At 73.7% G+C, this 56,501-nt stretch carries 46 protein-coding genes, 4 tRNA genes and 2 pseudogenes; 31 read left to right on the top strand and 21 right to left on the bottom strand.

Translation table 11 applies throughout. The annotated features are described in order from the left end of the window. Window positions 1–131 precede the first annotated feature (131 nt). Window positions 132–207 (top strand) — tRNA-His (locus tag AB0G84_RS00260). A gap of 486 nt (window positions 208–693) precedes the next feature. On the opposite strand, the pseudogene AB0G84_RS00255 reads toward AB0G84_RS00260, so the two are convergent. The 3 genes and pseudogenes from AB0G84_RS00255 to AB0G84_RS00245 form a co-directional block, all read right to left on the bottom strand. After that, window positions 694–1,599, bottom strand: a pseudogene (locus tag AB0G84_RS00255) (chitinase); the annotation flags it as partial. Between the two features lie 335 nt (window positions 1,600–1,934). Next, on the bottom strand, window positions 1,935–3,365 hold the full coding sequence (locus AB0G84_RS00250) for a HAMP domain-containing sensor histidine kinase (protein ID WP_361313271.1): 1,431 nt from the start codon (window positions 3,363–3,365) through the stop codon (window positions 1,935–1,937). Next, on the bottom strand, window positions 3,362–4,054 hold the full coding sequence (locus AB0G84_RS00245; protein ID WP_361313269.1) for a response regulator transcription factor: 693 nt from the start codon (window positions 4,052–4,054) through the stop codon (window positions 3,362–3,364). Before AB0G84_RS00245 ends, AB0G84_RS00250 begins: the two co-directional genes overlap by 4 nt. 118 nt (window positions 4,055–4,172) lie before the next feature. Here AB0G84_RS00245 and AB0G84_RS00240 point away from each other — a divergent pair, with 118 nt between their 5' ends. After that, the gene (locus AB0G84_RS00240) at window positions 4,173–4,727 is read left to right on the top strand and encodes a hypothetical protein (protein WP_361313267.1); all 555 of its coding nucleotides are present in this window, start codon (window positions 4,173–4,175) and stop codon (window positions 4,725–4,727) included. 95 nt (window positions 4,728–4,822) lie between these two features. On the opposite strand, the gene AB0G84_RS00235 is transcribed toward AB0G84_RS00240, so the two are convergent. Continuing rightward, window positions 4,823–5,683 (bottom strand): fused MFS/spermidine synthase, encoded by an 861-nt coding sequence (locus AB0G84_RS00235; RefSeq protein WP_361313265.1) that lies wholly within the window; start codon window positions 5,681–5,683, stop codon window positions 4,823–4,825. 211 nt (window positions 5,684–5,894) lie between these two features. Beyond that, window positions 5,895–6,275 (bottom strand): chaplin, encoded by a 381-nt coding sequence (locus AB0G84_RS00230; RefSeq protein ID WP_361313263.1) that lies wholly within the window; start codon window positions 6,273–6,275, stop codon window positions 5,895–5,897. Window positions 6,276–6,542: 267 nt separating this feature from the next. On the opposite strand from AB0G84_RS00230, the gene AB0G84_RS00225 reads away from it, so the two are divergent. From AB0G84_RS00225 to AB0G84_RS00205, 5 genes are all read left to right on the top strand, one after another. Beyond that, window positions 6,543–7,679 carry a hypothetical protein gene (locus AB0G84_RS00225; RefSeq protein WP_361313260.1) on the top strand — a complete coding sequence of 379 codons (1,137 nt, stop codon included), beginning with the start codon at window positions 6,543–6,545 and terminating at the stop codon, window positions 7,677–7,679. Between the two features lie 212 nt (window positions 7,680–7,891). Next, the gene (locus AB0G84_RS00220) at window positions 7,892–9,391 is read left to right on the top strand and encodes a sugar transferase (RefSeq protein ID WP_361313257.1); all 1,500 of its coding nucleotides are present in this window, start codon (window positions 7,892–7,894) and stop codon (window positions 9,389–9,391) included. Window positions 9,392–9,671: 280 nt separating this feature from the next. Further along, window positions 9,672–10,928 carry a glycosyltransferase gene (locus AB0G84_RS00215; RefSeq protein WP_361313254.1) on the top strand — a complete coding sequence of 419 codons (1,257 nt, stop codon included), beginning with the start codon at window positions 9,672–9,674 and terminating at the stop codon, window positions 10,926–10,928. Window positions 10,929–11,181: 253 nt separating this feature from the next. Beyond that, window positions 11,182–12,252: an ATP-grasp domain-containing protein gene (locus AB0G84_RS00210; protein ID WP_361313251.1), complete on the top strand. Its 1,071-nt coding sequence runs from the start codon at window positions 11,182–11,184 to the stop codon at window positions 12,250–12,252. Between the two features lie 83 nt (window positions 12,253–12,335). After that, window positions 12,336–13,640 (top strand): NAD(P)-binding domain-containing protein, encoded by a 1,305-nt coding sequence (locus AB0G84_RS00205; RefSeq protein ID WP_361313249.1) that lies wholly within the window; start codon window positions 12,336–12,338, stop codon window positions 13,638–13,640. 211 nt (window positions 13,641–13,851) lie between these two features. On the opposite strand, the gene AB0G84_RS00200 is transcribed toward AB0G84_RS00205, so the two are convergent. Next, window positions 13,852–14,316 (bottom strand): hypothetical protein, encoded by a 465-nt coding sequence (locus AB0G84_RS00200; RefSeq protein WP_361313246.1) that lies wholly within the window; start codon window positions 14,314–14,316, stop codon window positions 13,852–13,854. A 255-nt stretch (window positions 14,317–14,571) separates the two neighbouring features. Here AB0G84_RS00200 and AB0G84_RS00195 point away from each other — a divergent pair, with 255 nt between their 5' ends. Beyond that, window positions 14,572–16,002, top strand: coding sequence for a tetratricopeptide repeat protein (locus tag AB0G84_RS00195; protein WP_361313244.1), 1,431 nt, complete (start codon window positions 14,572–14,574; stop codon window positions 16,000–16,002). A gap of 73 nt (window positions 16,003–16,075) precedes the next feature. Here AB0G84_RS00195 and AB0G84_RS00190 read toward each other — a convergent pair whose 3' ends face one another. After that, complete coding sequence (locus AB0G84_RS00190; protein ID WP_361313242.1) at window positions 16,076–16,669, bottom strand: histidine phosphatase family protein; 594 nt, start codon at window positions 16,667–16,669, stop codon at window positions 16,076–16,078. A gap of 260 nt (window positions 16,670–16,929) precedes the next feature. Here AB0G84_RS00190 and AB0G84_RS00185 point away from each other — a divergent pair, with 260 nt between their 5' ends. From AB0G84_RS00185 to AB0G84_RS00160, 6 genes are all read left to right on the top strand, one after another. Beyond that, window positions 16,930–18,141 carry a hypothetical protein gene (locus AB0G84_RS00185; RefSeq protein ID WP_361315014.1) on the top strand — a complete coding sequence of 404 codons (1,212 nt, stop codon included), beginning with the start codon at window positions 16,930–16,932 and terminating at the stop codon, window positions 18,139–18,141. Further along, window positions 18,132–19,682, top strand: a complete 1,551-nt coding sequence (locus AB0G84_RS00180; protein WP_361313239.1) for a hypothetical protein — start codon at window positions 18,132–18,134, stop codon at window positions 19,680–19,682. Before AB0G84_RS00185 ends, AB0G84_RS00180 begins: the two co-directional genes overlap by 10 nt. Before the next feature lie 40 nt (window positions 19,683–19,722). Beyond that, window positions 19,723–21,090 carry an AAA domain-containing protein gene (locus tag AB0G84_RS00175; RefSeq protein WP_361313236.1) on the top strand — a complete coding sequence of 456 codons (1,368 nt, stop codon included), beginning with the start codon at window positions 19,723–19,725 and terminating at the stop codon, window positions 21,088–21,090. A gap of 104 nt (window positions 21,091–21,194) precedes the next feature. Beyond that, the gene (locus AB0G84_RS00170) at window positions 21,195–21,578 is read left to right on the top strand and encodes a hypothetical protein (RefSeq protein WP_361313233.1); all 384 of its coding nucleotides are present in this window, start codon (window positions 21,195–21,197) and stop codon (window positions 21,576–21,578) included. 200 nt (window positions 21,579–21,778) lie between these two features. Beyond that, window positions 21,779–22,453: a hypothetical protein gene (locus AB0G84_RS00165; RefSeq protein WP_361313230.1), complete on the top strand. Its 675-nt coding sequence runs from the start codon at window positions 21,779–21,781 to the stop codon at window positions 22,451–22,453. A gap of 56 nt (window positions 22,454–22,509) precedes the next feature. Beyond that, window positions 22,510–22,583, top strand: a tRNA-Lys gene (locus AB0G84_RS00160). A gap of 111 nt (window positions 22,584–22,694) precedes the next feature. On the opposite strand, the gene AB0G84_RS00155 is transcribed toward AB0G84_RS00160, so the two are convergent. Then, window positions 22,695–23,933, bottom strand: a complete 1,239-nt coding sequence (locus AB0G84_RS00155; RefSeq protein ID WP_361313227.1) for a M6 family metalloprotease domain-containing protein — start codon at window positions 23,931–23,933, stop codon at window positions 22,695–22,697. A 366-nt stretch (window positions 23,934–24,299) separates the two neighbouring features. Here AB0G84_RS00155 and AB0G84_RS00150 point away from each other — a divergent pair, with 366 nt between their 5' ends. Beyond that, entirely contained in the window at window positions 24,300–26,096 is a 1,797-nt protein-coding gene (locus AB0G84_RS00150; RefSeq protein ID WP_361313224.1) for an EAL domain-containing protein, read from the top strand. 21 nt (window positions 26,097–26,117) lie between these two features. On the opposite strand, the gene AB0G84_RS00145 is transcribed toward AB0G84_RS00150, so the two are convergent. The 3 genes from AB0G84_RS00145 to AB0G84_RS00135 form a co-directional block, all read right to left on the bottom strand. Further along, window positions 26,118–27,245, bottom strand: a complete 1,128-nt coding sequence (locus AB0G84_RS00145) for an LLM class flavin-dependent oxidoreductase (protein ID WP_361313221.1) — start codon at window positions 27,243–27,245, stop codon at window positions 26,118–26,120. An 88-nt stretch (window positions 27,246–27,333) separates the two neighbouring features. Then, the gene (locus tag AB0G84_RS00140; RefSeq protein ID WP_361313218.1) at window positions 27,334–28,059 is read right to left on the bottom strand and encodes an aspartate/glutamate racemase family protein; all 726 of its coding nucleotides are present in this window, start codon (window positions 28,057–28,059) and stop codon (window positions 27,334–27,336) included. A gap of 250 nt (window positions 28,060–28,309) precedes the next feature. Beyond that, on the bottom strand, window positions 28,310–29,221 hold the full coding sequence (locus AB0G84_RS00135; RefSeq protein WP_361313216.1) for a decarboxylase: 912 nt from the start codon (window positions 29,219–29,221) through the stop codon (window positions 28,310–28,312). Between the two features lie 207 nt (window positions 29,222–29,428). Here AB0G84_RS00135 and AB0G84_RS00130 point away from each other — a divergent pair, with 207 nt between their 5' ends. Further along, window positions 29,429–30,394, top strand: coding sequence for a D-2-hydroxyacid dehydrogenase (locus tag AB0G84_RS00130; protein WP_361313214.1), 966 nt, complete (start codon window positions 29,429–29,431; stop codon window positions 30,392–30,394). Between the two features lie 81 nt (window positions 30,395–30,475). Next, on the top strand, window positions 30,476–31,906 hold the full coding sequence (locus AB0G84_RS00125) for an amidase (protein ID WP_361313212.1): 1,431 nt from the start codon (window positions 30,476–30,478) through the stop codon (window positions 31,904–31,906). Here AB0G84_RS00125 and AB0G84_RS00120 read toward each other — a convergent pair. Next, the gene (locus AB0G84_RS00120; protein WP_361313210.1) at window positions 31,887–32,387 is read right to left on the bottom strand and encodes a DUF3830 family protein; all 501 of its coding nucleotides are present in this window, start codon (window positions 32,385–32,387) and stop codon (window positions 31,887–31,889) included. The genes AB0G84_RS00125 and AB0G84_RS00120 overlap by 20 nt on opposite strands. A gap of 178 nt (window positions 32,388–32,565) precedes the next feature. Between AB0G84_RS00120 and ehuB the strand changes: the two genes are divergently transcribed. From ehuB to AB0G84_RS00090, 6 genes are all read left to right on the top strand, one after another. Then, window positions 32,566–33,501 carry an ectoine/hydroxyectoine ABC transporter substrate-binding protein EhuB gene (gene ehuB / locus AB0G84_RS00115; RefSeq protein ID WP_361313208.1) on the top strand — a complete coding sequence of 312 codons (936 nt, stop codon included), beginning with the start codon at window positions 32,566–32,568 and terminating at the stop codon, window positions 33,499–33,501. Further along, a complete protein-coding gene (gene ehuC, locus AB0G84_RS00110) occupies window positions 33,498–34,229 on the top strand; it encodes an ectoine/hydroxyectoine ABC transporter permease subunit EhuC (RefSeq protein ID WP_361313205.1) in 732 nt (243 codons plus the stop codon). The genes ehuB and ehuC overlap by 4 nt, the downstream gene beginning before the upstream one ends. A 32-nt stretch (window positions 34,230–34,261) precedes the next feature. Further along, window positions 34,262–34,879 carry an ectoine/hydroxyectoine ABC transporter permease subunit EhuD gene (ehuD, locus tag AB0G84_RS00105; protein ID WP_361315011.1) on the top strand — a complete coding sequence of 206 codons (618 nt, stop codon included), beginning with the start codon at window positions 34,262–34,264 and terminating at the stop codon, window positions 34,877–34,879. 142 nt (window positions 34,880–35,021) lie between these two features. Then, window positions 35,022–35,777, top strand: a complete 756-nt coding sequence (gene ehuA, locus AB0G84_RS00100; RefSeq protein ID WP_361315009.1) for an ectoine/hydroxyectoine ABC transporter ATP-binding protein EhuA — start codon at window positions 35,022–35,024, stop codon at window positions 35,775–35,777. Window positions 35,778–36,246: 469 nt separating this feature from the next. Next, window positions 36,247–37,005, top strand: a complete 759-nt coding sequence (locus AB0G84_RS00095; protein ID WP_361313203.1) for an IclR family transcriptional regulator C-terminal domain-containing protein — start codon at window positions 36,247–36,249, stop codon at window positions 37,003–37,005. Between the two features lie 75 nt (window positions 37,006–37,080). Continuing rightward, window positions 37,081–37,154, top strand: a tRNA-Lys gene (locus tag AB0G84_RS00090). Between the two features lie 106 nt (window positions 37,155–37,260). Here AB0G84_RS00090 and AB0G84_RS00085 read toward each other — a convergent pair. After that, on the bottom strand, window positions 37,261–39,045 hold the full coding sequence (locus AB0G84_RS00085) for an AMP-binding protein (RefSeq protein ID WP_361313201.1): 1,785 nt from the start codon (window positions 39,043–39,045) through the stop codon (window positions 37,261–37,263). A 213-nt stretch (window positions 39,046–39,258) separates the two neighbouring features. Further along, a complete protein-coding gene (locus tag AB0G84_RS00080; RefSeq protein ID WP_361313199.1) occupies window positions 39,259–39,654 on the bottom strand; it encodes a cupin domain-containing protein in 396 nt (131 codons plus the stop codon). Between the two features lie 52 nt (window positions 39,655–39,706). Here AB0G84_RS00080 and AB0G84_RS00075 point away from each other — a divergent pair, with 52 nt between their 5' ends. Beyond that, a complete protein-coding gene (locus AB0G84_RS00075; protein ID WP_361313197.1) occupies window positions 39,707–40,699 on the top strand; it encodes a helix-turn-helix domain-containing protein in 993 nt (330 codons plus the stop codon). A 127-nt stretch (window positions 40,700–40,826) separates the two neighbouring features. Here AB0G84_RS00075 and AB0G84_RS00070 read toward each other — a convergent pair whose 3' ends face one another. Together AB0G84_RS00070 and AB0G84_RS00065 are read right to left on the bottom strand one after the other, a co-directional pair. Next, window positions 40,827–42,080, bottom strand: coding sequence for a hypothetical protein (locus AB0G84_RS00070; RefSeq protein ID WP_361313195.1), 1,254 nt, complete (start codon window positions 42,078–42,080; stop codon window positions 40,827–40,829). Between the two features lie 13 nt (window positions 42,081–42,093). Continuing rightward, a complete protein-coding gene (locus AB0G84_RS00065) occupies window positions 42,094–42,513 on the bottom strand; it encodes an SsgA family sporulation/cell division regulator (protein ID WP_361313192.1) in 420 nt (139 codons plus the stop codon). A gap of 468 nt (window positions 42,514–42,981) precedes the next feature. Here AB0G84_RS00065 and AB0G84_RS00060 point away from each other — a divergent pair. From AB0G84_RS00060 to AB0G84_RS00050, 3 genes are all read left to right on the top strand, one after another. Continuing rightward, window positions 42,982–43,055, top strand: a tRNA-Lys gene (locus tag AB0G84_RS00060). A gap of 635 nt (window positions 43,056–43,690) precedes the next feature. Further along, a complete protein-coding gene (locus AB0G84_RS00055; RefSeq protein WP_361313190.1) occupies window positions 43,691–45,694 on the top strand; it encodes a glycosyltransferase family 2 protein in 2,004 nt (667 codons plus the stop codon). Then, a complete protein-coding gene (locus AB0G84_RS00050) occupies window positions 45,691–47,658 on the top strand; it encodes a kelch motif-containing protein (RefSeq protein ID WP_361313187.1) in 1,968 nt (655 codons plus the stop codon). Before AB0G84_RS00055 ends, AB0G84_RS00050 begins: the two co-directional genes overlap by 4 nt. Before the next feature lie 598 nt (window positions 47,659–48,256). Here the strand turns inward: AB0G84_RS00050 and AB0G84_RS00045 are convergent. The 4 genes from AB0G84_RS00045 to AB0G84_RS00030 all read right to left on the bottom strand — a co-directional run bounded on the left by AB0G84_RS00045 (window position 48,257) and on the right by AB0G84_RS00030 (window position 51,599). Then, window positions 48,257–49,255 carry a glycoside hydrolase family 6 protein gene (locus tag AB0G84_RS00045; RefSeq protein ID WP_361313184.1) on the bottom strand — a complete coding sequence of 333 codons (999 nt, stop codon included), beginning with the start codon at window positions 49,253–49,255 and terminating at the stop codon, window positions 48,257–48,259. 258 nt (window positions 49,256–49,513) lie between these two features. Beyond that, window positions 49,514–50,221, bottom strand: coding sequence for a class F sortase (locus AB0G84_RS00040; RefSeq protein WP_361313182.1), 708 nt, complete (start codon window positions 50,219–50,221; stop codon window positions 49,514–49,516). Next, entirely contained in the window at window positions 50,211–50,630 is a 420-nt protein-coding gene (locus AB0G84_RS00035) for a hypothetical protein (protein WP_361313179.1), read from the bottom strand. The genes AB0G84_RS00040 and AB0G84_RS00035 overlap by 11 nt, the downstream gene beginning before the upstream one ends. 189 nt (window positions 50,631–50,819) lie before the next feature. Beyond that, entirely contained in the window at window positions 50,820–51,599 is a 780-nt protein-coding gene (locus tag AB0G84_RS00030; protein ID WP_361313176.1) for an HAD-IIA family hydrolase, read from the bottom strand. Window positions 51,600–51,953: 354 nt separating this feature from the next. Between AB0G84_RS00030 and AB0G84_RS00025 the strand changes: the two genes are divergently transcribed. From AB0G84_RS00025 to AB0G84_RS00015, 3 genes and pseudogenes are all read left to right on the top strand, one after another. Next, entirely contained in the window at window positions 51,954–52,496 is a 543-nt protein-coding gene (locus AB0G84_RS00025) for a UTRA domain-containing protein (protein WP_361313174.1), read from the top strand. Window positions 52,497–52,537: 41 nt separating this feature from the next. Further along, window positions 52,538–53,023: pseudogene (locus AB0G84_RS00020) on the top strand (UTRA domain-containing protein); the annotation flags it as partial. Window positions 53,024–53,162: 139 nt separating this feature from the next. Continuing rightward, entirely contained in the window at window positions 53,163–53,546 is a 384-nt protein-coding gene (locus AB0G84_RS00015; RefSeq protein ID WP_361313172.1) for a VOC family protein, read from the top strand. A 160-nt stretch (window positions 53,547–53,706) separates the two neighbouring features. Here AB0G84_RS00015 and AB0G84_RS00010 read toward each other — a convergent pair whose 3' ends face one another. Continuing rightward, window positions 53,707–54,873 (bottom strand): ROK family protein, encoded by a 1,167-nt coding sequence (locus AB0G84_RS00010; protein WP_361313169.1) that lies wholly within the window; start codon window positions 54,871–54,873, stop codon window positions 53,707–53,709. Between the two features lie 80 nt (window positions 54,874–54,953). On the opposite strand from AB0G84_RS00010, the gene AB0G84_RS00005 reads away from it, so the two are divergent. Continuing rightward, entirely contained in the window at window positions 54,954–56,057 is a 1,104-nt protein-coding gene (locus AB0G84_RS00005; protein WP_361315006.1) for a Gfo/Idh/MocA family oxidoreductase, read from the top strand. Window positions 56,058–56,501: the final 444 nt, after the last annotated feature.

Below are 56,501 nucleotides of genomic sequence, written 5' to 3'. Positions count from 1 at the left end.
CCCGTGCGGCCGTGACCCGGAAGACACGCCCACGCTCCCCCCGGCAGGAAACCTGGGCGCGAGCACCCCTCCGGACCCTGTACACTTTTTCTCAGCCGGTGGGGAAAAGGAACCACACAGCACCGGTCATGGTGGGTATAGCTCAGCTGGTAGAGCACCTGGTTGTGGTCCAGGATGTCGCGGGTTCAAGTCCCGTTACTCACCCCACGTCAAGGCCCCCGACTCCGGTCGGGGGCCTTGAACGTTTTCCGGGGTCCGGGGGCTGGGGTCTCGGGTCTGGGGTCTGAGGCGGGAGGCGGGAGGTGGTGCCGCCCCGCCGACCGCGCTGCCGCGCCCCTCCGTGACCTCGGCCACGACGGCGACGGACACGGGGGCGAGCAGGTCACCGGTGGTCACGGTCAGCCGGCGGGTGGCCGCGGGTGGCCGGTGATGCCCCTGGCGGGTCGCGGAGGGGCGCGGTGACCTGGTGACCGTGGCGCGCGGCCTCGTGCGGGGCGCGGCGGGCGAGAGATCCCCCTCACAGTGCTGCGGCACCTGCCGGCCGTAGGGGTGCTGCGGGCCGCGCACCCCGGCGGGCGAGACCTGTCTGCGGTTCCGGGACGCGCGACGGGGCGCAGCGGGTGGGGGAAGCCCGCTGCGCCCCGTCGGGGACGGTGATCCGGACCGGCGGGTGGCCGGATCACCGGTGGGGGGTCAGCCGGTGTAGGCGCCGAACGCCTTGGTGAAGTCCAGCGGGCCCTGCTCGATGGAACTGCACGTCGGCTGGGCGAAGTTGGTCGAGCCGCCGGGGCAGGCCTGGTCGCGGGTGGCGGACCACATCGACAGCCAGGCCAGGTGCTTGCCCTTGGCGAACTTCACCAGCTGGGCGGCGTCGTCGGCCTTGAAGACCTCGCCCTGGACGTCGTTGACGCCGATCATCGGGGTCAACGCCACGGTCTTCCAGGCGGCCGCGTCGCTCAGCCCCAGGGCCTTCTTGAGCTGGCCCTGGGTGGCGGTGGCGGCCTGGGTGGCGTAGGTGCCCATGTCACCGCTGTACGAGGGCCCGTAGTCCATCGCCATGATGTTGACGGCGGAGGCCTTGACCCCGTTCTTCTTGGCGTCCGCGACCAGGTTCACCCCGTCCTGGGTCAGGCCCTCGGGCATCACGGGGAGGGTGAAGGAGACGTCCAGGCCGGGGTGCTTCTTCTGGAGCTGGGCGATGGCCTGGGCGCGGCGGGTGTTGGCGGCGGTGTCCGACAGCGCACCGCCCTCGATGTCGAAGTCGACCTTGGTGAGCTTGAACGTGTCGATGACCTTGCCGTAGGCGGCGGCCAGCTCGCCGGCGGAGCCGCAGACCAGGCCGAGTTCGGAGCCGTTGGCGCCGCCGAAGGAGACCCGGACGTCGCCGCCGGCCTTGCGCAGCGCCGGGATCTGCCGGGCCACCGGGTCGTCGCCCAGCGCGACCGCACCGCCCCACTTGGGGGTGCAGCCGCCGCCGGAGGTGACGAAGGCCAGGTTGAAGTCCTTCACCTTGGTCTTCTGCGCGGTGCCGGCCAGGTCGTAGGCGGGGCTGAGCGAGGTGTCGACGTACGGGGCGAAGCCGGCCGCCGCCTTGGTGCCGCCCGTGGTCCGGGGCGCCTTGCTGGCCATGGCGGAACCGGCCACGGCGAACGCGCCGCCGGCGGCGACCGCCACGGCCGCGCCGGTCACGATCAGCTGAGTGGTGCGGCTCTTGCGCCGGCGGTGTGCCGAGGAACTCATCGCGTGCCTGCCTGTCGTCACGTGGGGAGGGAGGGAGTGGGGGGTGGCGTGGTGCACCCTGTGCGTCCCGCACGCTAGCGACCGGGAAACGGACAAATGCCGGGATCCGTACGGTGGTTGGCGGAATTATGGCGGCCTTAAGGAAGCGCAAGGGGGTGGTTAAGACCACCGACCTCGGGCGGGTGCGCGACCGCTCAGGAGTCGGCGCGGGCGGCCCGCCGGCACCTGCCGCCGAGCCTGCGGCGCAGCCGGTGCCCGCGGCGCCGGCCGTCTCCGCTGCGGCGGCCGTCCAGTGTCAGCCAGACCCGTACCTCGGTGCCGCCGAGGATCGACCGGCCGATGCGCACATCCCCGCCGGTCGATTCGGCCAGCCGCCGCACGATGTCCAGGCCGAGGCCGGTGGAGCCTGCCCCAGCTCCCGCGGGGTCGCTCCCCCGGCCACCACCGCCCGACCAGCCCCGGCGCAGCGCCGCGTCCGGGTCGGCGATGCCCGGGCCGGCGTCCGAGACCAGCACGATCACCGCCTCCTCGGCGTTGTGGACGTCGACCGCGAAGGCGGTGCCCTCGGGGGTGTGCCGGAAGACGTTGCCGAGCATGGCGTCCAGGGCGGCGGCCAGGTCGGAGCGGGCGACCGGGATGCGGACCGGGTGATCCGCGCCGGCCACCCGCACGGTGCGGCCCTCGTCCTCGGCGAGCGCGGACCAGAAGTCCATCCGCTCGCGGATCACCTCGGCGGCGTCACAGCCGGCCGCGGCGGCGGCCTGCCGGGTCTGGGCCTTCTGCTCGCGGGCGGTGCGGATGATCTGGTCGACCTCGCGCTCCAGCTGGGCGACGGCGGCCCGGGTCTGCTCGGCGGCGGGGGTGTCGCCGAGCGAGGCGGCGTTGAGCCGCAACACGGTCAGCGGGGTGCGCAGCCGGTGCGAGAGGTCGGCGGCCAACTCGCGTTCGTTAGCCAGCAGTTGGACGACCTGATCGGCCATGGCGTTGAAGGAGCTGGCGGCCAGCCGGAGTTCCTTGGGGCCGTCCTCCGGGACGCGGACGCCGAGTTCGCCGCTGCCCAGGTCGTGGGCGGCGCCGGCGAGCCGTTCGGCGGGCCGCACCATCCGGGTGCCCAGCCGGTCGGCGACCGCGACGGAGCCGACGACCAGCGCCAGGCCGACGCCGGCCAGGATCACCCAGGAGGTGGCGACGCCGTTGGTGAGCGCGTCGTCGGGGACGAAGACCTCGACGACTGCGATGCCGGAGGCGACGGCGGTCGGCTGGAGCAGCACCGAGCCACCGCGGACCGGTGACATGGAGGCCCGGCCGAGCTTGCGGGCGGCCGCCACATCGGCCGGTGCGGCGCGCCGGGCGCCGATCTCGGCCGGCTGGCCGTTCCGGGCCGCCGGGACGTGCACGCCGATCCGGCCGCCGGGGCCGGTCTCGGCGCTGGCGACGGCCCGCTCCAGCTGGGTGCGGTCAGTGGTGATGGCGAGCACCGGGCCGATGGTGGCGGCCTGCCGCTCGGCGCTGGCGTAGGCGCGGTCGCGGGCCAGTTCCTTGACGACCAGGCCGAGCGGGATGGCGAACGCGACCACGACCATGGTGGTGACCGCCAGTGCCACCTTGACCAGGGCCCACCTCACTGCGGCGGCTCCAGCTTCACTCCGACACCGCGCAGGGTGTGCAGGTACCGGGGCCGGGCCGCGGTCTCGCCCAGCTTGCGGCGCAGCCAGGACAGGTGGACGTCGATGGTCTGGTCATCGCCGTAGGACTGCTGCCAGACCTCGGCGAGCAGTTCCTTGCGGGGCACCACGACGCCGGGCCGGCCGGCGAGGAAGGCCAGCAGGTCGAACTCCCGGCGGGTCAGGTCGAGCCCGGCACCGTCGAGTTGGGCCTGGCGGCGCAGCGGGTCGATGGACAGCCCGCCGACCTGGATCACGCGTGAGGGCGGTTCGGCACCCGCCGTGCCGGCCCGGGAGCGGCGCAGTACGGCCGTCATGCGGGCGGAGAGGTGCTCGACGGAGAACGGCTTGGTGAGGTAGTCGTCGGCGCCGTCGTTCAGCAGCCGGACGATCTCGGCCTCGTCGTCCCGCGCTGTGGCGATGATCACGGGGACGTCGGTGAGGCCACGCAGCATCTTCAGCGCCTCCCGCCCGTCCAGGTCGGGCAGGCCGAGGTCGAGGATCACCACGTCGAAACCGACGTGCGCCACCTCGCGGAGCGCCTCCAGGGCGGTACCGACGCTGCGCACCGTATGGGCGGCCTCGGTCAGATGCCGGATGAGGGCCGAGCGGACGAACTGGTCGTCCTCGACCACGAGCACACGTGCCATGGGCGGCACCGTACGCCATTCGGGGAGGTTCCCTTGCCCACAGTTGACAGCGGGATGGGGCGCTCGTTGCAGGTGGGCGGGCGGCGATGGGACGGGCGGGTGGTGCAGTATGAGCCAGATGCAACGAGGACTGGTTCACGCGGCGGCCTGGACGCTGGCGACCGGCGCCGCGGTCACCCTGTCGTGGTTCGGCGTGCACACCGTGCTCTCCGGCACGGCGTACGACGCCCCCCGCGCGCTGCCGTTGGCCGACCAGGCGGAGTCCTCGGGAGCGGACGACGACGCGGTGCCGCAGGTCTCCTCCACCCACCGCCCCCGACCGTCCGCGAGCCCGTCCCCGGACGGCGGCGTCCCGTCGAAGCCGCCCACGCCGTCGGCAACCGGCGGCGCCCCGGCGCACCCTCCGTCCGCTCCCGCGCCGCGCGGCGGGGCGAGCGGCGCCACCGGCGACGGCAACGTCAAGAGCTATGCCACGGCGGGCGGCCGGGTGGTCTTCGCCATGGGCAGCTCGTCCGCCGAGCTGGTGTCGGCGACGCCCAACTCGGGCTGGGAGATGCAGGTGTGGAAGCAGGACGGGTGGATCCGGGTCGACTTCAGCGGCAGCGGCGGGCACACCTCGGTGTTCTGCACCTGGAACGGCCATCCGCCGATGGTGCAGACGACCCGCAGCTAGGCCGTTTCTTTTGGATCTTCATGGGCCCCTGATCCAGGACGGCCCGGAAGCAACGCCCTGGCAACACGGCCCTCCCCCGGGCCAGTTGACCGGTCTCAGTCGAAGGTCCGGGCCGGCGGGGCCGGCGAGGCGACCGCCGTGGCATCGGTCACCGGTGCGGCGCCGGCGGTGAAGTCCTGCAGCGCCCGGCCGTGTTCGACCCGGGCCGTCTGGGGATCGGTTGCACAGCGCCGGGTCAGTTCGGCGAGCGGCAGCGCGGTGTCGGAGGCCAACAGGACGGCGTTGCCGAACCGCTTGCCGCGCAGCACGGCGGGCTCGGCGGCGAGGCAGACTTCGGGGAAGGCAGTACGGACGGTGGCGATCTGGCCGCGCAGGAAGCGCAGCGGCGGCCCGTCGGTGAGGTTGGCCGCGTAGCTGCCGCCGGGCCGGAGCACCCGGCGGACCTCGGTCACGAACTCGGCGCTGGTCAGATGCGCGGGCGTGCGCGCACCCGCGAAGACATCGGCGATGACCAGGTCGGCCCAGCCGTCCTGGAGCTTCGCCAGCCCGGCGCGGGCATCGCCGCCGCGCACCCGTATCCGCCACCCGCCGTCCCACGGCAGCTGCCGGCGGACGAACTCCACCAGCGGCGCATCGAGCTCGACGACCTGCTGGGTGGAGCGGGGCCGGGTCGCGGCGACGTAGCGGGCGAGGGTCAGTGCGCCGCCGCCCAGATGGACCACGCGCAGCGGTGCTCCCGGCGGGCCGGCGAGGTCGGCGACATGGCCGAGCCGGCGCTGGTAGGAGAAGTCGAGGCGGGCCGGCTCGTCGAGGTCCACATGCGACTGTGGGGCGCCGTCGAGCAGCAGCGTCCAGCCGCGCGGCCGGTCCCGGTCGGGCCTGAGCTCCGCGAGTCCGCCGTCCACCGTCTGTGTGACGGGCTCCGGTCCGCCGCGGCTGCGCCTGCTCTTCGCCATGCCCCTCAGTATGACCGCTCCCGAAGGCCCGTCCGCGCTGGTCAGCGGTGCGGCGGTGCGGCGGTGCGGCGGTGCGGCGGTGCGGCGGTGCGGCGGTGCGGCGGTGCGGCGGTGAAGAGTGGCGGACCACCCGCGACCGAGGTCAGGGCGGCCCGCCGACTCCACTTCATGACCCATGCCGGCCCGAAGCTGTTCCGGGCCGGTCGACGGGTCAGCGGTTGATGCAGACGTTCCCGAAAGCCGGGTTCAGCAGGGCGGCGACGTTGAGGCTGTTGCCGCACACATTGATGGGAATGTTGATCGGAACCTGAACGACATTCCCGCTGAGGATCCCCGGGGAGCCTGCAGCGAAGCCGGCGGCGTTGGCGCCACCACGGTGTCCGTAGAAACCGCGGTAGCCGCCGCGGCCGAAACCGCCACGGCCGAAACCGCCGCGACCAAAGCCGTCGTTGCCGAAACGACCGTTGTCGTGACCGTAACGGTTGTGGCCGCCGCGACCGTGGTGACCGTCGGCGGAGGCGATGCCTGAGCCGCTGACCACCAGGGCACAGCTGGCCGCAGCCATCGCGGCGGTCGTGACAAACCGCTTCATCCCATTCTCCTTTCAGTTCGCGAATGGGGCACCCGGTCACAACGAACCAAATGAGGCAGAGATGCGGGTATTCGCTCTTACGGGAAATCGTTAGGCCTTCTGGCAGAATCCCTTAGCCCTTTTGGCAGAACCCGCTTGCGGGAGCGTATCCCGGCATTCCGCCGTTCGGGATCACCGGCCGGGATCCGGCGTGCCTTGCCGCGGTTTCCAACATGATTTCTGTCAGAGTGCTCTCCTGTTTGACTGATAGAAGTCGGAGAGGAAGACATGCGGAAGTCGATGGACCGTTCGGGGCACGGCGTGGTGTGTGCGCTGGCGTCCCTGACGTTGTCGGCGGCCCTGACTTCGGCAGTGGCGGCACCGATTCCCAGGGAATCCGCACGCATTCCTTTTGCCGAGCGCTTCCATGTGACCCAGCACGGCGGCATCGCGCGTGCGGCCAACTCCGTGGTCACCTGCCTCCGCACCGGCCACCACCGGGCCGGCCGCCCCACGCACCACCGCCACCCGGCCGGCCAGCCCACGGCCGGCTCCTGCGCCCCGGCCCGGCGGGGCGGCGCGGGCACCGACGGCCGCTACCGGCCGGTGGCCGTCGACGTCGACTCCGACCCGAGGACGGCTCTCTCCAGCCAGGCGGAGCTGCGCATCCCGGCGGGCTCCAGGATCAGCTACGCCCGGCTGTACTGGGGCGGCAGTCTGCGGGCCGGTGCGCGCGGGCCGGTCCGGGACGGCCGCCGGGTGCTGGTCGCCGGGCCCGGCGGGCGCTACCGGGAGCTGACCGCCGACACCCTGACCGGCCACCGCACCAGCTCCGCCGGCGGCTCCTTCCAGGCTTCCGCGGACGTCACCGAGCTGGTGCGCCGCCGTGGCGCGGGCGCCTACACGGTGGCGCGGACCGCCGCGGCGAGGGCCCGCTCCGGGGCCGGCGCCTGGGGCGGCTGGACGCTGGTGGCGGTGTACGAGAACCACCGGCAGCCGCTGCGCCAGCTCGCCCTGTGGGACGGGTTCGAGCGGCTGGGCGGCGGCCGCCGCTCGCTCGCCGTACGGCTGGGCGAGCTGCGGATCCCGGCCAAGGGCCACGGCCGGGTCGGAGTTCTGGCGTACGGCGGACACCGCGAAAGGGAGCACAACCGACTCTCCGTCCGCGCCGACCGGCACCGCCCCTACGCCCTGCGGGATTCCGCCAATCCGGTGCACGACGTAATGAACTCCACCATCACCGAATTCGGCCGGGAGTCCTCCGGGAAGCCCGCCCACCCCAATACTTCCGGCCTCGATTCCGATGTATTCGATGTGACGCCCGCGCTGCGCTCCGGCGCCGATCGGCTCATTTTCCGCTTCACCACCCACAATCCGGGATATCTGCTCGGCGCCCTCTTCGTGGAGACCGACACCAGGCGCTGAGCCGCCCTCCCGGGCATTTCCCGGAGCCGGCTGCACACGGGCCGCCGGGGGCGCCCCGCCGGTCCGCACGGAGTCCGCAGAGAGTTCTGTCCGCTCGGAAATCAGGGGAGCAGTGCGTGCCCGAATCAGGGGAGCAGTGCGTGCCCGCCGGACCTGCCGTCCCAGGAGCGGCCACTCGGTCGCCCGGGCGTGGAGAGGGAGCGGGTCAGGCGATGACGACGGAGCGCGCGGAGGTGCCGCGCACCGACCCGGCCCCCTCCCCGGCCCTTCCCCGGCCGCCCGCCGCGGCGGTCGTCCCACCGCGCGGCCCGGCCTGGGAGACCCTGCCGCCGCCCCGGCCACGCCGTTGCGCACGGCCGGCCACGGTCGCCGCGCTGACGGCCGGCGACGGCCTGGCCACCGCGGGCACCGCGCTCGTCGTCCTCGGTCCCGGTACGCCGCCGGTGCTGCTCGCCGCGATGGCGGCGGTGGTGGTGCTGCTGCACGCCCGGGCCGGGCTCTACCGCCCCGGTCCCGCGCCGGCCGCGCTCGGCGACCTGCCGGCGCTGCTCGGCCGGGCGGCGGTCTGCTGGTGCGCCACCGCCGCGGTGCTCGCCGCGGAGTACCCGGGCCGGGCGCCGGCGCTGGTGCCGCTGGCCGGTGCGGTGGCGGCGCACACCGTTCTGGCCTGCTACGGCCGGGCCACCGTCTACCGGGCGCGCCGGAACCTCGCCCGCCGCCGGCCGCGGTCCACTCTGATCGTCGGCACCGACCCGGCGGCCGGGCAGCTGGCCGCCGCGCTGCTGGCCCGTCCCGGGTACGGACTGTGGCCGGTGGGCGTGGTCCCGTCCGTGCCGCTGCTGCCCGCCCCGGCAGGGCTCCCCGCGGACCGCCCCGCGCCGTCGCTGCCCCGGCTCTCCTGTCCGCAGGACATCACCCGGGCGGTGATCCGGCACACCGTGCGGGACGCGGTGTTCACCGTGCCGCCGTACGCCGATCCGCACACCGCCGCGCTGCTGCGCCGCTTCGTCGACCAGGGCTCGGTCGTCTGGCTGGCCGGTGCGGCCGCCGCCGGGGAGGGCGGCCGGCCGCATCCGGAGCCCGACCACCTGTGGGGCTTCGCCTGCCGGCGGTTGGAGACCGGACCGCCGCGGCACGGCGGCCGGGCCAAGCGGGCAGTGGACCTGGTACTGGCCACAATCGGGCTGGTGGCCGCGCTACCGGTGCTGCTGGGCTGCGCCCTGGCGGTACGGCTGGCCGACGGGCCGGGCGTGCTCTTCCGTCAGGAGCGGATCGGCCGCGACGGCCGCCGCTTCACCCTGCTGAAGTTCCGCACCCTGCGCCCCGTCGACGCCCATGAGGCGGCGACCCGGTGGACGGTCGCGGACGACCCGCGGATCGGCCGGGTCGGCCGGCTGCTGCGGCGCACGTCGCTGGACGAGCTGCCGCAGCTGTGGAACGTGCTGCGCGGGGAGATGAGTCTGGTCGGGCCGCGCCCCGAGCGCCCGTTCTTCGTCGAGCAGTTCAGCCGGCGGTACCCGGAGTACGCCGCCCGCCACCGGATGCCGGCCGGCATGACCGGGCTCGCGCAGGTGCACGGGCTGCGCGGGGACACCTCGGTCGCGGACCGGGTCCGCTTCGACAACCTCTACATCGACGGCTGGTCGCTGTGGCAGGACGTCCGGATCATGCTCCGCACCGTGGTCTCGCTGTGCCGGCTGGAGGGCCGATGAACGCCGGCACCGTCCCCGCCCGGCCGGCCCCGGGGCCAGGGCCGGCCGTCCGCCCGCCGCCACCACCATCGCCGTCGTCATCGCCGTCTCCCTCTCCCTCTCCCTCTCCCTCTCCACCGTCGCCATGGCCGTCACCGCCGCCGTCGGAGGAAGGCTCCGCCATGCCCGTCGGACCGGCGCCGCCCCGCGCCCCCGCGCCCGTATCCGCCCCCCACCGACCGCCACCCCCCGGCGGGACCGCCGCCACCCCTGCCGCAACCCCGACCCCAGGAGGCATCAGATGAAGGTGCTGCATGTCATCACGGGCCTCGACATGGGCGGCGCCGCGCAGCAGTTGCGGCTGCTGCTGCGCCGGCTGCCCGCACCGTGCGAGGTCGTCACCCTCACCGGCCCCGGACCGGTCGCCGAGGGCATCGAGGCCGACGGCACCCCCGTCACCCACCTCGCCACGACCGGCCCCCACGACCTGACCACGCTGCCCCGCCTGACCGGCCTGATCCGCGCCGGCGGCTACGACCTCGTGCACACCCACCTCTACCGGGCCTGTGTCTACGGACGGGTCGCGGCCCGGATGGCAGGGGTCCGTACGGTGGTCGCCACCGAGCACTCGCTGGGCGACGCGGTCATCGAGGGCCGCCGGCTGACCCGCGGCGTCCGGGGCCTGTACCGGGCCACCGAGCGGCTGGGCGCGGCCACGGTCGCGGTCTCCGACACCGTCGCCGCCCGGCTACGTCGCTGGGGCGTGCCCGAGGAGCGGATCCATGTGGTGCCCAACGGCATCGAGGCGCACCGCTTTGGCTTCGACCCGGCCGCCCGCGCCCTGGTGCGCACCCGGCTCGGGCTGCCGCTGGACGCGTTCGTGGTCGGCGGGGTCGGCCGGCTGGTACCGGGCAAGCGGTTCGACGTGCTGGTCCGCGCGGTCACCCAGCTGCCGGGCGTCCACCTGCTGCTGGCCGGCGAGGGGCCGGAGCGGGAGATGCTGCGGCGGATGGCGGAACAGTTCGGCTCCGGCGACCGCATCCACCTGCTGGGCGTGCGCGACGGCGCCATCGACACCGGGGGCGGCGGCGAAACGGGGGACGCCGGGCCCGACATCCCCGGCCTGCTCTCCGCCATCGACGTCTTCGTCTCGCCGTCCCCGGAGGAGGCGTTCGGGCTGGCGGTGCTGGAGGCGCTGGCGTCCGGGCTGCATGTGCTCTACGGCAGCTGCCCGGCGGTCGACGAGCTGCCGGCGGACCAGGCGCCCGGCGCCCGTCGGTTCAGCCTCGGCGTCCATGAACTGGCCACCTCCCTGCGGGAGTTGCGGCGCGAGGGGCCGGCCCGGCTACCGGTCCCGCCGGTCGTCCGGCGCTATGACATCGCCCGCAGCGCGGAGGCGCTGATGGCGGTGTACGAGCAGGCGCTGGCCACCGCCAGGGCACACCGGCGCACCCCCGTACCGGCCCCCGCGCCGCCCGAGCGGGCCCACCCCGCCGGTGTGGTCTCGCTGCCGGACCCGGCCCGCGCACCCGCCCCGCCCTCGTTCTCGAACCGGTAGTCGCGCGCAGCCGCGCCCGCTCCCGGGGAGCCGGCGGCCACGGCTCGGCGGGGGGCGACGGCCACGGCTCGGCGGGGGGGCGACGGGCGGTCCGGGAGGCGCCCGTCACCTCCGGGCCGCCCGCCGCACGGCGCACCCCGCGGCGGGCGCCCCCACGCCCCATCGAGGCGCACGCCCCATCGAGGAGAACCCGGTCCATCGAGGCGCCCCATCGAGGCAAACCCGGTCCATCGAGGCGAAGGACTCCCCCGTCATGCCCCCGTTCGACACCGAGGTGCCCGTCCTGCTGCTCCGACTCGCCCCCGGACCGGCGCCCCGCGGCACCCTGGGCGCGGTCCGCTCACTGGGCCGGGCGGGCCTCGAGGTGCACACCGCGGCCGCCCCGGCGCGCGGACCGCTGGACCGCTCCCGCCACCTGTACCGGGCCCATGTCCTCCCGGCGCCGGGCCCGTTGGCACCCGACCGGCTGCTGGAGTTCCTGCGCGACCTCTCCGACCGCATCGGCAGGCCCGCCGTCCTCCTCCCGATGGACGACCGCGCCGCGATCACCACCGCCCGGCTCGCCGGCCCCCTGCTGGGCCGCTACCTGCTGCCCGGCCAGCCGCCCGACCTGCCCGAACGCCTCGCCGATCGGGCCCGACTCGCCCGGCTGTGCCGGGAGTTGGACCTGCCGCACCCGGAGACCGCCGTCCCCGCGAGCGCCCGGGAGGCCGCCGGTGCGGCGCGCGCACTCGGACTGCCGCTGGTCGCCAAGTGGAGCCGGCCGTGGCTGCTGCCCCCGTCCGCCGGGCTGCGCGGCACCGCCCTGGTGCGCAGCCCGGACCAGGCCCGCCGGCTGTACGAGCTGACCGAACGCGCCGGCAGCGCCCTGCTGTTGCAGCGCCGGCTGCCCCGCGGCCCGGACACCGACTGGTTCTTCCACGGCTGCTTCACCCGGGGCGGCGCCTGCCTGTTCGGCGGCGCGGGCCGTCGCCGGCGCGCCGGTCTGCTGTGCGCCCGTCCGGTGGCGGCCGGCCGCCGCCCGCCGCCGCTCCCGGTGGAGCGGGCCGCACTGCACCTGGCCGGGCGGCTGAACTACCGCGGCATCCTCGGCCTGGACTTCCGCCGCGACCGCCACGGCCGCTACCACCTGCTGGGCGCGAGCCCCCGCCCCGGCGCGCCGTTCCGCCTCGTCACCGACCCGGACTCCGGCCTCGACGCCGTCCGCGCACTGCACCTGGACCTGACGGGCCGTACGGTGCCGGCCGCCCCCGGCGTGCTGACCGGCGCACCGGCTCCGCCCGCCACCCCGGCGGCGCCACCCGGCGCGCCCCGGCGGGCCTGACCCGGCGGCACCACGCGGCTCCCGGCGCGTACCGCACCTCCCCCGTTACCGCACCGCACGACCAGAAAGAGCAGGGACGATCCATGTACGACCTCGTGGTGGTGGGCGCCGGCCCCTACGGACTCTCGATCGCCGCGCACGCGGCGGCGGCCGGACTGCGGCTGCGGGTGCTGGGCCGGCCGATGGCCTCCTGGCGCGCGCACATGCCCGCCGGCATGCTCCTGACGTCCGAGCCCCGGTCCTCCAGCCTCGCCGCCCCGGGCGGCCGGCACACCCTGGCCGAGTACCGCGCCGCCCAGGAGCTGACCGCCGAGCCCGGCGCCGCCCCGCTGACCCTGGACACCTTCACCGCGTACGGCAGGTGGTTCGGCGAGCGGGCGGTGCCGCAGATCGACGAGGTCACCGTCACCGCGGTCCGCCCGGACGGCGATGGCTTCCAGGTGGAGACGGACACCGGCGAACTGATCGCGACCCGGACCGTGGTCCTCGCCCTCGGCCTGCGCCCGTTCGCCCACCGCCCCTGGCCGCTGCTCGAACTGCCCCCGGAACTGGCCTCACACAGCAGCGACCACCACGACCTGAGCCGCTTCGCCGGCCGGGACGTCGCCGTGCTCGGCGCCGGCCAGTCCGCGCTGGAGACCGCGGCCCTGCTGGCCGAACAGGGCGCCCGGCCCTGCCTGGTGACCCGCGCCGGCCGGCTGCGCTGGCAGGCCCCGCCGCCCCCGGACGGCGGCCGGCTGCGCTCCCCGCGCGCCCCGCAACCGGGGCCCGGCACCGACTGGCCGCACCGGGTGTGGGCCAGGGCCCCGTGGGCGGTGCGCCGGCTCCCCTCGGCGACCCGGGTGCGGCTCGCCCGGACCCCGGGCCCGGCCGGCGCCTGGTGGCTGCGGGACCGCTTCGAGTCGGCGGTGCCGGTCCTGCCGGGCCACCGCCTGCGGGCCGCGGCCCCGCACGGCGACGGGGTGCGCCTCCACCTCACCCACACCGACGGCCGGCCCGAGACCGTCGGCACCGACCATGTGGTGGCGGCCACCGGCTTCACCCTCGACCTGGGGCGGCTGCTACTGCTCCACCCCCGGGTCCGCACCGGCCTACGCACGGTGGACGGCAGCCGCGCCCCGGAGCTGGGCCCGGGGTTCGAAGCGTCCTGGCCGGGGCTGTTCTTCGCCGGCCCGCTGACCGCGCCGTCGTTCGGCCCGTCGATGCACGCCGTGTACGGCACCGCCTTCACCGCGGCGCGGCTGCTGCGCGGGGTCCAGCGCCGCCTCGGTGACCGGCGCGGCGACCGCCGGGGCGCCCTGGCCATCCCCCGCCCGGCACGGGACAGCGCACCGACCGCCGCCGGCGGCCCGGCCCCGGACGCCCCGGCAGGCGAGACGCTGCACTAACGGGGAAGGACAGACCGAGAGCAACCGACCAACGGGGCACCCGGACACCCGGACACCCGGTCACCCGGACGCTCAGACACCCAGTCACCCGGCGGCGCGGCGGTCCGGCCGTCTGGCCGTCCGGCGGTCCGGCCGTCTGGCCGTCCGGCCGTCTGGCCGTCCGGCCGTCCGGCGGTCCGGCCGTCTGGCCGTCCGGCGGTCCGGCCGTCCGCTACTGGCAGCGGTCGACGGCCTCGATGGTGCGCGCCGCCTCGCCGAGCGCCGCACGCAGCACGGCGGGGTCGGTGGCCGCGGCGCCCGCGCCCTCCGGCGGCACCAGCCAGCCGGTGCCGCTCACCGGCGGGCCCTCCACGGCGTCCTCGCCGCACAGCGCGCCGAGTGCCAGGCCCCGTCCGTGGGTCTGGGTGCAGGCGCTGCCGGGCACGTCCCACCCGTCGGCCGTGCCCGGCGGCACCAGGAAGCCGAGGGTGGCGCAGGCGCCGTCGTGCAGGACGGGGCCGACGCCGTCCCGGAGCCGCAGGATGTCGACCGCCTCCAGGCCCTGCCGGGCGGGCACCGTGACCAGGTCACAGGGCGGGGCCGCGGCACCCGCCCCGCCCGTCGCGATCTGCCTGCGCAGGCCGCCGGCCCGGCCCGCGGACCCGGTGCCGCCCCTGCTCACGCCGGTCTCCCACACGGAGAACCCCTCCTCCTGACACGCCACACCCTTTACACCGGGTTCAACGGTCCGGCCTGTCAACAGCTACGGCGGCGTAACGCTGCAAAGGATGGCAGTTCATGGCAGATCGCGCGTGAGATATCCGATTTGTAGCCAAACTGTGCGTATCGGCTCCGTCACAGCCGGTACGGTCTTCCCGCCGCACCGCCAGGTTGCGGTACCGCCACCAGATGGCACGGAGAGGGCACGGAAAGGGCACCGAGAAAGGCAGCCATGACGTCGCCAACGGCAGGTCCAGCGTCGTCCCGCACCGTACCCGCCCGCCCGAACACCGCCTTCCGGCAGCTGCGCGGCCGGCTGTCACCGGGCGAGTTCGCGGCGGCGGTCCGACGGGCCGCCCGTGAGATCGGTGAGCAGGTCTCGTGCGACGCCCGCTATGTGGGCCGCGTGGAGTCCGGGGAGATCCGGTGTCCGAACTACGCCTACGAGCGGGTGTTCCGGCACATGTTCCCCGGGCTGACGCTGCCGGACATGGGCTTCGCGCCGCGCGAGGCGGTACGCGGACGGGGAGCGCGTACGGCGGCGGTCCGCGCCGCGCGCCTGGCAACCGAACCCGACCACCGCGATACCCGTATCCAGATCCACGAGGAGAGCGACGTGCTGCGTCGCGCGTTCATCACCGGGGCCCCGGCAGCCCTGGGTTTCGCCGCCCTGCACCCGATGGAGGCCGCTGCCGCCTCCGCCCCCGTACCGGGGCCGCGCCTACCGGCCGGCGGCCGGGCCGGCGCGGCCGAGGCCACCGCCGTCGAGGAGGCGGTCCGCCGGATCCGGCTGCTGGACGACCGGCACGGCGCCGAGGACCTCTACCGCCGCGCCACCCAGCCGCTGCGCACCGCCTACGAGTTGCTGGAGTGCGACGTCCGGCGCCGCGCGGTGTCCGACCGGCTGCACACCGGGGCCGGCGAACTGGCCATCACCGTCGGCTGGCTGGCGCACGACTCGGCCCGCTTCGACGACGCCCGCTCGCACTATGCGGAGGCCCTGGCCACCGCCCGGGTCTGCGGCGATGCCGCCCTGGAGGCGCACGCCTTTTGCAACACGGCCTTCCTGGCGCGCGACGCCGGCCGGCCGCGGGAGGCGGTCCGCGCCGCGCAGGCCGCCCAGCAGGCCGCCCGGCACCTGGCCTCGCCCCGGCTGCTGTCGCTGCTGGCGCTGCGCGAGGCGGGCGGCTGGGCGGGGCTGGCCGACCGCTCCGGCTGTGAGCAGGCGCTGGCCCGGGCGGAGCGGCTGTTCGCCGGTGGGGCCCGGGACGGCGACCCGGAGTGGATGACGTTCTACGGCGAGGCGGAGCTGGCGGGCCTGGAGGCGCAGTGCTGGTCGGCCCTGGGCGACGCGGACCGCGCGGCTGAGTACGCACGGCGGGCGGTGGCGCTGCAGGACCCCCACTTCACCCGCAACATCGCCCTGTTCACCGCGGAGCTCGCGGGCGACCTCGCGGACAGCGGCGCTGCGGAGGAGGCCGCGGCGGCCGGGGAGCGGGTGCTGGCGCTGCTCGAGGAGGTCCGCTCGGCCCGGATCCGGACGATGCTCGGCCACACCGCCCGTACCCTGCGGGCGCACCGGGACAGCGGTCCGGTCGCCGACTTCCTGGAGCGGTACGAGACCTCGCCGGCCGGCGGCGAGGCGGCGGCCCCCGCGGACTGACCGTTTCCCGGGGCCCGGCGGCCTCCGGGCGCGGATCAGCCCGGCGCCCAGCGCCAGGCACCGGGCGCCGTGGTCAGCCCAGGTGCCCGGTGTCGTTCCAGCGCTCGATCGCGGGCTCGCCGTACGCCCAGCCGAGCACCGACAGGGACGTCGGCTCCAGCCGGATGCGGGCGGCGAAGGAGATGTCCAGGCCCAGCCAACGGGCGCCCAGGGCGCGCAGGATGTGACCGTGCGCGAAGACCAGCACATCGCGCTCGGCGGACCGCGCCCAGCCGACGACCTCGTCCGCCCGCGCGGAGACCCCGGCGAGCGTCTCGCCCTCGGGCACGCCGTCCCGCCAGATCAGCCAGTCGGGCCGGCCGGCCTTGATCTCGGCCGGGGTCAGCCCCTCGTACGCGCCGTAGTCGAACTCCATCAGCGCGTCCCACTCCTGCGCCCGGTCGCCGAAGCCGGCCAGTTCGCAGGTCTCCTTGGCGCGCACCAGGGGGCTGGTGCGGACCTCGACGCCCGGCAGGCCGTCCCAGGGGGCGCGGTGCAGCCGCTCGCCCAGGAGCTTGGCGCCGCGTCGGCCGCCGTCCAGCAGCGGGATGTCCGTACGGCCGGTGTGCTTGCCCGCCTGGGACCACTCGGTCTGCCCGTGCCTGGCCAGGAATATGCGCGCTGCCATGGGGTGTTACCTCTCGCCGATCGCTCGGCCGGTTGGTGCTCGGTGCGGGCGGCGTCGACCGCGGGGCTTCCATTCTCCCGCACCGGCCGATTTGTCCGCGGCCGGGCCCGTCGCGGGACGGCCCGGGAGCGGTGCGCCGGCCCTCCCGGGACGCGGCGGCACGCGGGCGGGCGCCCGCGATGTCAGTGCCGGATGCGAGACTTCGGCGGGTGAACGTTTCCCGCGACGGCCGACCCGCGACGGCCGCTCCCCCGGCAACGCTGCCGGCGCCGGCACCGAGCCTGCGGCAGCGGCTGGGAGCGCTGCGTGGCCCCGGCGTACACCCCCGCTCCCTGGACGCCCGCGCACTGGCCGCGCTGGCCGCCAACCCCGGCTGCCGGCGCCGCGCGCTGCTGGACGGCGCCGGCATCGACAAGGCCGCACTGGCCCGGGCCCTGGGCTCGCCCGCGCCCTACGGCCAGTCGCAGTTCGCCATCGTCCGGGGCAACGCCTTCGAGGCCCGGGTCAAGGCCGACGGCGGGGCGGAGCTCCTGCGGCTGCTGCACCAGCGCCTGGCCCCGGGCACCCCGGCGCCCGAACCGGACGGGGTCGCCACCCCCGACCTCGCCGCGGCCGGCCCCGAGGGGCGCGCGGCGCGTACGGCGCTGGCGCTGCGCGAGGCGACGGCGGCCGGCGGCTGGGCGCTGCTCGACCACCCGATGCTGGCCGTCCAGGTGGCCGGGTCGCCGGCGTATGTGGAGCCGGACGCGGTGGTGGTGCACCCAGACGGCAGCTGGACGGTCGTCGAGATCAAGTCCTTCCCGATGATCGACGGTGCGGCGGACGCCGCCAAGGTGGGGGCGGCGGCGCGCCAGGCGGCGGTGTACGTGCTGGCGCTGGAGCCGGTCGCCGCGCACGTCGGCGCGCACACCGGCCGCACGGTACGGGTGCGTGACCGAGTGCTGCTGGTGTGCCCGAAGGACTTCTCCAACCTCCCCACGGCCGCGGCCGTCGACGTCCGCAAGCAGCTGGCCACGACCCGGCGGCAGCTGGGCCGGCTGACCCGGGTCGAGGAGATCGCCGCCGCGCTCCCGGAGGGAACGACCTTCGACCTGCGGCTCGCCGAGGACGGCAGGACCGCGACCCGCCCGGCGCAAGAGCTGGCCGAGGCGGTGGAGACGGTCGGCGCGGCGTACGCCCCCGAGTGCCTGGCCGCCTGCGAGCTGGCCTTCCACTGCCGCGGCCGGGCCCGTGGCGAGGGCGCGGTGGAGGCGCTGGGGCGCGGCGTACGGGGCGAGTTGGGCGGGCTGCGCACGGTCGAGGAGGTGCTGGCGGCGGCCACCGCCCCGGAGGGGCCCGGGGGCGCGGACGACGGGGCGGACCCGGACGATCCGGCCGTCGCCGCGCTGCGCCGGGCCGCCGCCCTGCGCGCCGAGGCGCTGGCGGGCAGCGGCCTGCCGGCACCGCGTACGGAGGAGCCGGGATGTCGCTGATCGAGACGCTGGCCAGGATGGAGGCGGTGGCGGCGGGGCGCGCGCGGCCGCGGTGCACGGTCCGGCACCGCCCGCTGTCCGAACGCCCCCTGGTCCTGGTGCCGTTGACCACCGCCGGTGAGGCCGGCGCCCCGCTGGGCGCGCTGGTCGGCACCGACCGCGAGAAGCCCGTGCTGCTGACCGTCCCGCAGCCGCGCGACCGCGATCTGCGGTTCGCCTTCCTGGCGGAGTTGGCCGCGACGGTGCTGCCGTACGTCGACGGGTTCGCCGACGACATCGAGTGGGAGGAGCGCAAGGAGACCGACCCGGAGACCGGCAAGAAGGTCCCGGTGCAGGTCGAACTGTGCGCGGATGCCCCGCAGTTGATCGTGCCGAGCACCGCGGGCATCGAGTTCGTCCGGCTGCTGGGCCGCTCGATGCGGTTCCGCCGGACCGCCGAGCAGGACCCGGAGGCGCCCTACCCCGCGCCGTCGCACGTCCCGCTGCTGGGCCGCTGGCTGACGCACCTGGGCGAGCGGGCCCGGGTGCCCGGCTCCGGCCTGCTGGTGTCCATGACGGGCCTGCTGACCCGCCACTGGGCGACGGGCCAGAGCGCGCTGGAGGACCAGCACCTGGGCGCGCTGCTCGCCTGGATCGACCCGCCGCCGGGCCGGTCGGGCCGCGAGGCGGCCGGGCACGCGGAGTGGGCCCGGGACGCGGCGGGGCAGCTGGCCTGCCCGCCGGCCGGTCCGGCCACCGACCCGGCGTTCGACAACCAGCTTCTGGCGCCCGCGATGGCCCGCTACGACGCCGGGCTGCCGGGCGCCGAGGACGCGCTGCGGACCCTGGTCGAGGGGCAGTTGCGGCCGACCTGGGAGGCGGTGTGGCGGGGCGTGGACCTGCTGCGGGCGCTCCCCGAGGGGGCGCGGGTGGCCGACCGTTGGAAGCGGGACCGCTGGTCCTACACCGCGCACCGCGACCGGGTGCGCGCCGGGGAGCCGCCGCAGCCCCGCCAGGACGACGCGGTGACCGCCGCGCAGAAGCTGTCCGCACGGGAGAGCGCGCAGGCCCAACTGGACGCCCAGGAAGCGCTGGACGACCCGTTGGTGATGGCGGGGCGCCGGCTAGCCGGGGAGGCGTTCGTGGGGACCGTCACGGCCGTTGAGATGGCGATGTCCGAGGGCCGGCGCCCGATGCCGCGCCCGCTGGTCACGCTCCGCACGGACGACCGTCCGCACCTGGCCGGGGGTGGCAAGCTCTACCGCCCGCTGGCCGACGGGAAGTCCCAGCCCGCCGAGTTCGTGGCGTTCGCCGACGGGGATCCGGGCGCGCCGGTGGTGCGGCTGACCGGCGGGATGGGCCGGGGCAAGGTCCCGGAGCCCGGTTCGGTGCCAGAGGAGGGCCAGGCGGTGTGCTGGACGCTGTTCGAACACGCCCCGCGCGGCGGCCCGGAGCTTCCGGACCCCGAGGACACGCCCTGGACGCACGGCGGCCCGCCGCCCGGTGCCGGGGACGCCCCGCGGGAGACCGCCGACCCCCTGACCCCGGAGGACTTCCTGTGACCCCCGCCCGCCACTCGACCAGCCGGGAGACCACCGCCGTATGACGGCTGATCAGGACACCGGCGCCACCGGCGCCCGGTCCGCCTTCGACCCCGCCGCCGCGGCCGCCGCGGCCACCGAAGCGATCCTGCACGACACGCTGCACGGCACCCGCCGCGGGGTGGTCGTGGACTCCCCGCCCGGGGCCGGCAAGTCCACGCTGGTGGTCAAAGCGGCCCGGGAACTCGCCGCCGCCGGCCGCCCGTTGATGATCGTGGCGCAGACCAACGCCCAGGTCGACGACCTGGTGCTGCGGCTGGCCGCGAAGGACCCGGAGCTGCCGGTCGGCCGGTTGCACAGCAGCGAGCCCGGCGCCTTCGACCCGGCGCTGGCCGCGCTGCCGGCGGTGCGGACGTCCGCGAAGGCCGCCGATCTGGCCGGGATGGACGTCGTGGTGTCGACGGCCGCCAAGTGGGCTTACACCACGGTGGAGACGCCCTGGCAGCACGCCATCGTGGACGAGGCCTACCAGATGCGGTCGGACGCGCTGCTGGGGGTGGCCGGCCTCTTCGAACGGGCGCTGTTCGTGGGCGATCCGGGCCAGCTGGACCCGTTCAGCGTGGTGGGCGCGGAGCAGTGGGCGGGCCTGGCGTACGACCCGTCGTCGAGCGCGGTCTCCACCCTGCTGGCGCACAACCCCGACCTGCCGCAGCACCGGCTACCGGTCTCCTGGCGGCTGCCCGCCTCGGCCGCGCCACTGGTCTCCGGCGCGTTCTACCCGTACACCCCGTTCCGCAGCGGCACCGGCCACGGCGACCGGCGGCTGGCGTTCGGTGTGCCGGGCGACGGCTCGGGGGTGGACCGGGTCCTGGACGAGGCCGCCGCATCCGGGTGGGGCCTGCTGGAGCTCCCGGCCCGCCACACCCCGCGCACGGATCCGGAGGCGGTGCGGGCGGTGGCCGTGGTGGTGCGGCGGCTGCTGGACCGCGGCGGGGCGGCGACCAGCGAGCAGCAGGACGCTCCGGAGCCCCTGACGGCGGCCCGGATCGCGGTCGGCACGGCCCATCGCGACCAGGCCGCGGCCGTCCGTACGGCGCTCGCCGACCTGGGCGTGTCCGGTGTCACCGTCGACACCGCCAACCGCCTCCAGGGCCGGGAGTTCGACGTCACGGTCGTGCTGCACCCGCTGTCCGGCCGCCCCGACGCCACCGCCTTCCACCTGGAGACCGGCCGGCTGTGCGTGCTGGCCTCCCGCCACCGGCACGCCTGCATCGTCGTCTGCCGCGCCGGGGTCGCCGACCTGCTGGACGAGCACCCCTCGACCGAACCGGTCCGGCTGGGCGTCACGGTGAAGTTCCCGGACGGCTGGGAGGCGAACCACGCGGTCCTGGCCCACCTGGCGGAACACCGGGTGCCCTGGCGGCCGTAGGGGCGCGGCAGGTGCGGCCCGCTGCGCCGGGGACGCCCGCCGCCGTGGGCCCCCTTGCGCGGAGCGGGACAATGGAATGCGGCACACGATCTGGAGGTACGTACATGTCCGAGCCGCGACCGGCTCCCGATCCGCGCGGGGCGACGTCCCGTCCGCGGCGCATGCGGCCCGCCCAGCTGCTCTTCGAGCCGCCCGAGGCCGTTGCCGACCCCGAGCACTTCTTCGACCTGGAGTCGATGGAGGATCCACGGGAGCTGCTCAGCCGGGCCACGGAGCTGACCCTGGCGTTCCGCGCCGCCGCCGACCGCGCGACGGAGTTCCAGGCGCTGGCCGCGGCGCAGCTGTGCGACCCCAGCCGGTTCGACCGGCTGCCGCTGGCCGCGCTCGCCGAGCAGGCGGAGTGGACCGAGGACTACGCCCAGAAGATGGTCGAGTTCGGCCGCAGCCTGATGCGCAGCGGCAGTTCCGTGCTCGGCGACCTGGACTGAGCGCCCCGCCCCCGCGACTCCCCGACTCCCCTCGTCACAGAATTCACATCCACCCCACACGCCTCGTAACGGCTCATGGTCCATGATCATGGGCCGCTGGCATATGCGAAGGGGGCACGATAAGGGCTCCCCCGCACCCCTGTCCCGGGTTCCGCCAATAAGCCAAGCCGGTACGCGTCGCATCGGTAGACCTGTCCCTCATGAGCGACTGGCTGCCCGAGACCCCCCGCACCCTGGCCTTTCCCACCACCTCGTACGTCACGCTCGCCGGCGCCGACTGGCTCGCCTCGGCCAGCCCCCGCCCGGACGACCTGCAGGCGCACTGGGCCCTGCAGCCGGCCGCCCCCAGCGTGCTGCCGTGCGGCACCGCCTTCGACGTGATCAACGCCCCGGCGCTCTTCGGGCGGCGGATGGTGGACCGACTGTGGTCCGACGGCCCCGGCTCCGGCCCGGTGGCCGCGCACCGCGGACGGATCCTGCTGTTCGCCGCGCCGGGCACCGCCCAGCGGCTGCCCGCGCTGCTGGTCTGGGAGGAGTGGGGCGCGGCCGTCCCGCCGCTGCTGTGCCACGGCAGCGGCGACGCGGTGACCATCCCGCCGCTGCACCCGCACCCGGGGACCGGCACGCCGCACGCCCGGCCCGCGTACACCGACGCCCCGTCCGCGTACGACGGCGCCGGCGGCCCGGGCGCGGGGGCGGCCGACCCGGCCTCGCCCGGCCTCTCCCGCTGGCTGGTCGCCCCGGACGTCCGCAAGCCCTGGCTCCCGGGGGCCGACATCCTGCTGTGGGCCTGCGTCCGGGCCGCCCGCGCAGCGGCCGGGGCGCAGCGGGAAGCCGCAGCTCAGCACCCGGTTTCGGCGCTGGCGGGGAGCTGAGGCGAACCGATTTTTGTGCTCCCCGATCAGGATGCTAATGTTTTCCCCGTCAGCAGGCGCCGCTAGCTCAGTTGGTTAGAGCAGCTGACTCTTAATCAGCGGGTCCGGGGTTCGAGTCCCTGGCGGCGCACAGACGGTCGAAGGCCCCCACTCCGGTGGGGGCCTTCGTCATGCCCGGACACTGCGCCTACGGGACGGCCGGCGCCTACGGGATGGCCGGCGCCGGCGCGACGGGCCGCCGTCAGCCGCGGTCGATCTTCACCGCCCAGTCCCCGTCGCTGGACCGGCCCGCCACCTGGATGCGAACGCCGTCCTCGGTGTCGTCCATGCTGTCGCCCACCCCCAGGGGCGCGTCCGCGAGCGGCGGGTAGACGGAGGTGCCCCAGCAGGCGGAGGTGCCCGGGTGCCCGTCCAGGACGCGCACCGGGCCCGACCCGGAGGGGGTTTCGCTGGAGACGCGGTAGACCAGGACGCCCTCGGAGCACAGCGCACGGTCGTTGCCCATGGCCGCGCGCCCCTCGATGGCCAGCGCGCTGCCGATCCCCGTACGGACCACCAGGAGGCGGGGGCGGCGCTGACTGCGGGGTTCCTTGGGGGCGGCCAGGGAGCGCAGCGAGTGCATGGCGGGGCCGGTCAGGTCGATGCAGTCGACCTGGTTGTCGGCGATCCAGCCGAGCTTCCACTTGTGCCAGGCCAAGGGGTCGGGCGCCAGTCCGAACTGGCTGCCCATGAGATCCCAGTCCCCCACATAGGTGTCCCAGTCGCCCCGACCGTCCTTCGGGCGGTGGTACAGGTCGGGCAAATCGAAGACATGACCGGTCTCATGCGCAAGGACATTGCGATCCGGTGGACTCTGCTCGAAGACGGTCACAAACCGACGCAGATCACGGTCGTCGGCATGCATCGGCTGATCGAGGTTGACCACCTTCGTCGCGTCCGAATCGACACCAGGAGCGCCCGGATCGGCCACGAAATAGACCATGTCGTATCGCTTGAAGTCCACCGATGGATCGGCTGCGGCGACCGCATCCCGCAGGTAGGCCGCCCGCCGCCCGGCGTCCCAGTCCCGCTGTATCCCGTAGGCGACGGACGGGCGCGGCATCCGCACCCAGGACCGGTGCACGTGCGGGCGCAGCCGGAACCTGCCGTACGAGGCGCGCTCGAAGAAGGCGGAGGTGGCCGGGAAGTAGTCGCGGGAGAGCCGCTGGGGAGTGGCGCGGGTCCGGGAGTCCGGGAAGGAGAGGTAGATCATCACCGCGTCGAGCGGCCGGTCCGGGCGGGTGTAGGCGCCGTCCCAGCCGTCGACGCCCTCGGAGTGGTGGGCGTCGGTCCGACCCAGCGCACAGGAGAGGGCAGCCTCGGAGGCGGTGGCCGGGCCGGCCACGATCGAGGTCGCGATGAGCGCGCTCAGAGAGGTGATGACGGCCGCGATCCGCCGTAGGCGACGGTCCACCCCCTCGGGTCTCTGGGTGCGCGGCACACATACCTCCAGGGACGGATGCGGAGACCTCCTCTACCCTGTGGCGATTTAATGCTATTCGTCCTGTTTTGACGCGTTTCCAAGGCCCAGACGAGTGACCGGCGCGACTCCAACGCGCCGTAACGGAACGTCACAAACGACCAAGGGGGCAATCGGTACGAACAGAGCCGAGCAGAAATGGCCGAAGTTCCGTCATGCGGGCCGACGATCACGGCTGCGTCGCTGGATCGGCCGTTGCGCCAGCCTCTATGATCGCCACACTTTCCAGCGCGAGAAGCACCTCACGAGACCAGCGCCATGCGGGAGCGAGCAGTGAGCGGACACCCCGACGGCCCGGGCCGCACCCCTGGAGCGACACTGCCCTCGGTGACGGAGCGTAACGGTACGACCAAAGAAACCCCCGAGGCTCGGCCCTCCCCTGCCGACGGCTGCGACGACGCCGCCGCCTCCCTGGGCGACTACCGCGCGGCCTTCCACGCCGGACGACTGGCGATGGCGGTGCTCAACAGCGACGGGCTGGTGCTCGCCGCCAACCCGGCCTTCGGCGAACTGGTCGGCACCGCCCCGGAGAAGCTGGTCGCCGCCACCGCCGCGGACCTCACCGACCTCGGCGCCGACCCCCGGGTGTGGACCGCCTACCGCGAGGTGCTGTGCGGCCGCAGCGAACGGCTGCGCTGCACCCGCCGCCTCAAACACCCCGAGGGCCACTCCGTCTGGGTGGAGGTCACCGTCGAGCCCTTGACGCCCGAGCCGCTCAGCGGCGAGGAGCGGATGCTGCTGTCGGTCGCGGACATCAGCGACCGGCACGATCTGCTGGCCCGGCTGCGGCATCTGCAGATGCACGACCCGGTGACCCGCCTGCCCAACCGGGCGCTGTTCTTCGAGCGGCTCGCCACCGCCCTGGAGACGGCCGCCTTCGAGCCGTCCGGCACCGGCCGGATCGGCCTGTGCTACCTCGACCTGGACGGCTTCAAGGCCGTCAACGACACCCTCGGGCACCGGGTCGGCGACCGGCTACTGAGCGCCGTGGCGCAGCGGCTGACCCGCTGCGCGGAGAGCGGCGCGGACCGCGGGGCGGGCCGCGGCGGGCATCTGGTGGCGCGGCTCGGCGGCGATGAGTTCGCCCTCCTGGTGGAGGACTCCACCGGCACCGACCAACTGGCCGAGCTGGCCCAGTCCGTCCTGGACGCGCTGCAGCGCCCGTTCGACCTGGCCGGGCAGCGGCTGTCGGTGTCGGCGAGCATCGGGGTGGTGGAGCGGACCGCCACCGGCACCACCGCCACCGGCCTGATGCAGGCCGCGGACACCACGCTGTACTGGGCCAAGGAGGACGGCAAGGCCCGCTGGACGCTCTTCGACCCGGAGCGCAACGCCCACCGGATGACCCGGCAGGCGCTCTCCAGCACCCTGCGCCCGGCCGTCGATCGCGGCGAATTCACCCTGGAGTACCAGCCGTTGATCGGCCTGGGCGACGGCCGGGCGCAGGGCGTGGAGGCGCTGGTGCGCTGGCGGCACCCGCAGTTCGGGACGCTGTCGCCGAATCGGTTCATCGCGCTGGCGGAGGAGAACGGCGCGATCGTCGAACTGGGCCGCTGGGTGCTGACCCGAGCCTGCCACCAGGCACGCGCCTGGCAGCTGGCGCACCCCAGCGACCAGCCGCTTTTCGTCAGCGTCAATGTGGCCGTGCGTCAGGTGTGGGACTCCGACCTGGTCGCGGACGTCGCCGGGATCCTCGCCGAGACCGGGCTGCCGCCGGAGCTGCTGCAGCTGGAGCTGACCGAGTCCGCGGTGATGGGCTCGGCCGGCCGGCCGCTCCAGGCGCTCCAGGCCCTGAGCGACATGGGCGTACGGATCGCCATCGACGACTTCGGCACCGGCTACTCCAACCTCGCCTACCTCAGCCGCCTCCCGGTCTCCGTGCTGAAGCTGGACGGCTCCTTCGTCCGCGGCTTCCGCTCCCAGGAGCACCCCAACCCGGCGGACGAGATGATCGTCGAGGCCCTGGTGGCGCTGGCGCACCGGCTGGGCCTGACGGTGACCGCCGAGTGCGTGGAGAGCGCCGAACAGGCCGAGCGGCTGCGCCGGATCGGGTGCGACACCGGGCAGGGCTGGCTCTACTCGCGGCCGGTGGCGCCCGACCGGGTCGCTGCGCTGTTCATCTGAGTCCGCCCGGAGCCACCGGCGTCAGCAGCCGTAGGCGTCCGCGATCAGCTCGTAGGACCTGAGCCTGGCCGCGCCGCCGTGGGCGTTGGACGTGATCATCAGCTCGTCGGCGCCGGTGCGCTTGGCGAGGTCGTCCAGGCCCTGGCGGACCGCGTCGGGGGTGCCGTGCACGACATTGCCCAGCCAGCCGTCGACGAAGCCGCGCTCCAGCTCGTTGAAGCGGTACGCCTCGGCCTCCTCCGGGGTGGGGACCAGACCGGGGCGCCCGGTGCGCAGCCGGACCATCGACAGCGCGCCGGTCAGCACCTGGCGGCGGGCCTCGCGCTCCTCCTCCGCGGCCAGCGCCGCTACCCCGATCAGTGCGTACGGCTCGGAGAGCAGCTCCGAGGGGCGGAAGGACGCCCGGTAGAGGTCGAGCGCGGGCAGGGTGTTCGCCGCCGAGAAGTGGTGCGCGAAGGCGAACGGCAGGCCGAGCGAGCCGGCCAGTCGGGCGCTGAAGCCGGAGGAGCCCAGCAGCCACAGGGGCGGACGGTGCCGGGACTGGACGCCGCCGGGCGAGGTGGCCTGCACCGGTCCGGGGACGGCGTGGATCCGGGCGTACGGGTGGCCGTCGGGGAAGGAGTCGTCGAGGAACCGGGTCAACTCGGCCAGCTGCTGCGGGAAGTCCTCCGCCCCTTCGTGCAGGCGCTCGGCCCTGCGCAGGGCGGCGGCGGTGGCCCCGTCGGTGCCCGGCGCACGGCCCAACCCGAGGTCGACCCGCCCGGGGGCCATCGCCTCCAGGGTGCCGAACTGCTCGGCGATGACCAACGGGGCGTGGTTGGGCAGCATCACACCGCCGGAGCCGAGCCGGATCCGCTCGGTGTGCGCGGCGAGATGGGCCAACAGCACCGCCGGGGAGGAGGAGGCCACACCGGGCATGGAGTGGTGCTCGGCGACCCAGTAGCGGTGGAAGCCGCGGCGTTCGGCCGTACGGGCGATCGCCACGGCGGTGCGCACGGCGTCCGAAGCGGTGCTGCCGGCGCCGACCGTGACCAGGTCGAGCACGGAGAGCGGGACCGGGGCGCTGCCCCGGGCCACGCCCCGTATGCCGTCTCCGCCGTCGCGGATCGTCTCTCCCGTGGCCCGGGTCCGGTCCTCTTCGCCGCTCACGTACGGGTCCTCCTCATCTGGCGCGGACTCTGCGCGGAGGACAACCGGAGACCTTCTCCACTTATTCCCGGGCCCGGGGCACGGCCGGTCAGCCGGCGGCGCCGGGGGAGAAGAGCGTCCCCAGTGCCGGGCAGGAGACCGTCCGGTCCAGCAGCCGCAGCCCCTCCCAGACCGTCACCTGATTGGCGGTGAGCACCGGCTTGCCCAGCTCGGCTTCGAGGGCCGGGAGGTGTGCGGCGGTGTGCAGCGCGGTGTCCGGCAGCAGGACGGCCTCGGCGTCCGGGTGGTCGCCGGCACGGGCAAGGGCGAGCACCTCCTCGCGGCCCCAGGTGCCGACCTCGGCGGCGGTGATGATGCCGCTGCCGCGGGTCGAGACGACCTCCGTACCGGCGGACTTCAAGAACGCGCGGAAGTGCTCGGCCACGTCCTCCGGGTACGTCGCGGCGATCGCGACGCGCTGGGCGCCCAGTGCCTGCACCGCGTGCGCGAAGGCGAACGAGGTACTGGAGGCCGGCAGCGCGGCGGTCGCGGACAGCTCCCTGACCTGTTCCTGGGCGCCCTCCCAGCCGAAGACGAAGCTGGCGCTCGTACAGGCCCAGACCACGGCCCGGGCGCCGTGCCGCTTGAGCTCCGCCACGCCGGCCGCCAGCCGGGTGGCGGAGCCCATCTCCAGCAGCGCGTCGACCCGGTGGGCGTCCTCGCCGATGTCGGTGTGCACGAGCGGCAGGCGGACCGAGCCGCCCAGGATCGTCTCCAGCCGGGGGTAGTCGTCCTCGGCGGAGTGACCGGGGTAGAGGAAGCCGACCGATGCCATGCAGGTCTCCCTTGCGTGTACGGCTGCGGGTGCCGGGGTGTTCGTGGGTACGGGGTGCTTTCGGCTAGTGCGGTGCGAGCGGCGGGAACAGTGAGAGCTCAGGGAACCGCGAGCACCGCGGGGACGGCGGAACGGCGGGAACGGCGGGGCGGATTCAGGGCGGGAACGGCGGAAGGGGAAAGGGGCGCTGCCGGCTGTGCGGCGGGGGCGGCCGGCAGCGTCCGGTGCGGGGTTCGGGTGCGGACCGGCCTCAGACCGGGGGCAGCGAACCGGGATCCTCCGGTGAGTAGGGCGGCGGTTCGACGCCGTCCACCGGCTCTCCGTCGGGCGGGGCGGGCGATGCGGCGAAGGCCGCCTCGGGGGTCGCCGGCGGTGCCTGGCCCGGTCCGGCCGGATCGGACCCGGTCATCGCGGCCGGGCCGCGCCGTGCCACCGGGTCGAGCAGTGCCTGGTACGGCCCCACCGCCTGGACGCCGATGGCGCGCAGCGCGGCCCACATCGTGACCTGGTTGGCGGAGAGCACCGGCATCCGCAGCTCGGCCTCCAGCTGTGGGATGGCGTCGTAGGTCGGCAGGTTCGTACAGCTGATGAAGAGCGCGTCGGCGGCGCCGACGACGGCCGTGCGGGCCATCTCCACGACGTCGCGGTAGGGCACCTTCCAGATGTGCCGGGTCAGTCCGAGATAGGCCCGGCCGGTGACCGTGATGCCCGCCTCCCCGAGGTAGCCCTCCAGGGAGTCGGTGACCGATTTCGTATAGGGCGTGACCACGGCGATGCGCCGCGCGTCGATCTCGCGCAGCGCTTCGATCAGTGCGCCCGAGGTCGTGAGGGAGGGAACCTCCCCGGCCTGGACCATGGCGGCGCACATGGCCCGCTCGCCCGCGACACCGCCGACGAAGCTGCCGGAGGTGCAGGCATAGCAGATGACCTGCGGTGATACCGCGCAGAGTGCCTGCACGGCAGCGTCCAGGGTTTCGTGCTCGCTGACCAGGCGGGCCAGGTCGAGGCTGACCTCGACGGGCACGAACGGTGTTCGGGTGAGGTGGAGGGACACATCGTCGGGCACCCAGCGCCACAGTTCACGGTCGAGTGCGAAGTCAAAAGGGGCGACAACGCCCACACCGAGCTGAGGCTGGGGGCCACCCAGAAAAGAGACGTCCATTGAAGGCCCCTAGAAAACGAAGGGCTGATGGCCAGGCCAGTGGCCGGGGATGAGGTGCAGCCGGAGCAAGCCGGGACGTCGGGACAGATGCCGTTGTTGACACGGTAGATACGACTTCTTAGCGTGGTCAATCCTCGCATCTCAGGCACCTGCCCGCGGACCCCTTTCCAGTGAAAGGGGCTCACGTTTCAGAACGGTTTCCGGCCTATGACTGCACCCACCGTCCTCGTCCTGGGCTCCGACCCGCCGCCGAAGCTCGACCGGCTCACCGGACGGGCCCGGGTGATCTTCACCGACGAGGCCTCGCTCGCCGACCGACTCCCCACCGCCGATGCCCTGTTGGCCTGGGACTTCACCTCCGGGGCGATCCGCGATGCCTGGCCCGAGGTCGGCCCCAGACCGGGCTGGGTGCACACCGCGAGCGCGGGCGTGGACCAGCTGCTGTGCCCGGCGCTGGTCGCCGACGACACGGTCGTGACCAACGCCCGGGGCGTCTTCGAGCAGCCGATCGCCGAGTACGTCGCCGGGCTGGTGATCGCCATGGCCAAGGACTTCCACGGAAGTTGGGAGCTCCAGCGGCAGCGGCGCTGGCAGCACCGCGAGACGCTGCGGCTGGCCGGCACCCGCGCCGTCGTGGTGGGCTCCGGGCCGATCGGCCGGGCCGTCGGGGCGACCCTGCTGGCACTGGGTGTCAAGGTCGACCTGGTCGGCCGGCGGGAGCGCCCGGACGATCCGCAATTCGGCCTGGTCCATGCGAGTGAAGCGCTGAACGGCCTGCTGCCCCAGGCGGATTGGGTGGTCTGCGCGGCGCCCCTGACGGACGCCACCCGGGGGCTGTTCGACAAGGCGGTGTTCGGCCTGATGCCGCCGCGGGCGCGGTTCCTCAACGTCGGGCGCGGCCCCCTGGTCGTCGAGGCGGACCTGGTCGCGGCGCTGCGCGAGCGGCGGATCGCGGGCGCCGCGCTGGACGTCTTCCAGCACGAGCCGCTGACCGTGGACAGCCCGCTGTGGGACGTGCCGGGGCTGCTCGTCTCGCCGCACATGAGCGGCGACACCCTGGGCTGGCGGGACGCGCTGGCCGAGCAGTTCCAGGACAACTTCGACCGGTGGGCGGCCGGCGAGCCGCTGCTCAACGTCGTCGACAAACGACTCGGGTACGTGCCGGTGCAGTGACGGCGGGCCGGCCGGCGCCCGGCGCGGGCCGCCCCGCCCCCACCTGCCGTCCCGCCGGGGCGGCCGACGCGCGGAGGACGCATGACCACCGACCCCACTCACCTCGCCGACCTGACCGCCACCGAGCTCACGGCCGGGTACGCCGCCGGCGCCTTCTCCCCCGTCGAGGCCGCCCGGGCGGCGCTGGAGCGGGCCGAGGCCGCCCAGCGGGCGACCAACTGCTTCACCCGGATCGACGCGGACCGGGCGCTGGCAGCCGCCGGGGAGTCGGCGGAGCGCTGGTGGGCCGGGGCGCCGGCCGGCCCGGTGGACGGGGTGCCGGTGACCGTCAAGGACCTGATCCTGACCCGCGGGGCGCCCACCCTGCGCGGGTCGCTGACGGTGCGGGAGGAGGGCCCCTGGGAGGAGGACGCGCCCTCGGTGGCCCGGCTGCGCGAGTCCGGCGCGGTGTTCCTGGGCAAGACGACCACGCCCGAGTTCGGCTGGAAGGGCGTCACCGACAGTCCGCGGCACGGGGTGACGGGCAATCCGTACGACGCCGGGCGGACCGCGGGCGGCTCCAGCGGCGGCAGCGCGGCGGCGGTGGCGCTGGGCGCCGGGCCGTTGAGTCTGGGCACGGACGGCGGCGGTTCGGTGCGCATCCCGGCGTCCTTCTGCGGGATCTTCGCGCTGAAGGCGACGTACGGGCGGGTGCCGCTGTACCCGGCCAGTCCCTTCGGGACACTGGCACACGTCGGGCCGATGACCCGCGACGCGGCGGACGCGGCGCTGATGATGGACGTGATCACCGGTGCGGACTCGCGGGACTGGTCGCAGCTGGGGCCGGCCGCCGGTTCGTTCCGTCAGGCGCTGGCCGGCGGGGTGTCCGGGCTGCGGGTGGCCTTCAGCCCGGCGCTGGGCCAGGACGTGGTGGTGGCCCCGGAGGTCACCGCGGCGGTGCGGGGCGCGGTGGAGACGCTCGCCGAGCTGGGCGCGCACGTCGAGGAGGCCGATCCGGCCGTCGGCGATCCGGTGGAGGCGTTCCACACGCTGTGGTTCAGCGGGGCGGCCCGGGTGGTGCAGCACCTGGACGAGGCCGACCGCGCGCTGCTGGATCCGGGACTGCGGGAGATCTGTGAGCAGGGCGCCCGCTACAGCGCGCTGGACTATCTGGCGGCGGTCGACACCCGGATGGCCCTGGGGCAGGCGATGGGCCGCTTCCACCGCACCTACGACCTGCTGGTGACGCCGACCGAGCCGCTCACCGCCTTCGCGGCGGGCACGGAGGTGCCGCCCGGATCCGGCCACACCCGCTGGACGGGGTGGACGCCGTTCACCTACCCCTTCAACCTCACCCAGCAGCCGGCCGCGACGGTGCCCTGCGGGGTGGACGGCGACGGCATGCCGATCGGCGTCCAGCTGGTCGGCGCGCGGCACGCGGACGCGCTGGTGCTGCGCGCCGCGCACGCCCTCTACGAGGCGGGGACCGCGCGGATCCCCGCCCCGCCGGCCCTCAGGCCCGCCGGAAGCTGAGGGTCTCCCCCAGGGCGCCGGCCCGCCACAGGTCCTGACAGGCGTCGGCCATCCGGTCCAGGCCGTCGACGACGCTGCCCCACACGATGCCGGGCACCCAGCCCGCGTCACCGTTGATCAGCAGGTTGTTGCGCTCGTAGAAGAGCGCGAGGTCGACGACGGTGGCGCGGCCCTGGTGCTTGGCCTGCCGCTCGTAGCCGTACGAGGCGGTACCCAACTGGGTGTCGCTGAAGGTGAAGTAACACAGATCGCCGGGGATCGGAGTGATCGTCGGGTTCTCCAGCGGCGGCTCCTCGGGGGCGAAGGGCTCCAGGAGGGCGTAGATCTCATTGCGGGCGTATTTGGCGTGGTAGACGTCGCCGCCGAGCGGCAGGGCGTCCCATACGGCGTTGCAGGTGATCGGCGCGCGGTCGTCGAGCAGTTTCGCCGTGCAGCTCACGCCGCGCTTGTCGAGCGAGACTTCGATGAAGCGATCGGTCATGCTCAGATCGTAGGGGGGCAATACCGGCGTACGGAACAGCATGGAACAGCACCGAACGACTCCTGACCGCTTGCCCGGAACGACTCCTGACCGCGTGCAGGGAACGACTCCCGAACGCTTGCATCAAGGGCTGGAAACGATCGGCATATCTTCCGACAGTCCGGGTAGCCGCGCGCCCATGCCTCCACCACCATGGAACACCTCAGAGAACACCGGCAGATTGCCCTCCGGCATCCGCCGCCGGTCGCTGCTCGCGGGGGTAGCGGCGCTCGGCGCAGCAGGTGCCCTGGGCGCCACGGGCTGCTCCCGGGTCGATGTCTCCGGTGCGACGGACGGCGGGCACCTGCTCGACGACCTGCGCCGCAAGGGCACCGTCCGGATGGGGATCGCCAGCGAACCGCCCTATGCCTCGATCAACAACAAGGGTGAGCTGACCGGCGAGGCACCCGCGGTCGCCAAGACGATCTTCCAGCGGCTGGGCGTGAAGCACTTCGAGCCGGTGCCGGTCGAGTTCGGCGCGCTGGTACCCGGGCTGCACTCCTTCCAGTTCGACGTGATCGTCGCCGGCATGTTCATCAACAAGGCGCGCTGTGCGGCGGTGCTCTTCTCCGACCCGGACTACGAGTCGAAGGACGCCTTCCTGGTCCCGAAGGGGAACCCGCACAAGATCAAGGACTATCCGGACATCGCCCGGCAGCACCTGAGGATGGGCACCGGCATCGGATACGCCGAGATCGACTACGCGGTCGGCAACGGTGTCAAGAAGAGCGAGATCCAGACCTACGGCGACCAGATCGCCGGAATGGAGGCACTGGAGGCGGGCCGGATCGACGTCTTCGCCGGTACCGCGCTGACCATGATCGAGGCGCTGAAGACCGGTCAGCACCCGAAGGTGGAGATGACCCCGCCGTTCACCCCCAAGGTCGACGGCAAGCCCCAGCGGGACGGCGGCGGCTACGGCTTCCGGATCGGCGAGACCAGGCTGCGGGACGCCTTCAACCGCGAGCTGCAGAAGATGAAGAAGAGCGGCGAGCTCCTGCGGATCGCCAAGCCGTACGGCTTCACCGAGGAGTTCATGACCGACCTCACGGCGAAGGAGCTCTGTAAGAAGTGACCTCTGCGCTGTGGAAACTCTTCTTCGAAGGGCTGTGGATCACCGTCCAGCTGATGGTCTACAGCGCCGCGCTGGCCGCCACGGTCGCCTTCAGTGTCGGCCTGGCCCGCACCTCGCGGTTCTGGATCGTCCGCTTCCTGTCCGGGGTGTACGTGGAGTTCTTCCGCGGCACCTCGGCGCTGGTGCTGATGTTCTGGCTGTTCTTCGCGCTGCCGCTGCTGGGCTGGCAGCTCGTCGGCATCTGGGCCGGCACCCTGGCCCTCGGCCTGTCGTACGGCGCGTACGGCTCGGAGATCGTGCGCGGCGCCCTGCAGGCGGTGGCGCCCGCCCAGCGGGAGGCGGCCATCGCGCTGAGCTTCAGCCCCTGGCAGCGGCTGCGGAAGGTGATCCTGCCGCAGGCCGTCCCGGAGATGATGCCGCCGTTCAACAACCTACTGATCGAGCTGCTCAAGGGCACCGCGCTGGCGTCGCTGCTGTCGATCGGTGAGCTCACCTTCCAGGCCAAGCTGGCCCGGCTGTCGACCGGCCAGAGTGCCCAGGTCTACGGGATCATCCTGGTCCTGTACTTCGCGGTCGCGTTCGTGGTGACCCGGATCATGCGGCTGCTGGAGCGGCGCGCCAAGGCCTCGGTGGGCCGGGAGGTGCCCAAGGGCGAGGGCTGGTTCTCCCGCAAGCTGCCCGTCGAGAAGCAGGGACCCGAGGCGCTGGCCACCGGAGGGAAGCCGTGAACAACTGGTCATGGAGCTATGTCGGCGAGATCATGCCGGACCTGCTCAAGGGGCTGTGGATCACCGTCCAGGCGACCATCTACGGCTCGCTGGTGTCCTTCGTGCTCGGTCTGGTGTGGGCGCTGCTGCTGCGTTCCGGCAGCCGCTGGGTGACCTGGCCGGTCAGCATCGTCGTGGAGTTCATCCGCAACACCCCGCTGCTGGTACAGCTGTTCTTCCTGTTCTTCGTCCTGCCCAACTGGGGGCTGACCTTCGCGCCACTGACCACGGGCGTGATCGGCCTGGGGCTGCACTACTCGACGTACACCGCCGAGGTCTACCGGGCCGGGATCGACGGGGTGCCGCCCGGCCAGTGGGAGGCCGCCACGGCGCTGAGCCTGCCGCGCCGGCGCACCTGGACCGCGGTGATCCTGCCGCAGGCGTTCCGCAGGGTGGTGCCCGCGCTCGGCAACTACGTGATCGCGATGTTCAAGGACACGCCGCTGCTGGCCGGCATCACCGTCGCCGACATGCTGTTCCAGGCGAACAGCATCAGCGCCACCACCTTCGACTACCTGGAGCCGATCACCGTCGTCGGCATCCTCTTCGTGGTCATCTCCTACCCCACCTCCCTCCTCCTGCGAGCCCTGGAGCGTCGCCTTGTCCGCTGACAGCAACCACGCGAAAGACCCCAAGGACCCCAAGGGTCCCCAGAGTTCGGCCCAGGAGAAGATCACCCCGGCCGAGGGGGGAACTCCCCCCGCTACCGCCGGGGGGACCCCCACCCGGACGGAGTCCGGGGGAGGCAGCGAGCTGATCCGCTTCGACCACGTCACCAAGCGCTTCGGGGCCAACACCGTCCTGGACTCCCTGGACTTCACGGTCTCCTCGGGCAAGCACGTCACCCTGATCGGCCCGTCCGGCTCCGGCAAGACCACGATCCTGCGGCTGCTGATGACGCTGCTGAAGCCGGACGAGGGCACCATCAAGGTCGGCGGCGAGTACCTCACGCACGAGGAGAAGGGCGGCAAGCTCGTCCCGGCCGGGGAGAAGCACACCCGGGAGGTCCGCAAGAACATCGGCATGGTGTTCCAGCAGTTCAACCTCTTCCCCAATATGAAGGTGCTGCGGAACATCACCGAGGCGCCGGTGCACGTGCTGGGGCTGGACAAGGACGCCGCCGAGCAGCGGGCGCGGGAGCTGCTGGACCTGGTGGGCCTGACCGAGCACCTCGACAAGTACCCCACCCAGCTCTCCGGCGGCCAGCAGCAGCGGGTCGCCATCGCCCGGGCGCTGGCGATGCGCCCGCAGGTGCTGCTGCTGGACGAGGTGACCTCGGCGCTGGACCCGGAGCTGGTGGCCGGGGTGCTCGATGTGCTGCGGGACATCGCCCACACCACGGACATCACGATGCTCTGCGTCACCCATGAGATGAACTTCGCCCGGGACATCTCCGACGAGGTCTTGATGTTCGACTCCGGCCGGGTCATCGAGGCCGGCTCCCCGGAGAAGATCTTCACCGATCCGGAGCACGAGCGCACCCGGGGGTTCCTGAGCGCGGTGCTGTGAACTCCGCGCCCTAGCCGGACCGTTCCTCGGTGGTGTGCCCCTCTTCGCCGGGGGCGCACCACCTTCTGCGTTCCCTGCGCCGGCGCCCGGCCGGCGGCCGTGCCGACAACGTCCTGAAGACGCCGTGTCTTCCGGGGCCACCCTGGTGAGGAGCCGTGGAACCAGCCAGGGAATTGGCCGGTTCCACCCCCTTCCGGGGGTCTGGACGGGGTATGCGCCGGGGTGACCGGGTGCCCCCGGCGTACAGATTCCGCCAGTACGCAGCCTCGTGACCTTGGCATATGCCAAGGTCTCAAGCCCCAGTACAGAAAACCGGGACGCGCTTCTTTTCGGTCAAGACCCCCTCCACCGAGGGCGGTTGACCGCTATCGTGAGAGCAGCCCCGTTGCCGGGCTGCGGTCGCATCCGTGCCGACCGTTCCCGCGACGGTGGTCCGACGCAAGCGGTACCAACCTGCTAGGGGGACACCGTGGCGCTGAAGCCCGAGCCGACCGCGCCGTTCCATTCGGTGCAGTACGCCCTGCGCGTGCTCGAAACGATCTCCAGGCACGCCGATGGCGTGACCGATGCGCAGATCGCCCGCGAAACGGGCCTGTCCCCGGGCCAGCTCTCCCACCTGCTGTCGATGCTCCGGCGCGAGGGCTATACCGAGCAGGTCTCCGACGGGGCGTACGTCGTCGGCGAAGCGCTGATGCTGCTGGGGTCGGGCCGGGAGCGCGACCGGGCGCTGCGCGACAAGCTGCAGCTCACCCTCGACCGGCTCCGCGATTCGGTCGGTGCGGCGGTCTACATCAGCCGGTACATCGACGGCGAGGTCAAGATCCTGCACTACGCCGACGGACCGCTGGCGCCCAAGGTCAACGAGTGGGCCGAGTTCCGCCGCACCGCGCACGCCAGCGCCGTCGGCAAGTGCCTCCTGGCGCAGCTCGACCACGACGGGCGCATGGACCACCTCTCCCGCCACAAGACCGCCCGGCTCACCTCCCGGACGATCACCAACGAGAAGGTGCTGTTCCACAAGCTCGACAGCCAGCCGGCCACGGTGCCGGTCCTGGACCTCCAGGAGTACGCGGTCGGCACGGTCTGCGCCGCGGTACCGATCACCGCCGGTGCGACGGTCGGCTGCCTTGCGCTGTCCATGCCGCTGGAGCACGCCCACCGCCTGCGCCAGGCGGCCGACACCCTCAACCGCAAGGCCGCTCCGGTGCTGCTGTCACTGGCGATCTGAGCGGGGCGGGCGGGTCCGGTCGGCGGGTGGTCATGAGCACCCCTCTCGACCAGGTAGTATTTCTTTCGTCAGCGCGCGCCGCTAGCTCAGTTGGTTAGAGCAGCTGACTCTTAATCAGCGGGTCCGGGGTTCGAGTCCCTGGCGGCGCACGTAGGAAGTGGGCGTTTCCGGTTCTCCGGGGACGCCCACTTCGTTTGTCGGCACCCGGCGTACACCGCGCCACACCTGCGAGGGGCGGCGCCCGCCCCGGCCGGATCACCTCTCCAGCAGCTCCGCCCGGCCGTGCTCCCGATAGAGCGCGAGCAGCGCTTCCCGATCCTCCTCGGTGAACCGGCGGTACCGGCTGCCCGCGGGGGCCGCCGCCGACGGCGGGAGCGCCGGGGTCCACCACACCGGCTCCGGGCAGCCGAACCCGTCCCGCCGCAGGGCGACCCGTCGGATCTTGTGCGTGGCCGTCACCGGCAGCTCCGGCACCGTCCGTACGAAGCGGGGCGCCATCTTCGTCCCCAGGTCGGGCTGCGCCGCCAGGAAGGTCACGAACTCCGCCGGGTCGAAGGCGGTGCCCTCGCGCAGCGCCAGGGCCGCCATCACCTGGTCCCCCGCGACCGGGTCGGGCACGGCATAGACGGCGACGCCGGCGGCCGGGGCGTACCGGGCGAGGATGTTCTCGATCATCGCGGCGGCGAGGTTCTCGCTGTCGACCCGCAGCCGGTCGTCGGTGCGCCCGGCGAAGTGGAAGAAGCCCGCGGCGTCCCGGAAGAAGAGGTCACCGGTCCAGAACCACCCCTGACCGGCCCCGCCCGCGCCGCGGGTGCGCGCGGCGGTCGCCGCGGGGTTGCGCCAGTAGCCCTCGAAGGAGCCGCGGCCCCGGTTGACCAGCTCACCGATGGCCTCCCGACCGTTCAGCAGCCGGCCGGCGCCGTCGAAGCGGGCGGGCGGCAGCTCGGCGCCGGTCGCCGGGTCGACCACGGCGAGGTCGTCGCCGGGCGCGGGCCGCCCGATGGCACCCGGCGGGGTGTCCGGGGTGTGCCGGAGCGCGGCGCCGCCCTCGGAGGAGCCGTACCCCTCGGTCAGCCGGACGCCGAAGCGCTCGGCGAAGCGGGCGGCGTCCACGCTGCCCGCCTCGGTGCCGAAGCCGGCGCGCAGCGGATGGTCCCGGTCGTCGGGGGCCGGCGGGGTGGCGAGCAGGTACTGCACGGCCCGGCCGACGTAGGTGAAGTAGGTCGCCCCGTGGCGGCGTACGTCGGGGAGGAAGGCGGAGGCCGAGAAGCGCCGGCGCAGGGCGACGGCAGCACCGCCCGCGAGGGCCGGGGCCCAGCCGCCGAGCACGGCGTTGCCGTGGAACATCGGCATGCACAGGTAGTGGACGTCGTCCCGGCGCACCCCGAAGTGCCGTGCCAGTGCGTGGCCGGCGGCGGCCAGCCGGCCCTGGGTGCACAGGGCGGCCTTGGGGGCGCCGGTGGAACCGGAGGTGAAGCAGAGCAGCATCCGGGTGGCCGGGTCCGGGGTGCGGGCGCCGCCGGGGACCGTACCGCTCTGCCCGGGCACCGCACCCCGGTACGGCGCGAGCAGTTCCTCGTATGCCGGGTCGTCCACCACCAGCACCCGCTCGGGCGGGACGGGCAGGTCCAGGCCGGCCAGCAGCGGCAGCCGACGGCGCTCGGTGATCAGCAGCGCGCAGTCGGTGTGGGCGATGTCCCGGGCCAGCTCCGGGCCGCGCCGGGTGGGGTTGATCCCGACGACCGCGGCCCCGGCCAGCGCCGCCGCGCCCAGCCACAGCGGATACTCGGGGACGTTGTCGAGCAACACCCCGAGGTGCGGTACGGCGTCCCGCGGCAGCACGTCCGCCAGCAGCGCCGCCCGTGCGGCGGCCCCGCCCGCCAGCTCGTGGTGCGTCAGGGTGCCCTCCGCGAAGCGGGCGCCGGTCCGGTGATCGCCCCACTGTGCCCGCACCAGCTCCGCCACGGTCCCGGCCCCGGAACCCCGCGCGCCCCGCACCGCGCGCACGCCTTCGCCCCTGCCGCTGCCCTCGCCCGTCATGGCGCCGCAGGGTAGCTGACGTATCGTCAGAAGTGCAGGCCCGTGCGGTGATCCGCGGGCGCGGGGCTACGGCCCTGCCCCCGGTGACGGGCCGCTGGCCAGGGCAAGGGGCGCGCCTCAAGCCCGTCGGCTCAGGTGTGGCACCGAAGCCCGTCGGCTCGGGTTTGGCACCGAAGCCCGTCGGCTCGGGCGTGGCACCCCAAGCCCGTCGGCTCAGGTGTGGAGCGGGTGCCCGGTCGTCGCGTCCACGTGGTCCGGGATCTCGTCGTGGCGATCGCCGACGGTCAGTGTCCCGGAGGGCTCGAACATGAGGATGGCGGCGCCGGACGGAGCGGACGGCTTGTGCTCCGTACCGCGGGGGACGGTGAAGACCGCACCCTGTGGGAGCAGCACCGTGCGCTCCCCGTCGGACTCGCGCAAGGAGAGGTGCAGCTCTCCGTCGAGCACCAGGAAGAACTCGTCGGTGTCGTCGTGGACGTGCCAGACGTGTTCGCCCTCGATCTTGGCGATGCGGACGTCATAGTCGTTGACGCGGGTGACGATGCGGGGGCTCCACAGGGCATCGAAGGAGGCCAGAGCCTTGCTGAGGGAGATGGGTCGGTCACTCATGGGCTCATCCTGATCCTTTTCACCCAGCCGGTGTGAGTGCTAGGAATCGCAGGTGGCGAAAGAATCCTCGCACGCGGTTCGCACCGCGGGCGTACACCGGGTCGTCGTGATCGTGGACGAGAACTCGAACCCCTTCGAGCTCGGCTGTGCGACCGAGGTCTTCGGGCTGCGCAGACCGGAGATCGGCCGTGCTCTCTACGACTTCCGGCTCTGCTCCCCCGAGCCCCGCACCCTGATGCGGGACGGATTCTTCACGCTCACCGGGGTCGCCGATCTGGAAGCGGCCGACACGGCGGACACCTTGATCGTCCCCAACCGCCCCGACGTCGAGGTGCCCCGCCGCCCCGCCGTGCTCGATGCCGTCCGCCGGGCGCACGCGCGCGGTGCGCGCCTGGTCGGCTTCTGCAGCGGGGCCTTCACGCTGGCCGAGGCCGGCGTCCTCGACGGGCGCCGGGCCACCGCACACTGGCAGTGGGCGGATTCCTTCCGGGCCCGCTTCCCCGCTGTCCACCTCGCGTCGGACGTGCTGTTCGTGGACGACGGTGACATCCTCACCGCCGCGGGGAGCGCCGCCGCGCTCGACCTCGGACTGCACATCGTCCGGCGCGACCACGGCGCGGAGGTCGCCAACGCGGTGAGCCGGCGACTGGTCTTCGCGGCGCACCGGGACGGCGGGCAGCGGCAGTTCGTGGAGCGCCCCATGCCCGACCTGCCCGACGAGTCCCTGGCGCCCGTCCTGGCCTGGGCCCAGGAACGGTTGGACGCACCGCTCGCGGTCTCCGACCTCGCGGCGCGCGCGGGGGTCAGTCCGGCCACGCTGCACCGCCGCTTCCGGGCACAACTGGGAACGACGCCGTTGACGTGGCTCACCGGGGAACGGCTCGCTCTGGCCTGCCGGTTGATCGAGCGAGGCGAGTCCCGTTTCGAGGTGGTCGCGCGGCGCAGCGGGCTTGGCACCGCGACCAATTTGCGCGCGCTGATGCGCCGCGAGACGGGCATCACTCCGTCGGCGTACGGGCGTCGGTTCGGGCCGGAGGTGCGTTGACGGCGGGGCACCCGAGCTCGGGCCGGTGGGCCCGGTAGGCCACCTCCCGGGCCCGGCGGGCGGGCCCGGCGGGCGGGCCCGGCGGGCGGGGCATGGCCGGCCCGGCGGCGCGGCCGGCCCGGCGGTGTCAGGCAGCCGCCGGGAGCGGGGCCGCCGTGGGGCGGGCGGCCGTACGGACCAGTGCGGTGTAGGTGCGCCGGAGGGCGATCAGCGACTCCTGGGCCTCCCGGTAGACCGCGGCGTCGGGCCCGCCCCGGTGGGCCAGGGTGCGGACCGGCGCACAGTGCCGGTCCATGGCGCTGAGCCAGGCCCGGTGCTGCGACGGGAGGTGGCGCCGCAGCAGCTGCCGCCGGCCCTCACCCGGGCGGCGGCAGCCGATGCCCAGTACCGCCTCGGCGGCCTGGAGCACCGGCGGCTCCAGAGCGCCCTGCTCCACCAGCGCGCCGAGCACCGCGCCCTGCTGCGGGGTCGTCGGCGCCGCGGCCAGCTCCGCCGCCTCGGCGTGGAGCTGGCCGCGCAGCGCGTGCTGGACGCGGACCAGGCGGCGGAGCGCCGTCGGGGTGGAGGAGTCGTCGGGCGAGCGGCCCGCGAGGGTTTCGGCGAGCCGGAACAGCCAGATGCCGTGCGCCTCCAGCCGGGTCGCGGCCAGCATCAGCCGGTCCAGGCGGCTGAGCGGCTGGCCCTCCGGCGCCCAGCGGACGATCGGGACCAGCTGTTCGGTGCGGGCCAGTTGGTCGATGGGGATGTGGCGGCGCGGCTTGCGCTCCGGGGCCCAGTTGTGGAGCGCCAGAGTGGGCAGGGCGACGAACTGGTCATGGTCGATGCGGTGCGCGATGGCCGCCCACAGCTCCAGGAACGCCTCGTCGGCGACCTCGCGCGAGGCCGGCGCCTGGGGGTCCAGCCCACCCCATCCGCAGGCCGCCGCGATCACCGCGATCCGCATCGCGGCGGCCTCGGCATTGCGCAGCGACAGGCGTGAGACCCGCTGCCGCAGGGCGGCCAACTCGTCCGCGCGGTGCGCGCGTTCGACCAGCGCGACGGCGGCCGCACGGTGCGGTGCGACGGCGGCGGCCCGCGCCATCCCGTCCAGCCGGGTCCAGGTGCCGATCATGGAACGGACCGGCGGCCGGTCCGGCAGGAAGCCGTGGGCGCAGGGGTCGTGCGGGGTGGCCGGGGACATCCCGGCGGATATCGCCGGGTCCCCGCCGCGGCGCGGGGCGGGCACACCGGCTACGGGCCCGGGCGCCACCCCCTCCGCGCCCCCGGTCTCCCCCACCGCACCGACCCCCTCCACGGCGCCGCCCTCCTCCGCTGCCCCGGCCCCCGGCGCCACCACGGTCCCGCCGTCCACGGCCGTCGTCCTGGTCATCGTCTCCCCCATCAACCTCTCCCCCTCAGCACTTTCCGGCGAGCAGCCGCGCCAGATGGGCGTCCATGTCGAGGTAGCTGCCCTCGTCGCCGGGCGGGACGATCGCCGCGGTCTGCTCCAGCCAAGCGGTCAGCTCGGCCGTGCGGACGGACAGCTCACAGACGCTGTCGTCGGTGGACAGCTCCAGGTGCACCCGCTGCGCCCGGCCCGGCCCATGGTGCGGCCATACCCGTACGTCCCCCTCGCCCACCTCGTCGTGCAGCCCGCCCAGCAGCAGCTCGCGCGCGAACAACCAGGTCGCGACGGTACGCCCGCGGCTGAGGAAGGCCACCTCGACCTCGTACGGGCGGTCGCTGCGGAAGCTGAACCGGCCGGCCACCGGAACCGCTTCGTCCGGCCCGAGGAGGAGCTGCATCTCAAGGGTGCGCTTGGCTGTCGACACCACGACGATCAACCTTTCCGACGGAGGGGCGAGTCCCGGGGACCCGGTCCGGGGCGCGCGTCCTGGCAGACGTTGCTGTGGAGGGTGGGGTTGCGGGAGGTCAGGGAGGAGTGACGGACGCCATGGCCGGCACCCTCCGGACCCGTTCCGTTCCGCCGCCTCGGCACTCCGCCTGAAGCCTCTCAACCGGCGGGAGATATCGCATGTTGACGGGGCAACTGCCGACCTAGGGACAAGGACGCATTGAATCCGATGTTCACAGAGCAATTCGGGCGACCACGCAGGCGAAGGTCCCGAGATCATGGGACTTCCTGCCCGCGCACGGGGGCCACGAGCGGGGGACCTCGGACGGGGTAGGGCGCCGCACCTGGCCATCGGGGTGGCGGGGATCACAGGGGCCGGGCGGGTGCGGGGCGCCCTCGCGGGTACGGAGCACCCTCAGAGTTCGTGTAAAGTTCTTCAGGTCAGCAGGCGCCGCTAGCTCAGTTGGTTAGAGCAGCTGACTCTTAATCAGCGGGTCCGGGGTTCGAGTCCCTGGCGGCGCACGACACACTGAGGCCCCTCGCTCTGCGGGGGGCCTCAGTCGTTGCCGGGCGCCCCGCGGTCGCGCTCACCTTCACGGCCTTCCGCCACCCCGACGTTCCACCACCCCGGTGACCGGCGCCCGGCGCGCGCACCTATGACATGCTCATGCCTGGCCGCACGCACGGTACGCCTCCCGTACCCCCTCCCGCTGGGGGCGGGCCCCACGCCCCGCCCCCACCCGTACCGATCCTGCGTAAAAACCATCGAAGAGTGGCCGGTTTCTGACCGAGCCTGATGCAGATGAGGCGGCATATGTCCACTCGCCGACCCGCCAGGCGCGGTCTTTGCTCATAACCTGCGCATCTTCTTGCGTCCCCGCAGTCGGCCAGGAACCCTGACCTGGGGCGTCGTCCGGAATGGGACGAGTGTCCCACCAGTTGAGACACGGCCGTGGGCCGGTTGGCGCGAAGTGGACGCGGGGACTCCGCCGCTTGGCAGGATCACGGAACGCGTCTCATGCCTCCGGACGACGGCCGCCACCGTCCGACGGTGCAGGGCGGCCGACAGTAAGAGGCCCGGGTCGGTCGAGGGGGACCGAGGACCGCGGGCCATCAGCAACGGCACGCGGCCGGTCCGCGTGCGGGGGGATGGACTCATGACGTCGCCGCCTGACGACGCTCGGCCGCAGCGCTCGTTCGACCCGTCGGCCACGGCCCGCCTGCGGATTCCGCGCCAGCACTGGCAACGGCGGAACGTCCGCAAGCCGCTGCCGCGCTTCGACTACGAGCACTACAGCCGACTGGCCGGTCCGCTCACCCGGCCCGACGCCGACAAGCCGTACACCGTCCGCTACCGCTCGCTGCTCGGCAGCGAGCCGCACCGGATCCGGGCCGCGCTGCTGCTCGGGACCGCGCCCCTGCTGTCGCTGGGCCTGTTCGTCTGGCTGCTGCAGCCCTCCCACTGGACCCAACGCGACTACCCCGCCTTCGCGTTCCTGCCCACGCTCGACACCGTCATGCTGATCTCGATCGCACTGATCGAGTTCTTCCGCTGCATGAATGTGCTGTCCAACGCGCACGCCACCCTCGTCGCCCGTGACCCCATCCCGGTGATACCCGAGAGCGGCACCCGGGTCGCCTTCCTCACCTCCTTCGTGCCCGGCAAGGAACCCCTGGCCATGGTCACCAAGACGCTGGAGGCGGCGGTCAAGATCCGGCACCGCGGGCTGCTGCACGTCTGGCTGCTCGACGAGGGCGACGACCCCGAGGTCAAGGAGGTCTGCCGGCGGCTGGGCGTGCACCACTTCACCCGCAAGGGCGTGCCGCAGTGGAACCAGACCAAGGGCCCGCACCGCGCCAAGACCAAGCACGGCAACTACAACGCCTGGCTGGCGGCGCACGGCGACGACTACGACTACTTCGCCTCGGTCGACACCGACCACGTCCCGCTGCCCAACTACCTGGAGCGGATGCTGGGCTTCTTCCGCGACCCGGACGTCGGGTTCGTCATCGGCCCCCAGGTGTACGGCAATTACGACACCTTCGTCACCAAGGCCGCCGAGTCCCAGCAGTTCCTCTTCCACGCGCTGATCCAGCGGGCCGGCAACCGCTACGGCGCACCGATGTTCGTCGGCACCTCCAACGCCGTCCGCATCAGCGCGCTCAAGCAGATCGGCGGTCTGTACGACTCGATCACCGAGGACATGGCGACCGGCTTCGAGATGCACCGGCACCGCAATCCGGCGACCGGGAAGAAGTGGCGCTCGGTCTACACCCCGGACGTGCTGGCCGTCGGCGAGGGCCCCACCGCCTGGACGGACTTCTTCACCCAGCAGCTGCGCTGGTCGCGCGGGACGTACGAGACGATCCTCAAGCAGTTCTGGAAGGCGCCGTTCAGCCTGCCGCCGGGCCGGCTCTTCAACTACACCATGATGGTGATCTTCTACCCGATGTCGGCGCTGAACTGGATCCTGGCGGCGCTCAGTTGCGCGCTGTTCCTGGGGCTCGGTGCCTCTGGCGTGGAGATCGACCCGTCGGTGTGGATGATGCTCTACGGCAATGCCTCGGCGCTCCAGATCGGGCTGTACATCTGGAACCGGCGGCACAACGTCTCCCCGCACGAGCCCGAGGGGTCGGGCGGCATCGCCGGCATGGTGATGTCCGCGCTCTCCGCGCCGATCTACGCCCGGTCGCTCTTCGATGCCGTACTGCGCCGCAAGAGCACGTTCGTGGTGACGCCGAAGGGCGACTCCTCCAGCCCGGACACCCTGTTCGGCACCTTCCGGGTGCACCTGTTCTTCCTGGTCGTCTTCGGCGGCTCGCTGGTCGCCTCGTTCGTCCTGGGGCACAGCCACCCGGCGATGATCACTTGGGCGACGCTGGCGATGCTGATCACCGCAGCCCCGATCGTCGGCTGGCAGTGGGGCGTACGGCGGGAGAAGCGGTCGGCCGCGGCCGGCGCATCGAGCGCTGATGCCGGTGGCGGGTCCGGTGCGGAGGCCGCGCCCGGGGAGGCCGCGGGCGCCGCGCCCGGAGCCGGAGCCACGCCCGGGGGAGGCGCCCCGGCCGCCGGCGGTGCGGACGCCGTCGCGAACACCGCCGTCCTGCCCGCCGCCTCCGAAGAGACCCTGCACATCGCCCTTGGGGGACGTCACACATGAAGTACCGTCCGAGCCGTCGCGTCCGTCGAGTGGCGATAGCGACGGGCGTGGTGCTCGCACTGGCCGCGATGAACGGCCCCGCCCTCTACGGTTTCGCCGCGGCGCAGTACCACGACTACAAGATCAACAAGCCCGAGTACAAGGCGGCGAACGGTCACTGGGACGTCGTCGACGTCCCCGACCGGTACCGCATCAACACCATCCACGCCGCCCTGCTGCACACCGGCAAGGTGCTGCTGGTCGCCGGCTCCGGCAACAACGCCGCCAACTTCCGCGCCAAGTCCTTCCGTACGGTCCTGTGGGACCCGGAGAAGAACACCTTCAAGAACATCCCCACCCCCAAGGACCTCTTCTGTTCCGGGCACACCCAGCTGCCGGACGGCAGGCTGCTGGTGGCCGGTGGCACCCAGCGCTACGAGAAGCTGAACGGGGACGTGAAGAAGGCCGGCGGCCTGATGATCGTCTACAACGAGGACCCGGACGGCCCCCGGACCTTCCCCGCCGGCACGCTCTTCACGGGCAAGCAGAACGGCAAGACCTTCGCCTCCAAGGACCCGGTGGTGGTACCGCGGGCGAAGAAGACCAAGAACCCGGCGACCGGCAAGGTGACCGTCACCCACAGCGAGGCCCGGGTCTACGTCGAGGCGCTCAAGGACGGCCCCGCGCACTCCACCGGTGCCCAGGACAACTACCGCATCCACGGCCTGAGCGGCGCCGCCGCCCGTAACTTCTACGGCATCGCGCAGAAGCTCTCCTTCGACAAGAAGGACTTCCAGGGGATCAAGGACAGCTTCGAGTTCGACCCGGTGGCCGAGCGCTACCTGCCCGTCAGCCCGATGAACGAGGCCCGCTGGTACCCGACGCTGACCACGTTGCAGGACGGCAAGGTCCTCTCCGTCTCCGGGCTGGACGAGATCGGGCAGGTCGTGCCCGGCAAGCAGGAGGTCTACGACCCGAAGACGAAGAAGTGGACGTACCTGCCCAAGCGGCGCTTCTTCCCGACCTACCCGGCGCTCTTCCTCACCGACAAGGGACGGATCTTCTACACCGGTTCCAACGCCGGCTACGGCCCGGACAACCTCGGCCGCACGCCCGGGATCTGGGACCTGAAGTCCAATGCGTTCCGGACCGTCCCGGGGATGAGCGACCCGGACACGCTGGAGACGTCGATGTCGGTGCTGCTGCCGCCGGCCCAGCAGCAGCGGTACATGGTGCTGGGCGGGGGCGGCGTCGGCGAGGACCCGAAGTCCACCGACAAGACCCGGATCGTCGATCTGCACACGCCCGCACCGCGCTTCAAGGACGGGCCGCCGCTGTACGCCAAGGCCCGCTACCCGAGCAGCGTGATCCTGCCGGACGACACCGTGCTCACCACCAACGGCTCCGGTGACTACCGGGGGCGCAGCGCCTCCAACATCCTCAAGGCGGAGCTGTACGACCCCTCGGCCAACACCGCCCGGCAGGTGGCCGATCCGCTGGTGGGCCGCAATTACCACTCCGGTGCGCTGCTGCTGCCGGACGGCCGGGTGATGACCTTCGGCTCGGACTCGCTCTTCGCCGACAAGGACAACACCAAGCCGGGCGTCTTCCAACAGGAGATCGACCTGTACACCCCGCCCTACCTCTTCCGGAAGTCCCGCCCCGAACTGACCCAGCGCGGCCCCACGACGGTCCGCCTCGGCGGCACCGCGACCTTCGGCGCACCGCATGCCGGGGCCATCAAGAAGATGCGGCTGATGCGCCCCGGCTCGTTCACCCATGTCACCAACGTCGAACAGCGGTCGGTGGCGGTGGACTTCACCGTGACGAAGGACGGCAAGGGCGTACGGGTCACCCTGCCCAAGGACCCGTCCCTGGTGCCGCCGGGGTGGTACATGCTGAACGCCGTGGACGGCCATGGCACACCGTCGAAGGCGGTGTGGGTGAAGGTGCCGGTGGGGCAGAGCCAGGGCGCACCGTCCTGACCGGAAGGCCCGCCGGGGCGTTCTGACCGGGGCGTCTTGGCCGGGCGCTCTGCCCGGGGCGTCTTGGCCGGGGCGCTCTGCCCGGAGCGTCTTGGCCGGAGCGTCTTCGCCGGGGCGTCTTCGCCGGGGCGTCTTCGCCGGGCGCTCTGCTGGATGGCCGGCGCCGGTCGCGGGGAAGCAGCCGGCCCCCGTACCGTCTGCTGCCCCGTGCACCGCCGCCCGGGGCTGCGGTGAGCGGTGCCCCGGGGCTTCCGTTCCAGCATCACGGATGAGATGTGCGCCCGCGATAGCACTGAGTGCACAGTCACTTGGCACTGAGTCCACTCCGACCCGTGGCGCGGTGTCCGCTCCGGCCCGTGGCACGGTGTCCGCTGCTGGTGCGTGGCGCGGTGTCCACTCCTGGTGCGTGGCGCTGCGTCTGCTCCGGCACATGGCACGGTGTCCACTCCTGCGCACGACGCGGCCCGGGGCCCCGTCGGTCGGCGGCTCCGGCCGGGGAGGCTTTCGGGCCCGGGAGGCGTTTCCGGCCCGGCAGGCGTTTCCAGCCCGGCAGGCCTTTCCGGCTGGTCGGCGCCGCAGGCCGCTGCGCCGGGGACGCCTACTTCGCGCTGCGCGCCAGCCCCAGGGCGTACGCAGGCCACCACGCGCCCGCCTTGGGGCCGCCCTTGCAGGTGCCGTCGGACTCCCCGGGACGCTTGATCCACAGGTAGGCGGCTATGCGGGGATCGGCGGTCTTGGTGGTCGGCGGGGTGCCCAGGGCGCGGCCTGGCGGGTTGCACCAATTCTCCGGGTCGTCGCCGCCCGGGGCGGGGCCCTTGCCGTTGCGACTGGTGTCGATGACGAACGGCTTGCCGCCGACCATGTCGGAGAGCTTCTTGCCGTACGTCGTGTTCTCCGCGGTGGTCTGGTAGTTGGAGATGTTCAGCGCGAAGCCGTCGGCGCGGTCGATGCCGGCCCGCTTGAGGGGTTCGACCATCCGCCCGGGGTCCTTGATCCAGTGCGGATTGCCGGCGTCCAGGAAGACCTTGGTGTGCGGCAGCGCCTTGAGCTTGCCGACCGCCTCCGCCAGCAGGGCGTAGCGCTCCTCGTGGAACTGCTGTGGGGTGCAGGTGTCGGCGAGGTGCGGCAGGGCGTCGGGTTCCAGGACGACGGTGGTGGCGCGGTCGCCGATGCCCTTGAGGACGCCGTCCAGCCAGGCGCGGTAGGCGTTGCCGTCGGCGGCGCCGCCCTGGGAGTACTTGCCGCAGTCGCGGTGCGGGATGTTGTAGAGGACCAGCAGGGCCTCTCGATGGGCCTTGGTGGCGGCCTCGGTGAAGCCACGGGCCTGGCCCTGCGGGTCGTCGACACCGATCCACTCGGCGACCGGCTGCGTGGCGATCCGGTCCAGGAGCCGGGCGTCGGCGGCCTTGCCGTCCTTGGCGTAGGCGGAGACCTGACGGGCCGCCGTGCCGTCGGGGTTGACCCAGTACGGAGTGACCGCCTTGGGGCGCTGCCCCGGTCTGCCGGGCGCACGGCCTTCGTCGTCGCCGGCCGAGGAACAGCCGGCGAGCAGCACCACCAGCGCCCCCACCGCGGCCCACCGTCGATTGCCGTACATCCACTCCCCCTCGGAGCACAGGACCGGCCGGCACGGGATCACCGGCCGCCTCCATCGTGGCACACCGTCACCGTCGTGGGCCGACCTGTGGAAAACGGCACAGAAGTCGGCAGAGAAGTCCTACAGAAGCCGGCACAGGGGCCGGCGCAGGAGTCGGCACAGGGGCCGGCGCAGGAGGCGGCGCAGGAGTCGGCGGGAGGCGGCGCAGGAGTCGGCACGGGGTCGGTGTACGGCGGGAAGTCGGGCCCCGGAAGCCACTCAGCCGCGGGCCGTCGCGCCAGATGACTGATAGTCCGTCATATACGCGGACACCACCACCACTTCACTCACCGCGAGGGCTCCGCGGCCCGGTGACGGGGTGGCGCCGCGGAGGCCGATCAGCCGGAGCTCGGCGCGGCCGGGGTCGCGGGCGGCACGGGCGGTACGGGCGTCGAAGCGGGCGCGGTCGAAGAGCTGGACGTCCTCGACGACGAAGTGGACGGTACTGCCGTCCGAGCGGCGGACCGTCACCCGCTCCCCCGGTGTGATGCCGGTCAACTGGCGGAGCGCGGCGCGCGGGGCGGGGGCGCCGGACGGTACGGCGAGCAGTGCGGCACCCGCCTCACCCGGCTGCGGCCCGCCCGCGTACCAGCCGACGGCCGCCGCGCCGTCCGGGGGCGGGGCGGGAGTGCCGTCCGGTGCGAGGGGACGGGCGACGACACCGGCCGCCGGTGCGCCCGGTGCGCCGATGACGATCCGTTGGGGCCGGACCGATGCCGGGGCCGACACCGGGGCGTGCGTGTGCGGGGGCGCCTGGCGGCCCAGCGGGCGGCCCACGGCGGCGACGTCGCCGGTGGTGGCGAGCCGGGCCGGTGCCCCGTCCGGCAGGTCGCGTCCCCACAGCCACAGCCCGAGCAGCAGGACCGTCCAGGCCGTACCGGCCAACAGGTGTCCGGAGCGGTGTCGCCCCACCCGGTCACTGCTCATCGGCGTCGCCCTGCCGCTCGCGGCGCAGCCGGAGCCGGAGCCGGAGCAGTTGGCCCGCGATGACCAGTACGGCGCCGCCGGCCAGCACCAGCCCGACGGCCGAGGTGCTGCTCAGTTCGCGGCGCGGGGCGGCCTGGCCCGGCGCCGCGGGGCGGGCCTGCGGCAGGGCGAGCGGGGCGAACGGGGCGGCGGCGAACGAGGTGCCGGCGAGGGACGTCGGCCGGGCGGGGGCCCGTAGCGGGCCGCAGCCGGGGGCCTGTGGGGCGACCGGACAGCCGGGGGCGGCGGGGACCGGAGCGACCCGGGTCGTACCGCTCCGGGAGCCGGACACCTCCCCGCCGTACGCGGGTGCCGCCGTCACCGCGCAGGCCGCGGCTGCGGCACAGAGCGTAAGAAGCGGTGAGCGCATGGTGAACCTCCGATACCTCCGAAGGTCCGCCCGCGCCCGGCCGGCCGCATCCCGGTGCGGCCCGAGCCTGCGCCGTTCGGGTGGCCCCGGGCCGCGGCCCGGGGCTCAGACCAGGTCGATCACACCAAGTCGGTCACACCAGATCGATCACACTAAGTCGGTCACACCAGATCGATCGCACCAGGTCGATCACACCAGGTCGATCAGGTCCGCGATCGAGTCCACGACCCGGGAGGGCCGGAACGGGTGCCGCTCGACCTCCTCGGGCCGGGTCAGGCCGGTGAGCACCAGGAACGTCTCCATGCCGGCCTCCAGCCCGGCCAGCACATCGGTGTCCATCCGGTCGCCGATCATCGCCGAGGTCTCGGAGTGGGCGCCGATGGCGTTCAGCCCGTGCCGCATCATCAGCGGGTTGGGCTTGCCGACGAAGTACGGCTCGACGCCGGTGGCCTTGGTGATCAGCGCGGCCACCGAGCCGGTGGCGGGCAGCGGCCCCTGCGGCGACGGGCCGGTCTCGTCGGGGTTGGTCGCGATGAACCGGGCTCCGTCCTTGATCAGCCGGATCGCCTTGGTCAGCGCCTCGAATGAGTAGGTCCGGGTCTCGCCGAGGACGACATAGTCAGGGGCGTGGTCGGTCAGCACGTAGCCGATGTCGTGCAGGGCGGTGGTCAGCCCCGCCTCCCCGATGACGTGGGCGGTGCCGCCGGGCCGCTGCTCGTCCAGGAACTGCGCGGTGGCCAGGGCGGACGTCCAGATCGACTCCCAGGGCACGTCCAGACCGATGCGGTTCAGCCGGGCGTGCAGGTCACGCGGGGTGTAGATGGAGTTGTTGGTCAGGACGAGGAAGGGCTTGCCCGAGTCGCGCAGCCGCTTGATGAAGGCCTCCGCCCCGGGGACCGGGACCCCCTCGTGCATCAGGACGCCGTCCATGTCGGTGAGCCATGACTCGATCGGCTTGCGCTCTGCCACTGCCGGACTCCTGCCGTGCGTGTTGACCAGGGGCGCCGGCCGCCTTCCGCGCACACGGAGCCCTGCGCACGCCCCGCGCTTCGTACGTACGGCCGACGTCCCCACCCTAAGTCAGCGGCCCCGGGTAGGGACCTGGCGAACAGGGCGGATGTCGGCGGCGGCCGGCCCGGCTCTCCGCGACCCGCCCCACCTCGTTGGCGAGGCGTGACCGGGAGCGACACGTTCTGTCGACTCTGCCTCGGGAAGGGACCGCCTTCCGCCAACGGCAGCACGATTCACCCACGGGTTCGGCCTTGTCACGTGTGCGGTGGGGCAGCACAGTGGGGAAGCCGATCGACCGGTCCGGAGGAAGCCGTGAACAGCGCCGAGTGGGTCACTACGTCAGTGCCGTACCTGGCCCCGCGCGCAAAGGGCCAGCGCGACGCGTGGAGTGCCGAGACCTCGGCCCAGGGGCGCCGGGGAAGCCAGCGCATCCTGCAGGCGGGCGAAGTGCCGGCGCCGGACGAGATCGCCGAAGCGCTGGGGGTGGAGCGGGGGGAGCCCGTCGTGGTGCGGCGGCGCATCATGTATCTCAACGATCAGCCCTGCGAGTTGACGGACACCTACTACCCGTTTGCCCTCGCCCGCGGCACTCGGCTCGCCGGTACGGCGAAGATCCCGGGCGGGGCGGTGACGCTGCTCGCCGAGCTCGGCCACGTCGGCGTGCGGGCCCGCGAGGACGTCAGCGCCCGCCTGCCGACCGACGAGGAGGCCGCGACACTGGAGTCGGAACGGTCCCAACCCGTACTGCAGTTGCTGCGGCTCACCCTGGACGCGGACGACCGCCCCATCCAGGCGGACAGGATGATCATGCCCGCCCCGCTGCAAAGACTGCGCTACGACATGAGGATCGGGTGACCGGGGTGCCCAGCGACCAGACGGACAGCTTCGACGGCCGTTCCGGCGACCGGTACCGCTGGCTCGCGGAGGCGGAGAAGCTGGGCTCACGCGCGCAGTGAGCTGCTGCGGGTGGCGGAAGTGGTGCCGCCGACGGAGGTGTCCGCGGCGCTCGGGGTGCACGACGGTGGCCAGGCGCTGCTGCGTCACAGTTGCTGCTCATCGACGACGAGCCGGCCGAACTGGTCAGTTCCTACTACCCGCTGGAGATCGCCCGCGGCACCGCGATCGCCAGGCGCCAGCGGATCAAGGGCGGGACACCCGCGCTGCTCGCCGAGCTCGGGTACCCGCCCCGGCTCAGCGTGGACCGCGTCTCGGCACGCGCGCCCGCCCAGGAGCAGTTCCCGGCGCTGCGGCTGCCGGGTGACCTCCCCGTGCTGCGTACCCTGCGCACCGTCCGCAGCGATGGCGACCGGACCATCGAGGTCACCGTGATGGTGAAGGCGGGGCATCTCTACGAGGTGCAGTACGAGTTCACGGCCGGGTGACGCCGCTTCCGTGCCCGCCCCGAAGAGGGCGGGCACGGGCTCGCGCGCGGCACGGCGGGTTGAGGCGTCCGGCGGGCGAGGCACGACGGAGGGTCGATATCCGGGGGACAGCGGGCGGCGGCCGTGGAACGCTGGGTGCATGCTTGATCACATAGCGATCCAGGTCACCGACGTCTCCGCCAGCGCGGCCTTCTACGACACGGTCCTCGCCCCGCTCGGCGGCTCCCGCACCAAGGAGTTCGGGGAGTTCGTCAGCTTCGGCACCACAGGGCACACCCTGTGGCTGGTGCCCGCCACGGACGCCGGGCCGGGCCGCGAGCTGCACCTGGCCTTCGCCGCGGCCGACCGCGCGGCGGTCGACGCCTTCCACGCCGCGGCGGTCGCAGCGGGGGCGGAGTCGCTGCACGCGCCGCGGGTGTGGCCGGAGTACCACGCGGCGTACTACGGGGCGTTCGTCCGCGACCCGGACGGCCACAACATCGAGGCGGTGTGCCACACGCCGGTGAGCGACGGCACGTCGTAGGGCGGCGCCGCCCGGGGCACATCGGGGCGTCGTAGGGGCACCGCTCGGGGCGCGCCGGGGCTCCGTAGGGCACCAGCTCGGGGCGCACCGGGGAGGTGTCCGCCCGGTCCCGCCGCTGCCCGCCGGGAAGGCGGGACCGGGCGGGACACCGTGATACGCGCTACCGCGGTGTCAGGCCGGGCCGTCCGCCGAAGAGCGGGGCGAGGACCAGCTCGGCCGCGCCGTCGGCGACCGTCCGTGCCCCGCCGCGGGCGAGCGCCACCGGCACCGCGCTCCGGGCGCCGGGCCCACCGCCGTCGCGGGTGCGGGCCAGGTCGGTCAGCGCCCGACCCACCCCGTCCAGGAAGGCCCCGGGCTGCTCCAGCACCGTGCGCCCGCCCAGCAGTACCTCGTCGATGTCCAGCAGCTCGACGAGGTTGGCGGCGCCCACGCCCAACGCCTGCGCCGCGCCCGGCAGGTCACCGCGGGCCACCGCCGCCAGGCACAGCGCCTCTATGCAGCCCCGCCGGCCGCAGCCGCAGCGCGGGCCGTCCAACTGGACGGTCTGGTGGCCGAATTCGCCGGCGCCGGTGCGCGGGCCCCGGTAGAGGCTGCCGTCCAGGACGAGCCCGGCGCCGAGACCGGTCCCCAGGTGCAGATAGCCGAAGGAGCCCGCACCGGCGGGCCGGTCGCGCTCCAGGCCGAGGGCCGCGGCGTTGGTGTCCTTGTCGAGGACGGCGGGCAGGCCGAGCCGCTCGGCGAGCGCGTCCCGCAGCGGGAAGCCGTCCCACTGCGGGGCGCCGGTGACCCGGTGCAGCACCCCCGCGGTGTGGTCCAGCGGGCCGGGGCAGGCCACCCCCACGCCCAGCACCGGCGGGCCGCCGGCCTGCGCCAGCAGCGCCGCGACCTCGCGTTCGACGGTGGTCAGCACCGGCTCCGCGCCCGCCTCGAAGGCGAGCGGGGCGCGCCGTACGGCGACCGCGCGGCCGGTGAGATCGGCGAGCACCGCGGTGAGTTCGTCGCGCTCCAGGTGCAGCCCGGCCGCGTGCCGGGCACCGGGAACCAGCCGCAGCACGGTGGCGGGCTTACCGCCCGTGGAGGCGCGGCGGCCGGCCTCGGCGACCAAGCCCTCGGTGCGCAGCCGCGCGGTGATCTTGCTGACGGCTTGCGGGGTCAGCCCGGTCCGCGCGGCCAGCTCCCGCCGGCTGACCCCCTCCTCCCCCGCCGCACGCAACAGCCCGAGCACCAGGGCGGCGTTGTGGCCACGCAGCGCGGGGAGATTGGCGCCCGGACTGTCGGCCGGAGCGCCGCGGGGGGAGGGGTCGTCAGAGCTGCTCACCCGCCCCATTGTCCGTTGCGCCTTGCACTTTGGCAACAGCGTTGCTTAAGTGGAGGTCAGCCATGACTGAGACGAGGGAGAAGAGCCAGATGAGCGACTCCACCGGCACCCCCGCCCCCGACGGCCCGCTCCGCGTCGGCCTCCTCGGCTACGGCCTGGCCGGCTCGGTCTTCCACGCCCCGCTGATCGCGGCCACCGACGGCCTGGTGCTCGACACCGTCTCCACCTCCGCCCCGGAGCGGCAGGCCCAGGCCCGTGCCGAGCACCCCCGGGTGCGGACGGTCGGCACGGCCGAGGAGGTGCTCGCCCGCGCCGCGGAGCTGGACCTGATCGTGGTGGCGACGCCCAACAAGACCCATGTGCCGCTCGCCACCGCCGCGTTGGAGGCCGGCCTCCCGGTGGTGGTCGACAAGCCGCTGGCCGCGACCGCGGCGGAGGCCGAGAAGCTCGCCACGCTCGCCGAGGACCGCGGGCTGCTGCTCTCGGTCTTCCAGAACCGCCGCTGGGACAACGACTTCCGCACCGTCCGCAAGCTCATCGAGGACGGCGCGCTCGGCGAGGTCCGGCGCTTCGAGTCCCGCTTCGAGCGGTGGCGGCCCGTACCCAAGGGCGGCTGGCGGGAGTCCGGCGACCCGGCGGAGATCGGCGGGCTCCTCTATGACCTCGGCAGCCACCTCGTCGACCAGGCGCTGACCCTCTTCGGCCCGGTCGTCTCGGTGTACGCGGAGTCCGACGTCCGCCGCCCGGGCGCCGAGGCCGACGACGACACCTTCCTCGCCCTGACGCACGCCAGCGGGGTCCGCTCCCACCTGTGGGTGAGCGCCACCGCCCCCGTACTGGGCCCGCGCTTCCGGGTGCTGGGCAGCACGGCCGGCTATGTGAAACACGGCCTCGACCCGCAGGAGGCGGCCCTGCGCGAGGGGCTGCGGCCGGGCGACGAGGGCGTGGAATGGGGCGCGGAGCCGAAGACCGGCTGGGGCCGGCTCGGCGCTGGGGCGACCCCGCGCAACGGCGGCGGCGAGGCGGTGCCGACCCTGCCGGGCGACTACCCCGCGTACTACGCCGCGATCGCCCGCGCCCTGCGCGAGGGCGGCGCCCCACCGGTAACCGCCATGGAGGCCGGGGCGACCCTACGGGTCCTGGAGGCGGCGCGACTATCGGCTGCGGAGGGGCGGGCCGTGCGGATGGGGTGAGCTTCCCACGTTGTCGGCATTGCCGCCGTGGTCTGGCGGCCGGGTGCCTTCCGACGTTGTCGGCTGTCTCGTCGTGGCGCCTGCGGCGGGCGGGTCCGCTGCGCGGGGCTGTCGGCTGCGGTGGCGGCCCTGCGGGGGTGGGTGTCCAGACTGCTTCGCTTTACGTCTGGACACCCACCCCCTCCGGACCACCCCCTCCCGTGGAAGGGAGAGAAAAACGGTGAGTGGGGGTGAGCGTGAGTGGTCGTCGACCGGTAGTCGTGAGACGGGCCCCGGCCCCCACCGGCCTTTAATCTTTTCACCACCCACCAACGGGAGGGGGCGGGCCGGAGGGGTCTGGTGTGTGGACGTAAAGCGAAGCAGTCCACACACCAGACCCCCCCCGCCCCACACCCCACCCCACAACCCCCCCCCCCCGCACCCCCCCCCCCCGGGGGGGAACAC

The sequence above is a fragment of the Streptomyces sp. NPDC020742 genome (genome assembly GCF_040641675.1).
In the GTDB taxonomy this organism is placed as follows: Bacteria; Actinomycetota; Actinomycetes; order Streptomycetales; family Streptomycetaceae; genus Streptomyces.
The sequence above is the reverse complement of the archived record's forward strand: the minus strand, read 5'-3'. Positions and strand labels throughout refer to the sequence as shown.

Excerpts from the sequence above, each read along its gene's own strand:
- AB0G84_RS00120 (WP_361313210.1), bottom strand. The coding sequence starts at position 32,387 with ATGACCGATCGCTTCATCGAAGTCTCGCTCGACAAGCGCGGCGTGAGC.
- AB0G84_RS00040 (WP_361313182.1), bottom strand. The coding sequence starts at position 50,221 with ATGAGCAGTGACCGGGTGGGGCGACACCGCTCCGGACACCTGTTGGCC.
- AB0G84_RS00050 (WP_361313187.1), top strand. The coding sequence starts at position 45,691 with ATGAAGTACCGTCCGAGCCGTCGCGTCCGTCGAGTGGCGATAGCGACG.
- AB0G84_RS00220 (WP_361313257.1), top strand. The coding sequence starts at position 7,892 with ATGACGACGGAGCGCGCGGAGGTGCCGCGCACCGACCCGGCCCCCTCC.
- AB0G84_RS00165 (WP_361313230.1), top strand. The coding sequence starts at position 21,779 with ATGAGCGACTGGCTGCCCGAGACCCCCCGCACCCTGGCCTTTCCCACC.
- AB0G84_RS00175 (WP_361313236.1), top strand. The coding sequence starts at position 19,723 with ATGACGGCTGATCAGGACACCGGCGCCACCGGCGCCCGGTCCGCCTTC.
- AB0G84_RS00235 (WP_361313265.1), bottom strand. The coding sequence starts at position 5,683 with ATGGCGAAGAGCAGGCGCAGCCGCGGCGGACCGGAGCCCGTCACACAG.
- AB0G84_RS00170 (WP_361313233.1), top strand. The coding sequence starts at position 21,195 with ATGTCCGAGCCGCGACCGGCTCCCGATCCGCGCGGGGCGACGTCCCGT.
- AB0G84_RS00010 (WP_361313169.1), bottom strand. The coding sequence starts at position 54,873 with ATGGGGCGGGTGAGCAGCTCTGACGACCCCTCCCCCCGCGGCGCTCCG.
- ehuD (WP_361315011.1), top strand. The coding sequence starts at position 34,262 with ATGCCGGACCTGCTCAAGGGGCTGTGGATCACCGTCCAGGCGACCATC.
- AB0G84_RS00140 (WP_361313218.1), bottom strand. The coding sequence starts at position 28,059 with ATGGCATCGGTCGGCTTCCTCTACCCCGGTCACTCCGCCGAGGACGAC.
- AB0G84_RS00215 (WP_361313254.1), top strand. The coding sequence starts at position 9,672 with ATGAAGGTGCTGCATGTCATCACGGGCCTCGACATGGGCGGCGCCGCG.
- AB0G84_RS00125 (WP_361313212.1), top strand. The coding sequence starts at position 30,476 with ATGACCACCGACCCCACTCACCTCGCCGACCTGACCGCCACCGAGCTC.
- AB0G84_RS00245 (WP_361313269.1), bottom strand. The coding sequence starts at position 4,054 with ATGGCACGTGTGCTCGTGGTCGAGGACGACCAGTTCGTCCGCTCGGCC.
- AB0G84_RS00070 (WP_361313195.1), bottom strand. The coding sequence starts at position 42,080 with ATGGGGGAGACGATGACCAGGACGACGGCCGTGGACGGCGGGACCGTG.
- AB0G84_RS00005 (WP_361315006.1), top strand. The coding sequence starts at position 54,954 with ATGAGCGACTCCACCGGCACCCCCGCCCCCGACGGCCCGCTCCGCGTC.
- AB0G84_RS00135 (WP_361313216.1), bottom strand. The coding sequence starts at position 29,221 with ATGGACGTCTCTTTTCTGGGTGGCCCCCAGCCTCAGCTCGGTGTGGGC.
- AB0G84_RS00205 (WP_361313249.1), top strand. The coding sequence starts at position 12,336 with ATGTACGACCTCGTGGTGGTGGGCGCCGGCCCCTACGGACTCTCGATC.
- AB0G84_RS00230 (WP_361313263.1), bottom strand. The coding sequence starts at position 6,275 with ATGAAGCGGTTTGTCACGACCGCCGCGATGGCTGCGGCCAGCTGTGCC.
- AB0G84_RS00045 (WP_361313184.1), bottom strand. The coding sequence starts at position 49,255 with ATGTACGGCAATCGACGGTGGGCCGCGGTGGGGGCGCTGGTGGTGCTG.
- AB0G84_RS00190 (WP_361313242.1), bottom strand. The coding sequence starts at position 16,669 with ATGGCAGCGCGCATATTCCTGGCCAGGCACGGGCAGACCGAGTGGTCC.
- AB0G84_RS00035 (WP_361313179.1), bottom strand. The coding sequence starts at position 50,630 with ATGCGCTCACCGCTTCTTACGCTCTGTGCCGCAGCCGCGGCCTGCGCG.
- AB0G84_RS00195 (WP_361313244.1), top strand. The coding sequence starts at position 14,572 with ATGACGTCGCCAACGGCAGGTCCAGCGTCGTCCCGCACCGTACCCGCC.
- AB0G84_RS00240 (WP_361313267.1), top strand. The coding sequence starts at position 4,173 with ATGCAACGAGGACTGGTTCACGCGGCGGCCTGGACGCTGGCGACCGGC.
- AB0G84_RS00180 (WP_361313239.1), top strand. The coding sequence starts at position 18,132 with ATGTCGCTGATCGAGACGCTGGCCAGGATGGAGGCGGTGGCGGCGGGG.
- AB0G84_RS00015 (WP_361313172.1), top strand. The coding sequence starts at position 53,163 with ATGCTTGATCACATAGCGATCCAGGTCACCGACGTCTCCGCCAGCGCG.
- AB0G84_RS00085 (WP_361313201.1), bottom strand. The coding sequence starts at position 39,045 with ATGACGGGCGAGGGCAGCGGCAGGGGCGAAGGCGTGCGCGCGGTGCGG.
- AB0G84_RS00210 (WP_361313251.1), top strand. The coding sequence starts at position 11,182 with ATGCCCCCGTTCGACACCGAGGTGCCCGTCCTGCTGCTCCGACTCGCC.
- AB0G84_RS00080 (WP_361313199.1), bottom strand. The coding sequence starts at position 39,654 with ATGAGTGACCGACCCATCTCCCTCAGCAAGGCTCTGGCCTCCTTCGAT.
- ehuB (WP_361313208.1), top strand. The coding sequence starts at position 32,566 with ATGCCTCCACCACCATGGAACACCTCAGAGAACACCGGCAGATTGCCC.
- AB0G84_RS00055 (WP_361313190.1), top strand. The coding sequence starts at position 43,691 with ATGACGTCGCCGCCTGACGACGCTCGGCCGCAGCGCTCGTTCGACCCG.
- AB0G84_RS00225 (WP_361313260.1), top strand. The coding sequence starts at position 6,543 with ATGCGGAAGTCGATGGACCGTTCGGGGCACGGCGTGGTGTGTGCGCTG.
- AB0G84_RS00130 (WP_361313214.1), top strand. The coding sequence starts at position 29,429 with ATGACTGCACCCACCGTCCTCGTCCTGGGCTCCGACCCGCCGCCGAAG.